Source organism: Pseudomonas sp. P1_F1_2, assembly GCF_056405815.1.
The window spans coordinates 1-57372 of record NZ_JBFUBK010000010.1 but is presented as its reverse complement, the minus strand read 5'-3'; the positions used below and the strand labels follow the sequence as shown (position 1 = coordinate 57372).

The window sequence follows — 57372 nt, the reverse complement described above, 5'->3', positions numbered from 1 at the left end:
TTTTTTCTGGACCTGATACATCATGATCGCCATCCAGATCAGACCGCTGGTCACGTGCAGACCGTGGGTGCCGACCAGGGTGAAGAACCCGGACAGGAAGCCGCTGCGGTTAGGACCGTAGCCTTCGGAGATCAGCATGTGGAACTCGTTGATCTCCATGCCGATGAAGCCCAGGCCGAACAGGAAGGTGATGGCCAACCAGCCCAGTACCGCCTTCTTGTTGCCTTTGAACAACGCCAGCATGGCGAAGCCGTAGGTGATCGAGCTGAGCAACAGGCAGGCGGTTTCGCCCAGCACGTATGGCAGCTCGAAGATGTCGTGGCCCGACGGGCCACCCGCTACGTTGTTAACCAGTACCGCGTACACCGCGAAGATCGACGCAAACAAGATGCAGTCGGTCATCAGGTAGAGCCAGAAACCGAATACGGTCATCTCGCCCGAGTCGTGGTGATGGTCATCGTGCCCATGTCCATCGACATGGGTGTGTCCAGCATTGGTCACTAAGTTCGACATGGTTTAAGCCTGTTCCAACGAGGTTTCAACACGGGTGGCAGTGGCCGGGATTTTCCCGGCGGCTACCAGACGCTTGTGCTGCTCGGCTTCGGTGCGCTCGATCACGTCGACCGGCACCATATAGCCCTGGTCATCACGGGCAGCATGGATAACGAAGTAGATCACGGTACCGGCGAGGCCGAAGATGGCCATCCACCAGATGTGCCAGATCATCGCGAAACCGAACACGGTCAACAGAGCACCCATGACCAGGCCGGTCGCGGTGTTGTTTGGCATGTGGATCGGCTCGTACTTGGCCGGGGCCTTGTACGCAGTACCGTTTTCCTTGGCCTCGGTGAACGGGTCGATGCAGTCGGCTTTCGGCAGAACGGCAAAGTTGTAGAACGGTGGTGGCGACGAAGTCGACCATTCCAGCGTGTGGGCATTCCACGGGTCACCGTGTTCGCACATGTTTTCCGGCTTGTTACGGTCACGGACACTGACGTACAGCTGGATCAACTGGCAGGCAATACCGACAGCGATCAGGATCGCGCCAAACATTGCAACGTGCAGGTAAGGCGTCCACTCAGGGTTGGTGGTGCTGTTCAGACGACGGGTCATGCCCATGAAGCCCAATACATAGAGCGGCATGAACGCGACGAAGAAGCCCGAGATCCAGAACCAGAACGCTGCCTTGCCCCAACCTTCGTGCAGCTTGAAGCCGAACGCTTTAGGGAAGTAGAAGCCGAAGCCTGCGATGTAGCCGAATACTGCGCCGCCGATGATCACGTTATGGAAGTGAGCAATAACGAACAGGCTGTTGTGCAGAACGAAGTCAGCACCCGGAATGGCCAGCAGTACGCCGGTCATGCCGCCGATGGCGAAGGTCACCATGAAGCCCAGGGTCCACAGCACCTGGCTGGTCATGCGCAGACGGCCCTGGTAGATGGTGAACAGCCAGTTGAATAGCTTCACACCCGTCGGGATGGAAATCAGCATCGTCGCCAGACCGAAGAAGGCGTTGACGCTGGCACCCGAACCCATGGTGAAGAAGTGGTGCAGCCAAACCATAAAGCCCAGGATCGAGATCGCGCCCGAGGCGTAGATCATCGAGTGGTGACCGAACAGCTTCTTGCCGGAGAAGGCCGAGATGACTTCGGAGAAGATCCCGAATGCCGGCAGAATCAGGATGTAAACCTCGGGGTGGCCCCAGGCCCAGAACAGGTTGACGTACATCATCGGATTGCCACCAAGTTCATTGGTGAAAATGTGGAAATCCATGTAACGGTCAAGCGTCAGCAGTGCCAGGGTAGCGGTCAGGATCGGGAAGGAAGCGACGATCAGTACGTTGGCCCAGGTGCAGGTCCAGGTGAAGATCGGCATGTCCATCATTTTCATGCCCGGGGTACGCATTTTCAGCACGGTGGCCAGGAAGTTGACCCCGGTCAGCGTCGTACCTAGCCCGGATAGCTGTAGCGCCCAGATGTAGTAGTCCACACCCACGCCAGGGCTGTAGCCCAGTTCCGACAGCGGTGGATACGCAACCCAACCGGTACGGGCGAATTCGCCGACACCCAGGGACACGTTAACCAGCACAACGCCGGAGACCAGCAGCCAGAAGCTCAGGGAGTTCAGGAACGGGTAGGCAACGTCACGGGCGCCGATCTGCAGCGGCACTGCAAGGTTCATCAGGCCGGTGAAGAATGGCATCGCCATGAAGATGATCATGATCACACCGTGAGCGGTGAAGATCTGGTCATAGTGTTCAGGTGGCAGGTAGCCAGGCGAACCTTCAGTGGCCAGGGCCAGCTGGGAACGCATCATGATGGCGTCGGCAAAACCACGCAGCAGCATGATCATGGCCACGACGATGTACATCACGCCGATTTTCTTGTGGTCGACCGATGTCAGCCACTCGGACCACAGGTAGGTCCACTTCTTGAAATAGGTGATTGCAGCGAACACGCCCAGACCGCCGAGCGCGATCATGGCGATGGTCACCATCACGATCGGCTCGTGGAACGGGACCGCTTCCCAACTTAATTTACCAAACATCGTTTACTCCTCTGCCCCGGCAGCTGAATGCGAACTCATGTCCATCCCTTCCATCTGGGCCACTTCTTTCTCTTTCTTCTCGTGGTCCACTTTCGGACCCGGTTTCATGCCTTCGTACTTGTCGACGATGGTCTGGAACAGGTTCGGCGTGAACGAGGAGTAGAGCTCTACTGGATTGTTCTGGCTTGGTTTGGAAAGGGCTTCGTATTCAGCTTTTTCAAGCTGTTTAGGTGCCTTCTTGACATCACTGACCCAGGCATCGAAATCAGCCTGAGAGGTGGCGATTGCTTTGAACTTCATGCCGGTGAAACCCGCGCCGCTGTAGTTGGCGGAGATACCGTCGAATTCAGCGTTCTGGTTGGCGATCAGGTGCAGTTTGGTCTGCATGCCCGCCATCGCGTAGATCTGGCCGCCCAGGCCCGGAATGAAGAACGAGTTCATCACGGTGTCGGAGGTGATCTGGAAATTGATTGGCGTGTTGGCCGGGAAGACGATCTTGTTGACCGTGGCAATGCCTTGTTCCGGGTAGATGAACAGCCACTTCCAGTCCATCGAGACCACTTGAATGGTGACCGGCTTGACGTCGGATTCCAGTGGTTTGTACGGGTCCAGTGCGTGGGTCGACTTGTAGGTGACATAACCCAGGGCAATGATGATCAGCACTGGAATGGCCCACACCGCGATTTCAATCTTGGTGGAGTGCGACCACTTCGGCGTGTAGACGGCGTCGGTGTTGGAGGCGCGATATTTCCAGGCGAACAGGAAGGTCATGACGATGACCGGTACCACGACAAGAAGCATCAGCAGCGTTGCGGTGATGATCAGGTTTCGCTCATCCAGGCCCACCTGGCCCTTGGGATCGAGCAAGGTCATGTTGCAGCCTGACAGCAACAACGTGCCAATCAGCGGCAATAAGCCTAGTAGTCTGGGGTACCTGTTTTTACTCATCTCACGACCTCTAAAGCAGCTTGCGCAATGCAGTTGGGTTTTGATCGCCAACACTTCACCCTGCCAAGGGTTGGCATTTTTCTTGGATTGAATAAGGGCTGCCCGTCGCGCGTCAGACGCTGCTCGACAAATCCTGGGCCAGCGGTAAGTTCTTATTCGAATTCGTGGTCAAAGGCCTTGTTACAGACCAATTCCATTTGGTGCGGATAGTTGGAAGGCTCCGACACCGGGGAGTCGCATGAAGCCTTCAGGCCTCTCGACGCCCTTCTTTCTGCTCAAGCACCTGATTAAGGGTGAGCAGTGCCGGGAATTCAGTGCGGGCGATTGTAGATATGTAACGATTCATAAACCATGTCTCATCCCGAAATAATTTTTATCCATTCCAGCAACAATCATTAACGTATTTCGTAAAAGTCGGGCATGTTATCGAAATTGATTCTCAACAAAAACACCAAAATTAGTAGGTCTATCTCCCGCAGTTCAGACAGCTTCGAGCCCCCTACACCCTCTCCCGAGATTGCCAAAGCCCCCACGTGACAAGGGCTCCGGCAATTCGCCAGCACTTGTTAAAACTGCCTGCCTCATCACTTTCCGGGCGAATTGAATCAGCATCCGGGCAGTCCAATTTTGTTGCCAGACCTTATGCCAATTAATCCTTTTGAAATGCCTTGCGACACTGCCGATGTGACAACATGTCGCACACGTGTCGCACCCCTTCTTGTCGTGCATCAAGGTCTTTCTACCAACCGTCAGAAATGCAAAACGCCCCGGCCCTCTTAACGAGGACCGGGGCGTTTTTTTTGGATGACGCAGCGGTGAAGCGAACTGCCTCAGCGCAGCGTTTTACGGTTACGTGAAGTGAGCAACGGCACCAGCACCACGATCAACACGAACGCCACCAGCGCCCATTGCGCCAGCGACAGGCCGAGGATCGGCGGGTACGGCGTGGAGCAGAAGCCATCGACCTGGAAGCCCAGCGGGAAGATCTTCGCCAGTGGCAAACCATCGACAATCGGTTGCAGCACGTCGATGCCGCAACTGACCGCAGGATAGAACTGGGTGTAGACGTGATGCCCGGCGACCGCGACGCCTGCAATGGCACTGATGACCACCAGCGTCTCGAACACGGTAATGCTGCGACGGGTGCGCATCGCCGCACCGATGAAGGCGAACACCGCGATAAACAACAACGCATAACGCTGGAGGATGCACAGCGGGCATGGCGCCTCGCCCAACACAATTTGCATGTACAGCGCGCCGCCGATCAGCGCCAGGCAGATGATGCCCAGTAACACCAGATAACGCCGTTCGCGTCCCAACCGCATCGATTCCTCGCTCATCGCGTTTCCCTTTTTGATATCAGTTGCCGCCAGTCTACACGCAGGCTCCGTCGTTTGAGAGCCTGCCGCGTGCCGGTGGATTCGGGGGAATAAACGATAAAGCGGTTAAGGAGGGATTAACTTTTAAAGGATTTGTACGGTTCGGAACCGCAGTGCGGCCAATCGCGGGCAAGCCCGCTCCCACAGGAATTGTGCTTGCCCGCAATCTCTCGAACGACACAAAACCTGTGGGAGCGGGCTTACCCGAGATGAAGGCGACTCGGTCTCCCGAGTCGCCCTGACCAGTTACTCCAGCGCCGAGGCCGGGCCAAAGAACTCGTAGCGGCTTTGCTGCTGCGGTACACCCAAGGCCTTGAGGTGACGCTTGATCGCGGCCATGAAGCCTTTAGGCCCAAGGAAGTAAGCATCCAGGTCACGCTGTTCGGGCAACCACTCGCCCAGTTGCTCCTGACTCAACAACCCGACCTTGTGCGCAGCGGCGCTGACGCCGTCATCTTCGGCGTAGCAATAGAAGCGCTTGAGTTGCGGATGACGCTCGGCCAGACCATCGATCCAGTCACGGAAGGCGTGCACGCTGCCGTTGCGCGCGCAGTGGATGAAATGCACCGGGCGCTCGGTGGCCAGCGCGGCTTCGAGCATTGCCAGCGTTGGCGTGATGCCGACACCGCCACTGATCAGCACCAGCGGTTTGTCACTGGCGGCCAGGGTGAATTCGCCCGACGGCGGAAACAGCTCGATGCTCGCACCGACATGCAACTGATCGTGCAAGTGGTTTGACGCGCGCCCACCGGTTTCACGCTTGACGCTGATGCGGTACTGACCGTTGTTCGCCAGTGCCGACAGCGAGTAATTGCGACGGATCTCTTCGCCGTCGAGGATCAGTTTCATGCCGATGTACTGGCCAGGCTCCGCCACAAGAATCGGGCCTTTGTCGGCAGGTTCGAAGTAGAACGAGGTGATTTCAGCGCTTTCCTCGACCTTGGCCGTCACGATGAAATCCCGCGCCCCGCGCCATCCGCCAGGGGCCTGTTCTTTCTGGTCGTAGATGCTGGTTTCAGCGCCGATCAAAATGTCGGCGAGTTGGCCATACGCGGCACCCCAGGCAGCAATCACTTCAGGGGTGGCGATTTCTTCGCCCAGCACTTCGGCGATGGCGCGCAACAGGCAGGATCCGACAATGGGGTAGTGTTCCGGCAGGATTTGCAGGGCCACGTGCTTGTTGATGATCTTGGCCACCAGGTCACCCAACTGGTCGAGCTGGTCGATGTGCCGCGCGTACATCAACACACCGTTGGCCAGCGCGCGCGGTTGATCACCGCTGGCCTGGTGGGCCTGGTTGAACAGCGGGCGGACCTCAGGGTATTCCGAGAGCATCATGCGGTAGAAGTGGGTAATCAGCGCTTCGCCCCCGCTTTCCAGCAGCGGCACGGTGGATTTGACAATGGCACGGTCTTGGACGCTAAGCATTAAGGCGACTCCGGATCTTTGTGTGAGTTTCCTTAGACCCTTCAGTTTCCATGCCAAAACTATAAACCTTATAAAACAACAACTTAAAAACACAGTAGTCATATCGACACACACTGCCTTATAGTCATCCCGACTACATGGAGTCACTATGACTGCAAAATCCTTGCTCACCGCCCTGCTGCCCCTGGTCTCCGACCTGTCTCGCGAATTGCCCGAAGGCGAGCGTTATCGCCGCCTGCTCGAAGCCATGCGCGCCTTGCTCCCTTGCGATGCCGCAGCCCTGCTGCGCCTTGATGGCGATTGGCTGGTGCCCTTGGCCGTCGACGGGTTGAGTACCGACACCCTGGGACGACGCTTCAAAGTCAGCGAACACCCGCGCTTCGAGGCATTGCTCAGCAGCCACGGCCCCACCCGCTTTGCCGCCGACAGCGGCCTGCCGGACCCTTACGACGGGCTGGTCGAAGGCCTCGATGATCATCTGGAAGTCCACGACTGCATGGGATGCCCGCTGTTTATCGACGAGCGCCCATGGGGCTTGCTGACCCTCGATGCCCTCGATCCGGAACAGTTTGAACCCATCGAACTGGACGCCCTGCAAGCCTTTGCCAGCCTCGCTGCGGCCACGGTCAACGCTGCCGAGCGCATCGAGCGCCTGGCCAATCGCGCCGAAGACGAACACCAGCGCGCCGAGGTTTACCGTCAAGCCAGTGGTCAGCAGGACCGCGAGATGATCGGCCAGAGCAAGGCCCACAAGCGTCTGGTGGAAGAAATCAATCTGGTGGGCGGCAGTGACCTGACCGTGTTGATCACCGGCGAAACCGGCGTCGGCAAGGAACTGGTGGCGCAGGCGATTCACGCCGCCTCTGCACGAGCCGACAAACCCATCATCAGCCTCAACTGCGCGGCGCTACCGGACACATTGGTCGAGAGCGAATTGTTCGGTCACGTGCGGGGCGCCTTTACTGGCGCAACAAGTGATCGTCGCGGCAAGTTTGAGCTGGCCAATGGCGGCACGCTGTTTCTCGATGAAGTCGGTGAATTGTCACTGACAGTGCAAGCCAAGCTGTTGCGAGTGCTCCAAAGCGGTCAGTTGCAGCGCCTGGGCTCGGACAAGGAACACCAGGTGGATGTGCGGCTGATCGCGGCCACCAACCGCGACCTGGCCGAAGAAGTGCGCAACGGTCGCTACCGTGCCGACTTTTACCACCGTTTGAGCGTTTACCCCTTGCTGGTACCGGCGCTGCGCGATCGCGGGCGGGACGTGTTGCTGCTCAGTGGCTACTTTCTTGAGCAAAATCGCTCGCGCATGGGCCTCAACAGCCTGCGTTTGAGCAGCGACGCGCAGACCGCATTGCTGGCGTACAACTGGCCAGGGAATGTGCGTGAGCTGGAGCATTTGATTGGTCGAAGCTCACTCAAAGCGCTGGGCAACTGCAAGGACCGCCCGAAGATTCTCAGTTTGAGTGCAGCGGACCTGGACTTGCCCACTGGCAGTGTCGAGGCTATCACCGAGCAACCGGTGGCCAACCCTGTGGTGCTGGTGTCTGGCGATTTGCGTGAAGCCACCGAGAACTATCAACGGCAATTGATCAGTAGTTGCCTGGAGCGGCACCAAGACAACTGGGCCAGCGCGGCCCGTGAGCTAGGCCTGGACCGGGCGAATCTTGGGCGCATGGCCAAGCGGTTGGGGATGAAATAACTCGGTCCCTGTAGCAGCTGCCGAGCCTGCGAGGCTGCGTTCGAGGACGCAGTCCTCGCCAATCCATCGGCTGCGTTGTATCTGATACATCCGGGATTCAGGGTTTACGGCTGCTTCGCAACCGGACGCAGCCTCGCAGGCTCGGCAGCTGCTACAAAGAATGCATTCACCGATGTGCGACGCAAAGCCCCTAAAGCCTGCCCGCTACAAGTCGATAACCCGATATCGGTAGTTGTGGGCGATCCCGCAATCGCCCATCACCTTTTCCACAGAAGGTTTTTATGTCCACCAATAAAGCCCGCGCAGATTCACTTTCGCTTTTGCTGTTCACGTTGCGCAGCGGCAAGCTGATGGCGATCAACCTGCTGAAAGTCAGTGAAATCATCCCTTGCCCGCCGCTGACCCGGCTGCCGGAGTCGCATCCCCACGTTAAAGGCATCGCCACCCTGCGCGGCGCCTCGTTGTCGGTGATCGACCTGAGCCGTGCCATTGGCGAGCGCCCGCTGGAAGATCCGAACGGTGGCTGCCTGATCGTCACCGACGTCAGCCGCTCCAAGCAGGGCCTGCATGTTCAGGCCGTGAGCAAGATCGTCCATTGCCTGACCACCGATATCCGCCCACCGCCCTTTGGTTCCGGCGGCGTGCGCTCGTACATCACCGGCGTGACCTCGGTCGACGGTACGCTGGTGCAAGTGCTGGACATCGAAAAAGTCATCCACGGCATCGCTCCGGCGCAAATCGAATCGGCCCCGACCGAGCTGAGCATGGAAGACGCCGAAGTCTTGGGCAACGCCCGCATTCTGGTGGTCGATGACAGCCAGGTTGCCCTGCAACAATCGGTGCACACCCTGCGCAACCTCGGCCTGCAATGCCACACCGCCCGCAGCGCCAAGGAAGCCATCGACTGCCTGCTCGACCTGCAAGGCACCGCTTCGCAGATCAACCTGATCGTCTCGGACATCGAAATGTCGGAAATGGACGGCTACGCCTTCACCCGCACCCTGCGCGAAACGCCGGACTTCTCGCACCTGTATGTGCTGTTGCACACGTCTTTGGACAGTGCGATGAACAGCGAAAAAGCGCGTTTGGCCGGAGCTAACGCCGTGCTGACCAAATTCTCTTCGCCAGAGCTGACCAAATGCCTGATCGAGGCAGCCAAGGCTGTCGCTGAACAAGGTCATTAACAGGTGGCCGAGGGCTTTTGCTTTTTGATGCGGCGCAACCTCGCGCAAGGTGTGCCGCCGATTACCTGGCCTCAAGGGATAGTCCTCAGCCCCTACCGGCCTGAATTGGCCGAAGCCGTTCATCGCTTGATGGAACAGGGTTATCTCGAAGGTGGCGGCCGCGTGCCAGCGCTGGAACTGTGGCAACAGCGGTTTGAAACCGATCCCGAATACGATCCCTCCTTGTGTTTCATTGCGCTGGATGCCGACGGTGTCGTTGGCGTGTGCCAGTGCTGGACCAGCGCCTTCATCAAGAACCTTGTCGTGCATCCGCGAGCACAAGGCCAAGGGCTTGGCCGCACTTTATTGCTGCACGCGTTCAATGTGTTTCAGCAACGCCGCGAGGGTTTTGTCGACCTGAAGGTATTGGAAGACAACCTTCGAGCGCAGCGTTTGTATGAAAGTGCCGGGATGGTTGTGGTTCGCCGGGAACCTGTCCCGACGTGACAGACTCAGACCTTGGTCAATCACCCCCAAGGATGCCCGAACATGAAAGCCGTCAGCCTGACCTTCCTCTGCCTCAGCGCCCTCGCCTCCCAGGCCCAGGCTTCCAGCCCCGACGCCTGGGCTGCCTACGACAAAGCGGTACTCACCCGTTGCACCAAGGCCAGCAGCCTGAAAAATGCCAAGCCCGTCGGCAACCCTGCGCAATTCGATGATCGGGTCGACTACACCGCCCTCCTGCTGCAAGGCCAATACCCGCAAAAACACATGAAAGGCCAGCAAGGCACTGAACTGTGCCTCTACAACAAAAAGACCAAAACCGCCTACGTGACCGAATGGGACTCGATCCGTCCGACTGCCAAGGCCCAGTGAGTGGCGTACAACTTGCTTCAAGACCGAGCGCTGCGGCGACATTCTGTCGCCACTTCATGCGTTAACAGGCGGTCCGGTAATCCATGAACACAACGTTTTCCTGCGTAGGTTGCGGCAAGTGCTGCAATGACCACCACGTCCCGCTGACGCTGGCGGAAGCCCGGATGTGGGCGGCCGATGGCGGTCAGGTGATCGTGCTCGTCGAGGGTTTCCTGGGGAACGGCCTGGGCCTGCCGGCGCAGCAACGCGAACATGCCGAACGCCGTTCGGTGGTGGTTCGAAGCGGCGCGTCCGAGGCCTATGTGGCGATCACCTTTGCCGCCTACAACGTCGGTCCCTGCCGGAATCTTGACGAAGACAACCTGTGCCGCATTTACCAACGCCGACCGCTGGTGTGCCGCATCTACCCGGCGGAAATCAACCCACACATCATGCTGGATACGGCGACCAAGGACTGCCCGCCCGAGTCGTGGGAACAAGGCCCGGACTTGATCATCGGCGGCGAAATGGTCGATCAGGAACTGAAAGAGCTGATCCTGCGTTCGCGCCAGGCGGATCGTGATGATGTCCAGGCCAAGGACGCGATTTGCGCGTTATTGGGCATTCGCACGACAGCGCTGAAGGGCGATGGATTTACGGCCTATCTGCCAGACATGACGGCATTTGCCAATGTCATCGACCACGTAACAGCACAACCGTTGGCAGCGTCAGGGGCTGACTGGGTGTTTCATGTGTCGGGAGATGAAATTGCCGGGCAAGTGYAGGCGGCAGGTGCGCAACTGGTGACCGAAGCGCCGGTGAACTACGCGTTTATTTCGTTGCGGGCGGCTTGAGAGGCCCGGCTCCAGACGTCGGAGCCACCGCACAACTCCATTGCACAATGGCCCGTCACCGATAGAACTAGCGGGCCGTGACCGCCAGGCATTCCACTTCTACTTTCGCACCCGCAACCAACTGGCCGGCAAACGTCGTACGAGCCGGCAAACGGTCCACCGGGAAGTAACTGCGATACACAGTACTCATGGCGGAAAAATCCTTGATGTCAGCCAGGATGACCGTGCATTTGGCCACTTGGGCCAGGGATGAACCATTGCCTTGCAATGCCGCACGCARGTTCTCCATGGCCTGGGTCGTTTGCGGTCCGATGCCGCCCTTGACCAATTTGCCATCAGCTCCGAGGCCGATCACCCCGGACAGGTAAACCGTGTGCCCCACCTGCACCGCATCGGAAAATGGCAGGCCTTCCTCATTAGGAAAGTAACGGGGTGCATCGGTAGTCACGGGGGGCAAGTAACGCTGGGTTATCGCCTGGTACTGGCCATTTCGCTTGAGACGCTCAAGGGCAGCATTCAGGCTATCGCGCAACGCGGTGTCGTTATTGCGCACCCCCATTGCCACACCGCTGCCCAACATAGGATCGTCGAGCACAGGACCGGCAAAGTCGAATGCCTGTCCTTGAGGCTGGCTCAAAAATGCGTGGGTAATTTCGATCGTGTCCTGCAGGGTTGCGTCGATTTCGCCCGCCTGCAAACTGGCAATCAGTTGATCATTCAAATTGAAACTGCGCACCGTCACCCCGGCCTCACCCAACGGGTTTTGGCGAACGTCTCGCGGCTGGTGCCCGCCAGAACACCGACGCGCTTGCCTTTGAGCGAGACCACCGACGGTTGCAAACCGGAACCTTGACGCGCCACCAGTCGGCTGCTCAACGGGTAAAGGTTCTCGGTGAAGTCGATCCGCTCACGTCGCGCCGCCGTAGCGGTCATCGGCATGATGACGTCGAAACGCCTGGCTTCAAGGGCAGCGATATTGGTGGCGTAAGCCTGGTCGATCCAGACACAGCGGGCATTGAGTTCGGCACACAAGGCGTTGCCCAAATCGATGTTCAACCCGACCAGTTCGCCATTTTCATTACGGCTTTCAAATGGCGGAACCAGGGCTTCGACCCCAAAACGGATCTGTGGGTCAGGTTTAGAAGACACACAACCGGTGGTCAGGAGCACCAGCGACAGGACGGTGAGCGTTTTTAGCAGAGGCATTTCAGTGGCTTCGTCGAGAATTCTTGGAAACGAATCTTCGACGAAGGGTCACCAACCTTCCCAGAGGACAAGTCGCTCATCCTTGTGGGAACTGTCTCGGCATCAGACAGATTTCTTTCCAGCAGAAAACATAACCGAGGGTCAACGCTTACCCATCGAACGACGCGTGCCCGGAGGTGCTGCGCCTGGCGTCTTGGTATGCCCATTCTTCGCGCCATTCTTGTACCAAGGCTGGTTGGCGTTCTTGGCGGCGGCCAATTCACCCGGTTTGAACGGGAACTTGAATGCCGGGATCGCGGCTTTGGTTTCGCTGTCTGCGCTGGAGTCGACGCTGTCTGGCAGGTCTGCCTGGTCGTCGCTCAAAGCGTCGGCAACCGGCGGTTGTGTCGGGGAAGTCATGAAAGCTCCGGGTGGTGCACATAGAGTCGGGCCCGGTCAGCGAGCCGCGAAAGGCGGCAGTATACCTGTGTCGAGAGCTGCAAGCTTCACGCCGCGAGCGAGTCCGTCGGGTTTTGTGTTGACTGAACTGCCGCCATCGCGGGCAAGCCCGGCTCCCACAAGGACCCAACGTATCTGTAGGAGCCGAGCTTGCTCGCGATGAACGATAACGCGGTCAACCTGACCGAACGCCATGCAAGCAAAATCAAGATCCCTCCCAAACTGACAGCGCCGTCAGTTAGCAGTCACCCTCCTGACGGGCTGACAGGGTTATAAAGGAGGGTATAAACCTGAAAACTCCCCCTATCCCTTAGCCCGGCGCCCCACTCGCATGCAAATTCAGAAAAAAACCGCCTTGATCGCCGGTCTGCTTATTGCTTTGGCCGCGTGGGGCACCTGGTATGTCGTCAAGCCCGCCACGGCGAAGCTCGCTGCGCCTGCGGCCATCCCGGTGCGCGTGGTCAACGTTGTTGAAAAAGACGTCCCACGTTATGTCAGCGGCATCGGTTCGGTGCTGTCCTTGCACAGCGTTGTGGTGCGTCCGCAAATTGACGGCATCCTCACCAAAATCCTGGTCAAGGAAGGCCAACTGGTGAACAAAGGGGACTTGCTCGCGACCATCGACGACCGCTCGATCCGCGCCAGCCTCGATCAGACCCGTGCGCAACTGGGTGAAAGCCAGGCTCAATTGGAAGTCGCACAGGTCAACCTCAAGCGGTACAAATTACTGACGGTCGACGATGGGGTTTCCAAGCAGACCTACGACCAGCAACAAGCGCTGGTCAATCAGCTCAAGGCCACGGCGCAAGGCAATCAGGCGTCAATCGACGCCGCTCAGGTGCAACTCTCCTACACACAGATTCGCTCCCCGGTCACCGGGCGCGTCGGTATTCGTACGGTGGATGAAGGCAACTTCCTGCGCATGACCGACGCCCAAGGTCTGTTCACCGTGACCCAGATCGACCCGATCGCCGTCGAGTTCTCCTTGCCGCAGCAAATGCTGCCGACCCTGCAAGGGCTGATCGGCGACCCACAACGCGCACAAGTGAAAGCCTACATCGGCGCCGACACCGACGGTGAAACCGGCAACCTGCTGGGCGAAGGTCACCTGACCCTGATCGATAACCAGATCAACGCCAATACCGGGACCATCCGCGCCAAGGCCGAATTCAACAACCCCGGACAGAAACTCTGGCCCGGCCTGCTGGTAACGGTAAAAATTCAGACAGCCCTGGAGAAAGATGCGCTGGTGGTGCCGCCCACCGTCGTACAGCGGGGCCTCGATCAACATTTCGTGTACCGGGTCAACGGTGACAAAGTTGAAGCCGTCAACGTGCAGGTCGTCGCTCAAGGCAGCGGCCAGGACATCATCAAAGGCGTGAAACAGGGCGATGTGCTGGTCAGTGATGGCCAGTCGCGGCTCAAGCCTGGTTCAACCRTGCAAGTGCTGACCGACCCGCCGCAAGTGGTGCAATCGGAGTCGAAACCATGAAGGGCCACGGCTCAGTCTCGGCCTGGTGCATCGATCATCCGGTCGCCACTATCCTGCTGACCTTTGCTCTGGTGCTGCTCGGCGCCATCGCCTTCCCGCGCCTGCCGATTGCGCCGCTGCCGGAAGCGGAATTCCCGACTATCCAGGTGGCCGCGCAATTGCCCGGCGCCAGCCCGGAAACCATGGCCTCGTCGGTGGCCACGCCGCTTGAAGTGCAATTCAGCGCCATCCCCGGCGTGACGCAAATGACGTCGAGCAGCGCCTTGGGGTCGACCAACCTGACCCTGCAGTTCACCCTCGACAAAAGCATCGACACCGCCGCCCAGGAAGTCCAGGCCGCGATCAACACCGCCGCCGGCAAACTGCCCAAGGACATGCCCACGCTGCCAACCTGGCGCAAGGTCAATCCCGCCGACAGCCCAGTGCTGATCCTCAGCGTCAACTCCACCCAAATGCCCGGCACCGAGCTCAGTGATCTGGTGGAAACCCTGCTCTCCCGTCAGATCAGTCAGATCGATGGCGTAGGCCAAATCAACATTACCGGCCAGCAACGTCCGGCTATCCGGGTTCAAGCGTCGGCGGACAAACTGGCGGCCATTGGCCTGACCCTCGCGGACATTCGCCTGGCGATCCAGAGCACCAGCCTCAACCTGGCCAAAGGTGCGCTGTACGGCGAATCGAGCATTTCGACCCTGTCGACCAACGACCAGCTATTTCACCCCGAGGAATACAGCCAACTCATCGTTTCCTACAAGGACGGCGCCCCGGTTCATCTGAGGGATGTCGCCAAAGTCGTCAACGGCTCGGAAGATGCCTACGTTCAGGCCTGGGCCGGCGACAGGCCGGGGGTGAACCTGGTGATTTCCCGGCAACCGGGCGCGAACATTGTCGAGACCGTGGATCGCATTCAAGCCGCGTTGCCGGCTCTGGAAGCCATGCTCCCCGCCTCGGTGCAGGTCAAGGTACTGGTCGACCGCACCCAGACTATCCGCGCCTCGCTGCATGAAGTGGAAATCACCCTGCTGATCGCGATCATGCTGGTGGTGGCGGTGATGGCGCTGTTCCTGCGCCAGTGGTCGGCGACGCTGATCGTGTCCGCGGTACTGGGCGTTTCGCTGATCGCCAGTTTCGCGCTGATGTACATCATGGGCTTCAGCCTGAACAACCTGACGCTGGTGGCCATCGTGGTGGCCGTGGGGTTTGTAGTCGACGACGCGATTGTGGTGGTGGAGAATATTCACCGGCACCTTGAGGCCGGCGACAGCATGCGCGAGGCGGCGATCAAGGGCGCCGGCGAGATTGGGTTTACCGTGGTCTCGATCAGTTTCTCGCTGGTGGCGGCATTCATTCCGCTGCTGTTCATGGGCGGCGTGGTCGGGCGGTTATTCAAGGAATTCGCCCTGACGGCCACCTCGACCATCATGATTTCGGTGGTGGTGTCGCTGACGCTGGCGCCCACCCTGGCCGCGCTGTTCATGCGTGCGCCGGTGCACCACGCCCACAGCAAACCGACGTTCGGCGAACGCTTGATGGCCGGCTATGAAAAACTGCTACGCCGCGCCCTCGCCCATCAAAAGTTGATGATCGGTGTGTTTGGCCTTTCCCTCTGCCTGGCCATCGCCGGTTACATCTTCATTCCGAAAGGGTTCTTCCCGGTGCAGGACACCGGTTTTGTCCTCGGTACGACCGAAGCCGCCGCCGATATTTCCTACGGCGACATGGTGAAAAAACACCTGGCAATGGCCGAAATCGTCGCGGCGGACCCCGCCGTCGCGGCGTTTTCCCACTCGGTCGGCGTATCGGGCAGTAACCAGACCATCGCCAACGGTCGCTTCTGGATCTCCCTGAAAAAACGCAGCGACCGCGATGTCTCGGCCAGCCAGTTCATCGACCGGATTCGCCCGAAACTGATGAAGGTCCCGGGCATCGTGCTGTACCTGCGAGCCGGGCAAGACATCAACCTCAGCTCCGGCCCGAGCCGCGCCCAGTACCAATACGTACTCAAGAGCAATGACGGCGCGACCCTCAGCACCTGGACCCAACGCCTGACGGAAAAGCTGCGCGGCAACCCTGCGTTTCGCGACATTTCCAACGACCTGCAACTGGGCGGCAGCATCACCCACATCAGCATCGACCGCAGCGCGGCGGCGCGCTTCGGCCTGACCGCCAGTGATGTCGACGAAGCGCTTTACGATGCATTTGGTCAGCGTCAGGTCAATGAATTCCAGACCCAGATCAACCAGTACAACGTGATTCTGGAACTCGACACCCAGCAACGCGGCAAGGCGGAAAGCCTGAACTATTTCTACTTGCGCTCGCCCCTGAGCGGAGAAATGGTGCCGCTGTCGGCACTGGCCAAATTTGACGCCCCCACGGTCGGCCCGCTGTCCATCGCCCACGACGGCATGTTCCCGGCCGCTAACTTGTCGTTCAACCTCGCGCCCGGCGTGGCGTTGGGCGATGCGGTGATCATGCTCAACCAGGCCAAGGTCGACATCGGCATGCCGGCGGCCATGAGCGGTAATTTCCAGGGCGCGGCGCAGGCGTTCCAGAGTTCGCTGGCCAGCCAGCCGTGGCTGATTCTGGCGGCGCTGGTGGCGGTGTACATCATTCTGGGCGTGCTCTACGAGAGCTTCGTTCACCCGCTGACCATCATTTCGACGCTGCCTTCGGCGGGGCTCGGGGCGGTGATCATGCTGTGGATTTGCGGCCAGGACTTTTCGATCATGGCGCTGATCGGGCTGGTGCTGCTGATCGGTATCGTCAAGAAAAACGGCATCCTGATGATCGATTTTGCACTTGATGCCCAGCGCAACCGTGGTTTACCACCGGAAGAGGCGATCTTTCAGGCCTGTATCACGCGGTTCCGGCCGATCATCATGACCACCCTCGCCGCCCTGCTCGGCGCACTGCCGCTGATGCTCGGCTACGGCACCGGCGCCGAACTGCGCCAGCCGCTGGGAATCGCGGTCGTGGGCGGTTTGCTGGTCAGCCAGGCGCTGACGCTGTTCACCACTCCGGTCATATACTTGTGGCTTGAGCGGCTTTTCCACAGGCCCAAACCTTCGCCGGTACCGGCGTTGGCGACCACAGACTGAGGCGGGGTCATGCGCGTTCTGATTATCGAAGACGAAGAAAAAACCGCGGATTATTTACACCGCGGCCTGACGGAACAGGGTTACACCGTGGACCTGGCGCGCGACGGCGTCGAGGGCCTGCACCTGGCGCTGGAAAGCGACTACGCGGTGATCGTCCTCGACGTCATGCTGCCGGGCCTGGACGGCTTCGGCGTGCTACGTGCATTGCGTGCACGCAAGCAAACCCCGGTGATCATGCTCACCGCCCGCGAGCGCGTCGAAGACCGCATCAAGGGCCTGCGCGACGGCGCCGACGATTACCTCGGCAAACCGTTTTCGTTCCTTGAACTGGTGGCACGGCTGCAAGCGCTGACCCGCCGCAGCGGCGGCCACGAACCGGTGCAAGTGAGTATCGCCGACCTGTGGATTGATTTGATCAGCCGCAAGGCCACCCGCGCCGGTACTCGCCTTGATCTGACGGCCAAGGAGTTTTCGCTGCTCAGTGTGCTGGCCCGCCGGCAAGGTGAAATCCTCTCGAAAACAGCGATTGCCGAGATGGTCTGGGACATCAATTTCGACAGCGACGCCAACGTCGTCGAGGTCGCGATCAAGCGCCTGCGGGCCAAACTCGATGGCCCCTTCGACGAGAAATTGCTGCACACGATTCGTGGCATGGGTTATGTGCTGGAGAGCCGTGGTGTCCAGTAACAGCATCGCATTGCGCTTGAGCGGGATGTTCACGCTGGTGGCGCTGTTGGTGTTTTTGTTGATCGGCTGGGCCTTGTACCAGCAGGTCGACAAGGGCTTGGGATTGCTGCCCGAAGCCGAACTGGACGCGCGCTACAGCGTGCTCGAATCCACCGTTGGCCGTTACGGCACGCCCGAACATTGGGTGAAGATCAACAACAAACTCAAGTTGCTGGGCGAGGAAGACAAGCGCATCAGTTTCTGGATTACCAGCGGTGATCCGCACTACGAATACGGCAGCCCGACACCGCAAATCCGCGCCTTTGCCGAAGGGCCGCTGGGCATGCGTGACTTGCAGCTGCCGGACCATCCCTACCCGCTGAAAGTACTGGTGAGCCAGTTCCCGGCCAAGGATCAACGCCCGCCGCTGCGCTTCATGATCGGCATCGACACCGAGACCTTTTACCAGACGCAACATCACCTGCTGATCGCCCTGATCAGCCTGGCGATTGTCGGGGTGTTGCTGGCGTCTGCATTGGGCTATTGGGTCGCACGCATTGGCCTCAAGCCACTGATCAAGCTGTCTCAGGAAGCCCAGCGCCTGGCACCGCCGCTGCGTTCCGGACGGCTGCGATTATCGTCGCTGCCGCCAGAGTTGAATCAGTTCGTCAATTCATTCAACTCCACGCTGGAACGGGTAGAGCAGGCTTACTCGCGGCTGGAGTCGTTCAATGCCGACGTGGCTCATGAACTACGCTCGCCGCTGACCAACCTGATCGGGCAGACCCAAGTGGCGCTCACACGCGGACGCTCTGCCGAACACTATTTCGAAGTGCTGCAATCGAACCTCGAAGAGCTGGAACGCCTGCGCTCGATCATCAACGACATGTTGTTCCTCGCCAGTGCCGATCAGGGCAGCAAGGCCACCAAACTGACGTCCACCTCGCTCGCCAATGAAGTGGCGACGACGCTGGAGTATCTGGATTTCATTCTTGAAGATGCGCAGGTTCAGGTGCAGGTCAGCGGTGATGCGCAGGTGCGAATCGAGATCGCGCATCTGCGCCGGGCGTTGATTAACTTGCTGAGCAACGCGGTGCAACACACCGAACCTGGGCAGGTGATTCAGGTGCGGATCGAGGTCGAAGAGCACCAGGTGAGCATCGGCGTGGCAAACCCGGGTGCACCGATTGCCAGCGAGCATTTGCAGCGCTTGTTCGAGCGTTTTTATCGGGTGGATGCCTCGCGCAGCAACAGTGGCAACAATCACGGCCTGGGGCTGGCGATCGTCAAGGCGATTGCATTGATGCATGGCGGTGATGTGTTTGTGCGCAGTGATCAGGGCATGAATACCTTCGGCATTCACCTTCCCGTTTAATCCTCGCACGGTCCTGTAGCAGCTGGCGAAGCCTGCGTCCGGCTGCGTAGCAGTCGTAAAGTCTGTGTTTGCGGTCTTTCTGAAACACTGCATCGTCTGATTTTACGACTGCTGCGCAGCCGGACGCAGGCTTCGCCAGCTGCTACAGAGGCGGCGTTGGTGTTCTTACTGTTGCTTCAGGCGCAATAGTCCTTTCTTGAATTGGCTCTGTTTCCCGTCGGCCAGGATCCTTATCTTTGCCCGCACCAAACAGCACTTGCCAAGCAAGAAGGTTTAAAAGATGTCCAACATTACGGGTACTGCCAGCGCTTTCGTTTTGTCCTCATTGTTTCTGTCTCCGTTCGCAATCGCGGAAGAGTCGCAGACGTTCGTCACGCAAAATGCCGCACGTGCCGCCGCCTACGATCAGTATCAGAGCGAAATGACGGCCAAGGCTGAAGACGCCGCGCAAACCCCTCAAGCGTCCACTTCTGCGACCCAGCCGCGGGTTGAGAAAGACAGCTGACTCATCGAACGATTCTGTTTCCCTCGACACTTTTCATCGGCTCTTCCCTTTGAAAAGTTGTCTTCAAAGCCGCTGCTATCAGCGGTTTTTTTTCATTGGGGGCTAGCGCAAGTGCGTTCCCGCTCAATGTCTTCTAAGCTTGAATAAGTAAAGGCCAGCGCGTTTTGCTGGCCTTTTTTATGCGCCTCAAACAGACATCAGCCCCATGCCAGTGAGCCACCCCCAACACCTTTCAGGCAAGACCGGTCGGCCTGAGCTCATGGTGATGCTTGGCAGCTTGCTGACGGTGATCGCGATTCTCAGCATCGTTGCCTTTCTGCTGATCCGCGAACACGCCAACGCCCAACAATCCGCCACACGCAGTGCGACCACCATTGCGCAGTTGATCGACGCTGACGTGCTGCGCACCGTCGAGCTCTACGACTTGACCCTGCAAGGCCTGATTGCCGCCTCGCAACGCGAAGACCTGAAACAGGTTTCGCCGCAGATTCGTCACATGGTGCTGTTTGATCGCTCCACCACGGCGCGCTTCAAGGGCGACATTCTGTTGCTGAACCAGCACGGCGAAGTCATTGCCGATTCATCGCTGATCGAGCCCAAGCCCGGTAACTTCGCGGACCGCGACTATTTCCTCGCCCATGCGTTTAACCGCGACACCGGCATGTTCATCAGCCGCCCGTTCAAACCGCGCTGCGACTGCGACGACAGCGAGGAATGGCGGATCAGCTTCAGTCGGCGTATCTCCTCGTCCACGGGCGAGTTTCTGGGTGTTGCCGTGGCGTCGATGCGCCTCGCGTACTTCGAACAGTTATTCAACAGCCTGGACATCGGCAACGACAGCACCCTGAGCATCATCAATGACGACGGTATTCTGCTGGCGCAAAAGCCCCATCTGATCAACGACCCCATCGGCAAGAACTTTGCCGGTCGGCCCAATATCGTGCGCATCCTGCGTGAGGGCGCGGGCAGCTTTGACAGTGTGTCGAGCGTCGATCACCTACAACGCCTGTACACCTTTTCCAGGGTCGGCAACCTGCCATTGACGGTCATCGTCGCGCTCTCCGGCAACGAAGTGTTCGCCACCTGGAAGCGCACTGCGCTGGTGATCAGCGGTGCCACCGGCGTCCTGTGTATCGGCCTGCTCTGGCTGACCTGGCTGCTGTGCCGCGAACTTCGCCTGCGCCATCATGCCGAGCTGGAACTGGCGTTACTGGCCGCCACCGATGCCTTGACCGGTGTCGCCAACCGTCGAACCCTGGATCAAACCCTGCGTCACGAGTGGTTTCGCGCGCAACGCTCCGCAAAACCGCTGTCGGTGATGATGATCGACGCCGACCACTTCAAGGCGTTCAACGATCGACATGGCCACCAGGGCGGCGACGATGCGTTGCGGGCCGTCGCCAAGGTGATCTGCGCCAATGTGCGACGGCCAAGTGATTTGGTGGCGCGGTACGGTGGTGAGGAGTTTTCGGTGATCCTGCCGGAAACGGACACTGCAGGGGCCCGGCAGATCGCTGAAAAAATCCGCACGGCGGTGGAGCAGATGCCATTGGTGGCGGGCGATGAAACACCGATTACTGTCAGCATCGGAATCAGCACCTGGACGACAGAAAAAGAAATCAGCCTGGAACAACTGTTGTTTGTGGCAGACAAGGCGCTGTATCAGGCCAAGGAAGGTGGGCGAAATCGGGTGGTGGCTTCGCAGTAAATCCTGCGTTGCAGCGGAGGGCCTCATCGCGGGCAAGCCCGGCTCCCACAAGTAATGCGTCGGACCTAAATCTGTGCCTCTCCAAATAACCTGTGGGAGCCGGGCTTGCCCGCGATGAGGCCGGAACGAACATCGCATTACTTTCCCAAGGGCATAAAAAAAGGCCACCCGAAGGTAGCCTTTAAAAACTAGAGAGGTTTTTTGCTTACACGGCCGCGACTGGACGCATGTAAGAGATCGGTGCAGTGCTGGCGTCTTCGAAAGTCACGACTTCCCAAGCATCTGTCTGCTCAATCAACTTGCGCAGCAGCTGGTTGTTCAATGCATGTCCGGACTTGAAGCCCTTGAACTCACCAATCAGGCTATTGCCCAGCAGGTAGAGGTCACCAATTGCATCGAGGATCTTGTGCTTCACGAATTCGTCTTCATAGCGAAGGCCGTCTTCGTTCAGTACACCATCCGCGTCGACCACAATAGCGTTTTCAACGCTGCCGCCGAGTGCGAGGTTGTGCTTGCGCAGGTACTCGATGTCACTCATGAAACCAAAGGTACGGGCGCGGCTGACTTCTTTTACGAACGAAGTGCTGGAAAAATCCACGCTTGCACTTTGTGTGCGGTCACGGAAAACCGGGTGATCGAAATCGATCTCGAAGCTCACTTTGAAACCTTCGAAAGGGACGAAAGTGGCGCGCTTGTCGCCATCTTCCACTGTCACTTCACGCAGGATCCGGATGAACTTCTTGGCTGCGTCCTGTTCTTCCAGGCCGGCCGACTGAATCAGGAATACGAAAGGTCCGGCGCTACCATCCATGATCGGTACTTCGGACGCGGAGAGCTCGACGTAGGCGTTATCGATGCCCAGGCCAGCCATGGCCGAGAGCAAGTGCTCCACCGTGTCCACTTTGACGTCACCGTTAACCAGTGTGGTCGACATAGTGGTTTCGCCAACGTTTTCTGCGCGAGCAGGAATCTGCACCACAGGATCGAGGTCAGCACGACAAAACACAATGCCGGTGTCGATAGGCGCGGGCTTGAGGGTCAGGTAAACCTTTTCCCCGGAGTGCAGGCCTACACCTGTGGCACGGATAATATTTTTCAGTGTGCGTTGTTTAATCATGGCTTGGGCCGCTTCAGCGCAAATTGCGAACTGGTATCAACAAAGGCTGGCGATAATAGCAGACCAGACCTTTGCTGAACACCAATCAACTTCATAGCCCTGATACATTCCATCAATCAGCCTGACGACGCAGGAAAGCCGGGATGTCCAGGTAGTCCAGATCATCTTGCGGATTCATCTTCGCGGCAGTCGCAGCACCGGCCTGAGCCTGGTTGCGCATGACGGTCGGACGGTCCAGGTCACGGTAGTTTACCGCCGGTTGATCCTGACGAGCGGGCGCCGATTGTTGCGGCTGCGCGGCCATCGAGGTGTGAACGGTGTTGTCGATGACCTTCACAGGCTTCTCGATTTTTGCGCCCAGACCTGTGGCAACCACAGTCACGTGCAGCTCGTCGCGCATGTCCGGATCGATAACGGTACCGACCTTGACCATCGCGTGCTCGGAAGCGAAGGCTTCGATGATGCTACCCACGTCGGAGTACTCACCCAGGGACAGGTCAGGACCGGCGGTGATGTTCACCAGGATGCCGCGTGCACCTTGCAGGTTCACGTCTTCGAGCAACGGGTTGCGAATGGCCGCTTCGGTGGCCTCGCGTGCACGGTTCGGACCGCTGGCGCAGCCAGTGCCCATCATCGCCATGCCCATTTCGCTCATCACGGTGCGCACGTCGGCAAAGTCGACGTTGATCATGCCCGGGCGCTTGATGATGTCAGAGATACCGCGAACGGCACCGGCCAGCACATCGTCAGCCTTGGCGAATGCGGACAGCAGGCTTGCGTCCTTGCCAAGGATGGTCAGCAGTTTCTCGTTCGGAATGGTGATCAGCGAGTCAACGCTTTCCGACAGCAGGCGGATGCCTTCGTCGGCGATCTGCATGCGCTTGCGACCTTCGAACGGGAACGGACGGGTCACCACCGCAACGGTGAGGATCCCCATTTCCTTGGCCACTTCAGCAATGATTGGCGCAGCACCGGTACCGGTACCGCCGCCCATGCCAGTGGTGATGAACACCATGTTGGTGCCCTGCAGGACTTCGGCAATGCGCTCACGGTCTTCGAGAGCGGCCTGACGACCTACTTCAGGGTTGGCGCCAGCGCCCAGACCTTTGGTCACGCCGGTACCCAGTTGCAGGATGGTCCGCGCGCCGATGGATTTCAGCGCCTGGGCATCAGTGTTGGCGCAGATGAATTCAACGCCTTCAATGTTGCTCTTGACCATATGATTCACGGCGTTTCCGCCGCCACCGCCAACACCGATAACTTTAATAACCGGGCTTGCGGGGATGTTGTCTACGAGTTCGAACATTTTCCCTCTCCTTTGCATTCTCTAGTTTTTTCGCCTACTGCCTGTATCTACAACGGTGCTGCGGTAAATCTTTAGAAGTTGCCTTGTACCCAGCTCTTGATGCGATCGAGCAAGGCGGCTTTCGGTTCGTCATTGCTGTAGTTGTCGCGGCTGCTGATGCCCGAGAACGAAATCCCGTCGGACTGCTTTTGCAGGCCGTACATCAACAGGCCAACGCCAGTGGAATAAATCGGGTTGCGGACCACGTCGTCCAGGCCCTTCACGCCATGCGGCACGCCCAGGCGGACCGGCATGTGGAAGATTTCCTCCGCCAGCTCGGTAGCGCCTTCCATCTTCGACGTACCGCCGGTCAGCACGATGCCGGCCGGGATCAGGTCTTCGTAGCCGCTGCGGCGCAGTTCGGCCTGGATCAGCGTGAACAGCTCGTCGTAACGCGGCTCGACCACTTCGGCCAGGGCCTGGCGGGACAGCTCGCGCGGTGGACGGTCGCCAACGCTTGGAACCTTGATGGTTTCACCGGCACCGGCCAGTTTGGCCAGGGCGCAGGCGTAGCGAATCTTGATTTCTTCGGCGTACTGGGTCGGGGTGCGCAACGCCATGGCGATGTCGTTGGTCACCTGATCGCCCGCAATCGGGATCACGGCGGTGTGACGGATCGCGCCTTCGGTGAAGATGGCGATGTCGGTGGTACCGCCGCCGATGTCGACCAGGCACACGCCCAGCTCTTTCTCGTCATCGGTCAGGACCGAATACGCAGAAGCCAGTTGTTCGAGAATGATGTCGTCGATTTCCAGGCCGCAGCGGCGCACGCATTTTTCAATGTTCTGTGCAGCGTTGACGGCACAGGTGACCACGTGGACCTTGGCTTCCAGACGTACGCCGGACATGCCCAGTGGCTCACGAACGCCTTCCTGGTTATCGATCACATAATCCTGCGGCAGGGTGTGCAGCACGCGCTGGTCAGCCGGGATCGCCACGGCCTGGGCTGCGTCGAGGACGCGCTCAAGGTCGGCCGAGCTGACTTCGCGATCGCGAATGGCGACGATGCCGTGGGAGTTCAGGCTGCGGATATGATTGCCGGCCACGCCGACAAATGCCGAGTGAATGCGGCAACCGGCCATCAGCTGCGCTTCTTCGATAGCCCGCTGGATCGACTGCACGGTGGACTCGATGTTCACCACCACGCCTTTCTTCAGGCCACGGGACGGATGCGTACCGATCCCGACGATTACGAGCGAGCCGTCGTCCGCAACCTCGCCCACCAGCGCCACCACCTTGGAGGTGCCGATATCGAGACCGACGATCATTTTGCCGCTTTGCACGTTTGCCATGGGTCCTGCCTCTTCTTAATTCTTCGCGACAGCGGGTTGGGCTGTCGTGGGCGCTACAGGTTCCCGCCAGCCAACAGCGAGGCCGTTGGCGTAGCGCAGATCGATGCGCGCAATGTTCGTAATCTGTTCTTTAAGCGTCTTGTCGTAGATGGCGATAAAACGGCGCATCTTTTCCACCAGGTTGCCGCGCCCCAGCAGCAGTTCGATCCCGGGACCGGCACTGCCAGCGCCGGTGGTCAGGAACCAGCTGCCTCGTTCACGCAATTCCAGGCGTGCAATCGAGAAGCCCAGCGGCCTGAGCAACTGGCTCAGCACCTGGTATTGCTGCATGACCTGCTGTTGAGCCCGTTGTGGGCCGAACAGCTGTGGCAAATGTTCGTAGTTCGCCAGCTCGCGCGGCGTGAACGCCTGCCCCTGGTTGTTCAACAGCGATTCATCACCCCAGCGGGCCACCGGCAGTTGTTCTTCGAGGCGGATCACCACTTGATCCGGCCACACCCTGCGCACTTCGGCGTGGGCAATCCATGGCATGGTTTCAAGCTCGGTACGCATGCTCTCCAGGTCGATCGTGAAGAAGCTCGACGCCACGTACGGGGCAATCCGCTGCTGCACCGCTTGCTGGCTGATGTAGCTCAAATCGCCTTGCACGTTGATCTTGGTGATCGGCCGGTCGGCGTACGGCAGCAAACGCTGCGCGCCTTCGTAAGTGCCAAACCCCAGTGCAACCAACAGCACCGGCCAGAACAAGGCCTTGAGAAAACCAAAATTGGCTTTCGGCAGGCGCATAGACATCGGCTCTTTGGCCACCATTCGGCTGGCACCCCGAGGCACCGGCTTGCGGCCGGGTGCTGGAGGGGGCTGATGTCTTAGCTGCGCGCCTTGCATGGTCTTAACCTCTTACCTCGAAACTGGCTGCCAGGATGGCCAGAACCAGTTGCTGGAAATCCAGACCGGCGGCACGGGCCGCCATCGGCACCAGACTGTGATCGGTCATGCCCGGCGCCGTGTTCACTTCCAGGAACCAGAACTGCCCGTCGGCATCCTGCATCACGTCTGCCCTGCCCCAACCGGCGATACCCAGCGCCTCGCAGGCTTTCGCCGTGAGGTCCATGAGTTCTTTTTCCTTGGTGCTGTCCAGCCCGCACGGAATGCGGTACTGGGTATCGTTGGCGATGTACTTGGCGTCGTAGTCGTAGAAGCTGTGCGTCGTGCCCAAGGCAATCGGAGGCAACACCTGGTCACGCAGGGTGGCGATGGTGAACTCCGGACCGTGGATCCATTGCTCGACCAACACTTGCGAATCGTAGGTACTGGCCGCTTTCCAGGCGTCGATCAATTCAGACGCGGAACTCACTTTGGCCATACCGATACTTGAACCTTCATGGGCCGGTTTGACGATCAAAGGGAAGCCCAGTTCCGTCGCAGCCGAAATACAATCGGCCTCGCTGCTCAAGACGGCATGACGCGGTGTTGGAATACCCAGGCTGTGCCAAACCTGCTTGGTGCGCAGCTTGTCCATGGCCAGCGCCGAAGCAAGAATGCCGCTACCGGTGTAGGGAATGCCCAGGCATTCGAGCAGGCCCTGCATGCTGCCGTCTTCACCGCCACGACCGTGGAGGATGACGAAGGCGCGGTCGATCTTTTCGTTGAGCAAACGCTGCAGCAGGTCATCGCCGACGTCGAGGCCAAACGCATCCACACCGGCACTTTGCAGTGCGGCGAGTACCGCGTTACCTGACTTCAGCGAGACTTCCCGCTCGGCACTCTTGCCACCGAACAGCACGGCGACACGGCCGAAATCTTTCGGCGCGACGGTGGAGACGAGGTTGGCGTAAGCAGCAGTCATTTCAACTTCCCCACGCTTGGCGCAGCAACAGCGCCAGCGAACAACGGACTGTTCAACAGTTTTGGTGCGAGACCACCGATATCACCGGCGCCCTGGCACAGCAGGATGTCGCCGGCTCGCAGCAGCGGCTTGACCACTGGCGCGAGGTCGACACCGCGCTCGATGTAGATCGGGTCCAACTGCCCGCGCTGACGAATGCTGTTGCACAGCTTGCGGCTGTCAGCACCCGGAATCGGCTCTTCGCCGGCCGGATAAACTTCCATCAGCAACAGAACATTGGCGTCGGCCAGCACATTGACGAAGTCGTCGTACAGATCGCGGGTGCGGCTGTAACGGTGCGGCTGGTAAACCATCACCAAACGGCGCTCCGGCCAGCCACCGCGTACGGCTTTGATCACAGCGGCGACTTCGGTCGGGTGGTGACCGTAGTCGTCGACCAGCATCACGCTACCGTCTTCGACCGGCAGTTCGCCGTAGACCTGGAAGCGTCGGCCGACACCCTGGAACCCGGACAGGCCCTGGACGATGGCTTCATCGCTGACGCCCTCGTCAGTGGCGATGCAAATGGTGGCCAGCGCGTTCAATACGTTGTGGTTGCCCGGCATGTTCACCGACACATCGAGCGGCTCACAATCAGGGCGCAGAACCGTGAAGAACGTCTGCATGCCTTGCTGACGCACATTGATGGCGCGCACGTCGCAGTCATCGCCGAAGCCGTAGGTAACGGTCGGACGTTTGACCAGCGGGAGGATTTCACGCACCACCGGATCGTCCAGGCACACCACGGCCAGACCGTAGAACGGCAGGTTGTGGAGGAACTCGACGAAGGTTTTCTTCAGCTTGTTGAAGTCACCGTCGTAGGTCGCCATGTGGTCGGCGTCGATGTTGGTGACCACGGCCACCAGCGGCTGCAAGTGCAGGAAACTGGCGTCGCTTTCGTCGGCTTCGGCAATCAGGTAGCGGCTGGTGCCGAGCTGGGCATTGGTGCCCGCGGCATTCAGACGACCACCGATGACGAACGTCGGGTCCAGGCCACCGGCCGCGAACACCGAAGCGATCAGGCTGGTGGTGGTGGTTTTGCCGTGCGTACCAGCGACGGCGATGCCGTGACGGTAGCGCATCAGTTCGGCCAGCATTTCGGCGCGCGGCACCACCGGAATACGGCGTTCCAGCGCGGTCGCGACTTCCGGGTTGGAGGTGTTGACGGCGCTCGACACCACCAGCACATCGGCAGCGGCAGCGTTTTCGGCGCGGTGACCGATGAAGATCTGCGCGCCGAAAGATTCCAGGCGCTCGGTGACCGGCGAGGCTTTCAAGTCGGAACCGGACACGTCGTAGCCCAGGTTCAACAACACTTCGGCAATCCCGCACATGCCCACACCGCCGATACCGACGAAGTGGATTTTACGGATGCGGCGCATTTCCGGTTGCGGCATGGCTTTCTGATTCTCAACCATGGGCCACCTCCAGGCAGGTATCGACCACGTTACGGGTGGCATCGGGTTTGGCCAGGCGGCGTGCGGCCGTGGCCATATCGTTGAGTCGTTGTGGTTGCATCAGGACCTCTGTCAGGCGAGCGGCAAGATCCGCTGCGCCAGTCGTTCTTTGCGGCATCAGGAAGGCAGCGCCTTCACGGGCCAAATAATCGGCGTTGCGGGTCTGGTGATCGTCGATCGCGTGGGGCAATGGCACCAGCATCGAGGGCAGACCGGCGGCGGCCAGCTCACTGATGGTCAGCGCACCTGCGCGACACACCACCAGGTCGGCCCAGCCATAGGCTTGGGCCATGTCTTTGATGAAAGGCTGCACTTGTGCCTCGACGCCAGCCGCGCGATAGCGCTCTGCAGTCACTTCATCATGGTTTTTGCCGGCCTGATGGAACACTTCCGGACGCAGGTCGGGGGCGACTTGCGACAGGGCTTCAGGCAGCAATTTGTTCAACGGTTCTGCGCCCAGGCTTCCACCCAGGATCAGCAAACGCGCCTTGCGACCGGCCAGGGCAGGTCGTGCCGTTTCGAGGAACAGCTCGGTGCGCACCGGGTTACCGGTGGTCCGACGGCTGTCCGACAGGGTAAAGGTGTCGGGGAACGCTTCACAGACCCGGGCGGCCAACGGCACCAGCAACCGATTGGCGGTACCGGCCACAGCGTTCTGTTCGTGAACGATCACCGGCACGCCGGCCAGTTTGGCGGCAACACCACCAGGACCGGTCACATAACCACCGAAGCCGACCACGCACACTGGCCGCAACTGGCGAATGATCGCCCGCGCCTGCCAGACGGATTTGAGCAACATGAACGGGGCCTTGAGCAGGGACAATTTGCCCTTGCCGCGCAAGCCGCTGGCGTTGATGCGGTGCAGTTCGATCCCGGCCAGTGGCACCAGGTCGTTCTCGATACCGCGGGGTGTCCCGAGCCAATGCACGGTGTAACCGCGGGCCTGGAATTCGTGAGCGCACGCCAGCGCAGGGAACACGTGGCCCCCGGTGCCGCCCGCCATGATCAATACGTTAGCGCCCATGGGGTGGCTCCTCGGCGAAGTCGCTCTCATGGAACTCCATCTCTTCACTGCCCAGGTGGGTTCGACTCTCCCACTCGATGCGCAGCAACAAGCCGAGACAGGCACAGCAAATCACCAGCGAGCTACCGCCATAGCTGAGGAATGGTAGCGTCAGGCCTTTGGTCGGCAGCAGGCCGACGTTCACACCGATGTTGATCAGGAACTGACCAATCCACAGGAACGACAAGCCATACGCGATGTAGGCGGCGAAGAATTGCTTGGCCTTCTCGGCCCAATAACCGATGTACATGCCACGAATACAAACAAAGACGAACAGGGCCACGGTGCACAGCGAACCGACGGCGCCCAGTTCTTCAGCCAGTACCGAGAACACGAAGTCGGTGTGAGCTTCCGGCAGGTAGAACTGTTTCTGCACGCTGTTGCCCAGGCCAACGCCAAACCACTCGCCGCGACCAAACGCGATCAATGCTTGCGACAACTGGTAGCCAGCACCGAACTGGTCGGCCCACGGGTCGGCAAAGTTGGTCAGGCGCGCCATTCGATAGGGCTGCACTTGAATCAACAGCACCACCGCCGCGACGGCCAGCACCACCATCAAGGAAAACCGGAACAGCCCAACCCCGCCCAGGAACAGCATGGCCGCCGCCGCCCCCATCATCACGACGGTGGCACCGAAGTCCGGCTCCATCAGCAACAGCCCTGCCATGGGCAGCAGCACGATGAACGGCTTGAAGAAGCCCATCCAGCTTTCACGCACTTCTTTCTGGCGACGCACCAGATAGCCGGCGAGATAGATCACCACGAACACCTTGGCGATCTCGGAAGGCTGAACGTTGAAGAAACTGAAGCCGATCCAGCGCATCGAACCGTTCACTTCACGGCCGATCCCCGGAACGATCACCATCACCAGCAAACCGAACGCACCCAGCAGCATCAGCCAGCCCAGGCGTTGCCAGGTGGCGATCGGAATCATCATGGTGATGACGCAGGCCCCCAGACCCAACACCACGTAGATAAGGTGGCGAATCATGTAATACAGCGCACTGCCCGACTGCACCGCCCCCACTTCGGTCGATGCCGATGCAATCATCACCAGCCCCAGGCCGATCAACGCCAGGCAACCGGCAAGCATCGGGAAATCGAGGTCGATACCGCGCCCGGTGATGATTGGCGACGGGTAAGGCTTGATGATGTTCAACAGGCTCATGCCAGTTCCTCCACGGCTTGGACGAACTGGTGACCACGGTCTTCGTAGTTCTTGAACATGTCGAAACTGGCGCAGGCCGGCGACAGCAGCACCACATCACCGGGATGGGCAGCAGCGCGGCATTGCTCCACGGCTTCAATCAGCGAGCCAACGCGGATCAGCGGCACGGCATCGCCGATGGCCTCGCCGATCTTGTCGGAATCACGGCCCATCAGGATCACGGCGCGGCAGTTGGCCGCCACCGGATCACGCAGGTCATTGAACTCGGCGCCCTTGCCGTCGCCACCGGCGATCAGCACGATCTTGCCTTCGATGTCCGCACCCAGGCCTTCGATGGCAGCCAGGGCGGCGCCAACGTTGGTGGCTTTGGAATCGTTGTAATAGCCGACGCCATCCAGGTCACGGACCCACTGGCAGCGATGTTCGAGGCCGGCAAAGCTGCGCAGGGCCGTCAGCATGGCGTCGAATGGCAGACCGACAGCGTGGCCCAGCGCCAATGCCGCCAGGGCGTTGGACTGGTTATGGGCGCCACGAATTTTCAACTCGCGCACCGGCATCAGGTTCTGGAATTCGAACGACAGGTATTTCTCGCCGTCTTCTTCGCGGATACCGAAGGCCTTGAAATCAGGCTTGCTCAGACCGAAGGTCCAGCACGGCTGGCCCTCACCCATCAACGGACGGCTCAGGGCATCCTGACGGTTCACTACAAACTGTTTGGCGCCACGGAAGATCCGGTGCTTGGCCAGGTGATAGGCCGGCAGACCGCTGTAACGGTCCATGTGGTCTTCGCTGACGTTGAGCACGGTCGCCACTTCGGCGTTGAGCTGATCGGTAGTTTCGAGCTGGAAGCTCGACAGTTCCATCACGTACAGCTCGATGTCATCGCTGAGCAGGTCCAGTGCCGGCGTACCAAGATTGCCGCCGACGGCAACGCGCTTGCCCGCCGCAGCCGCCATCTCTCCGACCAGCGTGGTGACGGTGCTTTTGGCGTTGGAACCGCTGATGGCCACGATCGGCGCCTTCGCGTTACGCGCGAACAGTTCGATGTCGCCGGACAATTTCACACCACGGGCGGCGGCGGCTTGCAGGGCCGGGGTCGCCAGCGCCAGGCCGGGACTCACGTAGAGCTCGTCGGCACGGCAGAGGAACTCGACGTCCAGTTCGCCACAACGCACTTCCACGTGCGGATAGTCACGCTTGAGCGTGGCCAGTTCCGGTGGATTTTCCCGCGTATCGGCGACAGCAAACGACGTGCCCCGGTTCGCCAGGAAGCGAACCAGGGACATGCCGCTCTTGCCGAGGCCGACAACGATGCGGAAGTGGTCAGAAGCGATCAGAGACACGAGTTTCTACCTCAGCTTCAGGGTGGCAAGGCCAACCAGCACGAGAATCACGGTGATGATCCAGAAACGGACGATCACGCGCGGCTCAGGCCAGCCCTTGAGTTCAAAGTGGTGATGGATCGGTGCCATGCGGAACACGCGGCGACCGGTCAACTTGAAAGACGCAACCTGGATGACGACGGACAGGGTTTCCATGACGAACACACCGCCCATGATGAACAGGACGATTTCCTGACGGACGATCACCGCGATGGTGCCCAGGGCCGCGCCCAGCGCCAGCGCGCCGACGTCACCCATGAAAACCTGTGCCGGGTAGGTGTTGAACCACAGGAAGCCGAGGCCCGCACCGATCAGGGCGCCGCAGAACACAATCAATTCGCCCGCGCCCGGTACATAAGGGATCAGCAGGTATTCAGCGAATTTCACGTTACCCGAGAGGTAGCAGAAGATCCCCAGACCACCACCAACCATCACGGTCGGCATGATTGCCAGGCCGTCGAGACCGTCGGTCAGGTTGACCGCGTTGCTCGAACCGACAATCACGAAGTAGGTCAGGATGATGAAGCCTGCACCCAACGGAATACTGTAATCCTTGAGCATCGGCAGGATCAGGGTGGTTTCCACCGGTGTAGCAGCGGTCATATAAAGGAAGATGGCTGCGCCCAGGCCAAACACCGACTGCCAGAAATACTTCCAGCGGCTCGGCAAGCCACGGGAGTTCTTCTCGATCACTTTGCGGTAGTCGTCGACCCAGCCGATCGCGCCGAACAGCAACGTCACCAGCAGCACCGTCCAGACATAACGGTTGCTCAGGTCGGCCCAAAGCAAGGTGCTGACACCGATGGACGACAGAATCAGCGCGCCGCCCATGGTCGGTGTACCCGACTTGGACAGGTGCGACTGCGGGCCATCATTGCGAACGGATTGACCGATTTGACGGTTCTGCAACGTGCGGATCATCCATGGGCCATAGCACAGCGACAAGACCAGCGCGGTCAGCACACCGAGAATCCCGCGCAGGGTCAGGTACTGAAAGACCGCGAAGCCTTTGTAGAACTGTTGCAGATACTCCGCTAGCAGCAGCAGCATTAATGTTTCTCCAGACTGGACCCGCACAATGCGGCGACGATGTTTTCCATCGCAGCGCTGCGCGAGCCCTTGATCAAAATGGTGGTGTTGGTGTCTTGCTCGGCGCCCAGGGCCTTGATCAGCTCAGCCTGAGTGCTGAAGTGAAAGGCCTGTGGACCGAAAGCGTTTACGGCGTGAACCATGTTGGGGCCGACGGCATACAGCGCGGACACCTTGCCGCGGGCGTATTCGCCCACATCACGGTGCCCCTGCTCTGCCCAATCGCCCAACTCGCCGATATCCCCGAGCACCAGGACGGTGCGGCCGGAAAAGCCGGCGAGTATATCAACGGCGGCGCACATGGAGGTCGGGTTTGCGTTGTACGTGTCGTCAATTACGCGCATGCCGTTGGTGGCCAGTTGCGCAACGGTGCGCCCCTTGACCGGTTGCACGGCGCCCAGGCCGGCGGCGATGCCCGACAACGACACGCCCAAGGCATGAGCAGCGGCGGCGGCGGCCATGGCGTTGGCAACGTTATGGGTGCCGAGCAGGTTCAGTTGAACGCGCTCCACCCCTTCAGGCGTGTGCAGGTTGAACGCCGGGCAACCGCGAGCATCGCGGTCCAGGTCGCTGGCGTAGAAGTCGGCACTGAGGTTGCTCAGGGCAAATGTCAGCACTTTGCGACCGGCAGCGCGGGTTTTCCAGATTTCAAAAGCCTTGTCGTCGAGATTAAGAACGGCGATGCCATCGGCCTCTAGCCCTTCAATAATTTCGCCTTTGGCTTCAACGATTTTTTCCGGCCCGCCGAACTCGCCAACGTGAGCAGTCCCGGCATTGTTGAGGATGGCCACGTGAGGCTTGGTCATGCCTACGGTGTAGGCAATTTCGCCAAGACGCGAAGCACCGAGTTCGATTACGGCAGCGGTGTGTTCCGGCGCCAATTCAAGCAAGGTCAGCGGCACGCCGAGGTCATTGTTCAGGTTGCCACGGGTGGCCAGTACCGGACCGCGCGTGCGCAGGATGCTGGCGAGCATTTCCTTGACGGTGGTCTTGCCACTTGAGCCGGTGACGGCCGCAACCGGGTTGGTGAACGCCAAACGGTTCAGCGCCCCCAATTGACCCAGTGCCTGACGGGTGTCCTTGACCAGCAATTGCGGCAACGCACTGTTGGCAACTTCGCGTTCGACCAATGCACCGACAGCGCCCTTGGTGGCGACATCGTTCAAATAGTCATGACCGTCAAAACGCGGGCCAGTCAGGGCAATAAACAATTGGCCAGGCTTGATCGCGCGACTGTCGATGCTGACGCCGTCGAACGTGGCATCGGCTGCGATCAGACGAGCGTTCAGCGCGCCGGTCAATTCACTGAGTTTCAAGGCTTTAAGCATGCGCCACCTCCCATGCGGTCAGGGCGTGATCGGCCTCGACCAGATCGGAGAAGTCGTGACGCTCACCGTTGATTTCCTGATAGTCCTCGTGACCTTTACCGGCCAGGACAATCACGTCATCCACTGAAGCGCCAGCGATCAACTGGGCAATCGCCTGGCCACGGCCAGCCACGAACGTCACTTTATCCACAGCCTTGAAGCCGGCGCGGATGTCATCGAATATCACTGACGGGTCTTCGGTACGTGGGTTGTCATCGGTGACCAGTACGCCGTCGGCCAGGCGCTCGACCACTTCGGCCATCAGCGGACGCTTGCCGCGATCACGATCACCGCCGCAGCCGAACAGGCACAGCAGGCGACCCTTGGCGTGCGGACGCAGGGCCATCAGGACTTTTTCCAGCGCGTCCGGGGTGTGGGCGTAATCGACCACCACCAGCGGCTGAGTACCGCCACCGAGGCGCTGCATGCGACCGGCGGGGCCTTCAAGCTTCGGCAGAACGTTGAGAATTTCGTCCAGCGCATAGTCCAGACCGAGCAACGCGCCGACTGCGGCCAGGACGTTGCTCAGGTTGAAGCGACCGAGCAAGGTGCTGCGCAAATGGTGCTCGCCCTGCGGCGTGACCAATGTGGCGCGCACGCCTTCGTCGTCGAATTGCGCTTCGCGGCAATACAGGTAGGCGCTGCTGTCTTCCAGGCTGTAGGTGATCAAACGCGACTCACGCTTTTCGGCGGCCAGTTGCCGTCCGAATGCGTCGTCGAGGTTAACCACCCGGCACTTCAGATCGTTCCACGCAAACAACTTGGCCTTGGCTTCGCCGTAGGCCTGCATGGTGCCGTGATAATCGAGGTGATCGCGGGACAGGTTGGTCATCACTGCCACATCGAAGGCCAGCGCGCTCACACGGCCCTGATCCAGACCGTGGGACGAGACTTCCATGGCAACCGCTTTGGCGCCGGCCTTTTTCAGGTCGGCCAGGGTTGCTTGTACGGCGATTGGATTCGGTGTGGTGTGCAGGCCGCTTTCCAGCGCCCCGTAGAAACCGGAGCCCAACGTGCCGACGATGCCGCAGTGTTGACCGAGCAGATCGAGCGCCTGGGCAACCAATTGAGTCACGCTGGTTTTACCATTGGTACCGGTCACGCCCACCAGATTCAAGTGACGGCTCGGGTCGCCATAGAAACGCCCGGCGATGTCCGACAGCTGCGCCGCCAAGCCTTTGACCGGAATCAGCGGCACGTCGGTGATTGGCAATACGGTCGCGCCTTCGACTTCATACGCCACGGCGGCAGCGCCGCGTTGCAGCGCGTCGGCGATGTGCGCACGACCGTCGAAACGCCCGCCAGGAACAGCGAGAAACAAGTCGCCAGCGCGCACGTTGCGGCTGTCGAGCGCCAATTCGCGGATCAATAGATCGCGGCCGGCGTGGGCGAAAATCTTGTTGAGACTCAGAGACATCAGCCGCGCCCTCCATTGGCTTTCAGCGGAACAACGGGGGTGGCGTTCGCGGTTTGTGTCGGCGGCAGGTTGTCCGGCGTGATGTTCATCAGGCGCAGTGTCCCGGACATCACTTTGCTGAACACCGGCGCCGACACCAGACCGCCGAAATAACCGGCCTTGGTCGGTTCATCGATCACCACGACGATTGCATAACGCGGATCGCTCATCGGGCCGAAGCCGGCGAACAGCGAACGGTAAGAGTTCTCGGCGTAGCCTTTGGTGCCCACCGACGTCTTACGCGCAGTACCCGACTTGCCAGCCACGTGATAGGCCGGCACCTGCGCACGGAATACGCCGCGCGGTGCTTCGATCACTTGGGTCAACATGCCCTGCATCGTTTTTGCCACAGCCTCTGGCAGCACTTGCGTGGTCTGCGGCGCCTTGTCGGTTTTGATCAGGGTCAAAGGCGCGAGGCGACCGTTGTTGGCCAACGCCGAAAAGGCGTGAACCAGCTGAATCGCCGTCACGGAAATACCGTAGCCGTAGGACAGTGTCGCGGTTTCAGCCTTGCGCCATTCGCGGTAGTTCGGCAGGTTGCCGACGCGCTCGCCCGGGAAGCCGAGGCCGGTGTCCTGGCCGAGACCGACTTTTTGCGCGAGACGGAAAATGGTTTCGCCGCCGATATCGAACGCGACCTTACTCATGCCGACGTTACTGGAATTGATCAGGATGCCGGTCAAGTCGAGTACCGGGCCTTCGGTCTTCGATACGTCCTTGATGGTGTACTTGCCGATCTGCAGGGAGCCCGGATACACCTCGACGGTGTCGCTTGGTTTCCAGCGGCCGGTTTCGATCGCGGCGCTCATCGAGATCGCTTTCATGGTCGAACCAGGCTCGAACACGTCGATCATCGCGCGGTTACGCATCATCGCTGGCTGCAGATTGCGACGGTTGTTCGGGTTGTAGGTCGGCTGGTTGACCATGGCAAGGATCTCGCCGCTCTTCACGTCCATGATCACCAGGCTGCCGGCCTTGGCACCGTTCTCGATGATCGCGTTGCGCAGTTCACGGTTGGCCAGGTATTGCAGGCGCAGATCAATGGACAACGCCAAGGGCTTGCCGGCCTTGGCGTTTTTGGTGACCTGGACATCCTTGATCAGTCGTCCACGCCGGTCCTTGATGACCTGACGCTTACCGGCAACCCCGGCGAGCCATTCGTCATAGGCCAGCTCGACACCTTCACGACCGTGGTCATCGATGTCGGTAAATCCAACCATGTGCGCGGTGACTTCACCGGCCGGGTAGAAACGCCGGAATTCTTCGATGCCGTAGACGCCCGGTACTTTCAGGTCGAGCACCGACTGGCCCTGCTCGGGGGTCAGCCCGCGCACCAGATAGATGAATTCTTTATTGGCCTGGGCTTCGAGACGCTCAGCCAGCGCTTTCGGGTCCTGACCCAGCGCGGCCGCCAGTGCAGGCCACTTCTCTTTGGCCAGCTGCATTTCCTTGGCGTTGGCCCACAAGGTAGTGACCGGCGTACTCACGGCCAGAGGCTCGCCGTTACGATCCGTGATCAGGCCACGGTGAGCCGGAATCGGAATATGGCGCACGCTGCGTGCATCACCCTGCCCCTTGAGGAAGGCACGGTCGACGACTTGCAAATCGATGATGCGCCAGGAAATCGCCGCGACCATGATGCCAAGCAACCCCAGCACCACGCGGAAACGCCATGGGAACATTGCGCCTTCGAGTTTCATCATGGCGCTACCATCTTCACGTCAGCCGCGCCAGGAATGTGCATCTTCAGTTGTTCGCTCGCCAGCACTTCGATACGGCTGTGGGCGGTCCAGGTGCTTTGCTCGAGAATCAAGCGGCCCCACTCTGCCTGTGCCTTGTCGCGCACGCTCAACTCGTTGTACAACGAGTTCAACAGCTGACGGTTCCAGTGGGCGCTGTACGACACGCCGATCGCTGAAACGAGCACGCCAACAAACAGCAGCAGCATGAAAAAGCTTCCGCCGGGCAGTGGCTTGGCGAACAGCTTGCTCACCGCAGCTTCTCCGCGACGCGCATGACGGCGCTACGGGAACGTGGGTTGGCTTTGAGTTCGGCGTCGGAGGCCGTCTGCGCTTTGCCATGGACTTTGATTTTCGGTTCGAATGCAACGTGTCGAACCGGCAGGTTGCGCGGCAGGTTGTCGGCTTCGCCTTTCACCAGTTTGCGCATGAACAGTTTGACGATGCGGTCTTCCAGCGAATGGAAGCTGATAACGACCAGGCGGCCGCCGACTTCCAGGCATTCCAGTGCGGCTTCGAGGCCGGCTTCCAGATCGCCCAATTCGTTGTTGACGTGAATGCGCAGGCCCTGGAAAGCACGGGTCGCCGGGTTCTTGCCTTTTTCCCACGCAGGGTTGGCAACTTTCAGGACTTCGGCCAGGTCAGCGGTGCGCTCGAACGGCTTGATGTCACGACGCTCGGCCACGGCACGAGCCATGCGGCCGGAGAAACGCTCTTCGCCATATTCTTTGAACACACGAGCAATTTCTTCCACCGGCGCGGTGTTGACGAATTCGGCAGCGCTGATCCCGCGGGAGGGGTCCATGCGCATGTCCAGCGGGCCGTCATTGAGGAAGCTGAAACCGCGTTCAGGGTCGTCGAGTTGCGGCGAAGACACGCCGAGGTCGAGCAAAACGCCGCTGACCTTGCCGGCCAGACCGCGATCAGCCACTTCCGAACCGAGCTCGGCAAAGCTGCGCTGCACAACGACAAAGCGGCCGTCTTCGGCCGCTAGCGTCTGCCCGGTGGCAATCGCTTGAGGATCTTTATCAAATCCCAGCAACCGACCATCAGGCCCCAGCTGACTCAAGATCAGCCGACTGTGCCCGCCGCGCCCGAACGTGCCATCCAGATAGCAGCCATCAGGACGTACGGCGAGAGCCTCGACGGCTTCGTCAAGCAGTACGGTGATGTGGTTAAAGCCGCTATCAATAGTCACAGGATCAAATCACGCAGTTCATCAGGCATGGCGCCCGGTTGTTGAATAGCAGCCAGGTCAGCGGCAGAAACCGCATCCCAGGCATCCTCGTCCCACAATTGGAACTTGTTCAGTTGGCCTACCAGCATCGCGCGCTTATCCAACCTGGCATATTCACGAAGACGCGGTGGAACCAGAAAACGACCACTGCCATCGAGCTCGAGATCGACGGCATTACCAATCAGTAAACGTTGCAGGCGGCGGTTCTCTTCGCGAAGCGAAGGCAGTGCGCGCAGTTTGGTTTCAATTATTTCCCACTCATCGAGTGGGTAAACACACAAACATGGATCAACGGCATCAATGGTGACGATTAACTGACCGGAACTACGCGAAACGAGCTCGTCACGGTACCGGCTCGGCATGGCGAGACGGCCCTTTGCATCGAGACTGATAGCGTTAGCTCCGCGAAACACGTCAGCGTTTCTCCAAATTTTAGCGTTTTACGTTCAAAAAACCCACTTCATGCCACTTTCCGCCACTTGCGCACACTATAGGAATGCGGCCACCGCACCGTCAAGGCGCGGATTGAAGGAAAACCCTTACAGAACTGAGATTTAGGAGAGGGAAAGGAGGAGGAACGAGAATCTGACAGATGAATTTGTTCGATAACTTGAATCAGCACAGAAGGCTGCGTTCGAAAGTTAAAGTAGTTTGTTAAGAGTAAGATTTTTTCGGTATTACGAAAGCGCTTCTGCTGACGATTCTGTACGAAGGGAAAACGCTACTACCAGCGCCCTGTTCAATGATTCAAACAGGGGGATAAAAAAGGTGGAGAGTCGATCTGTAAGCCGGGTTCTGTCTTGAACAGTCATTCGTCTACGATGGCCATCACTGGACATCTTTAGCAACCTACCCGGTCCCAGCGCGGGCCACGCCTTGGGACCCTATTTGGTCTTGCTCCAAGTGGGGTTTACCTAGCCACGAACTGTTGCCAGACGTGCGGTGCGCTCTTACCGCACCTTTTCACCCTTACCGGCGCCGAAGCGCTTAGGCGGTTATTTTCTGTGGCACTTTCCGTAGGCTCACGCCTCCCAGGCATTACCTGGCACTTCGCCCTATGGAGCCCGGACTTTCCTCCCCCCCCTAATTTTCATAGAGGGCAGCGACTGTCCGATCGACTCTCCGCCGCGAAGGTTAACGGCAGAGCGGCCGAAGAACAAGCGCTAAACGCCTTTGGCCACTCCTGCACGTCGGGTTTTACTCACCCTTTTGCTGATCCAGCGCGATCTGATACAACACATTTTTGCGCTCGCCGGTGATTTGCGCCGCCAATGCCGCGGCACGCTTGAGTGGCATCTCTTCCAGCAGCAGATTGAGGATGCGCATGGCTTCGCTGCTGACAGCGCCTTCCGTCTCGGGTACGGTCCAGCCGGCGACCAGCACCACGCACTCACCACGCTGCTGATTGCTGTCCGACTCAACGAATTCGCGCAACTCGGCCAATGGCAAACCTTTAAGGGTTTCAAAGGTTTTGGTGATTTCACGAGCAAGCAATGCCGGACGCTCGCCACCGAACACCAATTCCATGTCCTGCAGGCATTCAAGGATGCGGTGCGGCGCCTCGTAGAAAATCAGCGTACGCGGCTCTTCCTTAACCAGCTCCAGCCGAGCGCGGCGACCGACAGCCTTGGCCGGCAGGAAGCCTTCAAAGATAAAACGGTCGGACGGCAGACCCGCCGCCGATAACGCCGCGATCAACGCGCACGCTCCCGGGACCGGCACCACATTGATCCCCGCAGCACGAGCCTGGCGCACCAAGTGATAGCCGGGATCGGAAATCAGCGGTGTGCCGGCATCCGAAATCAGCGCCACATCATCGCCGGCCAGCAAACGCGTAATAAAACGGCTACCTTCATCTCGCTCATTGTGTTCGTGGCAGGCCGCCAGCGGCGTGGAGATGCCGAAATGCTGCATCAACCGCTGGGAGTGGCGCGTATCTTCGGCAGCAATCAGCGCGACCTCGCGCAGGATCTTCAGCGCGCGTGCACTGATGTCGTCCAGGTTGCCGATGGGCGTCGCCACCACATAAAGCGAGCCAGCAGCGGAATTCAAAGCACCTGGAGCAGTCAAAGCGCACACCTCATGATCGGTAAAAGGCGACATTGTAGCGCGTAGCGACACTTGCGATACGCCTCGCCATTTCCGGTTTTTTCTGCCAATTGTGCGGTGCTGCAACATTTGCACGAGCTAAATTGATCGATTCACGCCAGTAACATCGCGCCCCGGCCAGTGCTTGGGTACAATTCCACGCTAATTTGATCGAGTATCAGGAACACTACATGATCGCTTGCCTGCGGCTGTTCACTGCCCTCTGCCTCGCTGCCTTGCTGGCGGCCTGCGCCAGCTCGCCCTCCTCCAGCCTTGGCGAACTTCCACGGACCCCGGATGCCAGCATCGAGCAACTGCTCGATCAGGCCAACCAAAGCAAGGACCCGGAAAAAGCCGCCCTGCTACGCCTGAGCGCTGCTGACCAGGCCTACCGTCAGGGGAATGCCGGTCAATCCGCGCAAATCCTGCAACAGGTCCCGGTCGAGCAACTCAAGCCAGGCCCACAAGTTTTCGCCAGTACCCTGGCGGCAGAACTGGCGATGGTGCGCAATCAGCCCAAAGCAGCGCTGACTGCCTTGAGCCATCCGAGCCTGAAATACCTGGGAGAGCTGCCAGCCGAACAGCAAGTTCGCACTGGCACTGTTCACGCCCGCGCCCTTGAAGCGGATGGCCAGACCCTGGCTGCCGCACGGGAGCGTATTTTCATCGCGCCGATGCTGAGTGGTGAAGCGGCCAGCAAAAACCACGAAGCGATCTGGACCCTGATTGCCTCCCTGCCTACCGACCAATTGCAGCCAAACACCTCCGACGACCTCGGCGGCTGGATGGGCCTGGCATTGGCTGTGAAAACAGCCGGGACGCTGGAGCAACAGCAAGCCGCAATCGATAACTGGCGCGCCCAGAACCCGAAACACCCGGCCGCCGTACATCTGCCGCTGGCACTGACCAACCTCAAGCAACTGGCCAGCCAACCGCTGAACAAGATCGGCCTGCTGCTGCCACAAGACGGTCCGCTGGCATCGGTCGGCAAAGCGTTGCGTGAAGGCTTCATGGCGGCTCACTACCAGGCCCAACAATCCGGGCAGAAGCCACCGGCCATCGAGTTTTATGACAGCTCGAAGCTGACGTCGATGGACGAGTTCTACCGCAAGGCCCAGGCCGATGGCGTGCAACTGGTGATCGGCCCGCTGGAAAAACCACTGGTTAAACAACTCAGCGCTCGCCCGCAATTGCCGATTACCACCCTGGCACTCAATTACAGCGAAGGTGAACAAGGCCCGGCCCAACTGTTCCAGTTTGGTCTGGCTGCTGAAGACGAAGCCCGTGAAGTGTCTCGCCGTGCTCGCGCCGACGGCTTGCATCGCGCCGCCATCATGGTGCCGAAAGGTGAATGGGGCGACCGTGTACTGCGCGCCTTCAGCCAGGACTGGCAAGCCAACGGCGGCAGCATCGTCGCCACCGAGCGCGTAGACCAACCGGTTCAACTGGCCCAGCAAATCGCTGACATGTTCCAGCTGCGCCAGAGCGAAGGCCGCGCCAAAAGCCTGCAAAGCACTGTCGGCGGGCAGGTAGCGGCCCAGCCTTCGCGTCGTCAGGACATCGAATTCATCTTCCTGGCCGCCACACCGCAACAGGCCCAGCAGATCAAACCGACCCTGAACTTCCAGTACGCCGGCGACGTCCCTGTCTACGCCACGTCCCACGTGTTCAGCGCCAGCGGCGACGTGAATCAGTACAACGACATGAACGGCATCCGCTTCTGCGAAACCCCGTGGTTGCTGGACGCCAACGATCCACTGCGCAAACAGGTCACGGCTCAATGGCCACAAGCGGCAGGCAGCCTCGGCCGCCTGTACGCCATGGGCGTTGATGCTTACCGTCTGGCACCACGCCTGGGGCAACTCAAGGCCTTGCCGGACAGCCGCATCGCGGGTGAGTCGGGCAGCCTGGGGATGACTGCGAACCAACGCGTCGTGCGCCAGTTGCCATGGGCCCAGTTCGTCAACGGCCAGGTTCAACGCCTGCCGGACACCCCGAACTGATGCCCGACAGGTCACGCCAGCAAAGCGGTAAAGATGCCGAGCGCCATGCGCTCGAGCATCTGCAACAACAAGGTCTGCGCCTGTTGGCACAGAACTGGCTGTGTAAACGTGGCGAGCTTGATCTGGTCATGCTTGATGGCGATACAGTAGTATTCGTTGAAGTCCGCTACAGAAAAAACACCCAGTGGGGTGGCGCGCTCGATAGCATCGATGAGCGCAAACGGCAGAAACTGATTTTCGCCGCACAGTATTTTCTTCAGCGCGAGTCGCGTTGGGCCAATTCCCCTTGCCGCTTCGACGTGATTGCCATCGACAGCAACGTTGATCAGTTGAACTGGCTGCAGAATGCCTTCGACAGCTGATCGCATGCGTCACGAACCGGACACCTTTACCCAACATTTTTGCTCTTTGCTTTGCGGGCTGCACATTCATGTGCCAAGTAGCCGCGCTAATTAAGGTCACACAGATGGACATGCAATCCCGAATTCGCCAGCTTTTTCAGGCCAGTATCGACACCAAGCAAATGGCGATGGACGTACTTGCACCGCACATCGAGCAAGCCAGCCAAGTGATGGTCAACGCCCTGCTCAATGAGGGCAAAATGCTTTCCTGCGGCAACGGCGGTTCCGCCGGCGATGCCCAGCACTTTTCCTCGGAGCTGCTCAACCGCTTCGAGCGTGAACGCCCGAGCCTGCCAGCCATCGCGCTGACTACCGACAGCTCGACAATCACCTCGATTGCCAACGACTACAGCTACAACGAAATCTTCTCCAAACAGATCCGCGCCCTGGGCCAGCCGGGCGACGTATTACTCGCGATTTCCACCAGCGGCAACTCGGCAAACATAATTCAGGCAATCCAGGCCGCACATGATCGCGAAATGATTGTCGTAGCATTGACCGGTCGCGATGGTGGCGGCATGGCGTCACTGCTATTGCACGAAGACGTCGAGATTCGCGTACCGGCCAATGTCACCGCACGCATTCAGGAAGTTCACCTGCTGGCGATCCATTGCCTTTGCGATTTGATCGACAGCCAATTGTTCGGGAGTGAAGAATGACCCCTAATCGCCTAGGCCTATTGGCCTTGACCCTGTGCCTCGGCATCAGCGGCTGCACCTCGGTGGTTAATGCCAGCCGTGAAGCGCCGATTGAGGATGACCGTGGCACACGCACCTTCGGCAGCAAAATCGACGACTCCCTGATCGATACCAAAGTCGGTGTAAACGTCGCCAAGGCCGACCCGGCCCTGGACAAGGACTCACACATTGTCGTCACCAGCTTCAACGGCGTGGTGCTACTCGCCGGGCAGACACCTCGCGAAGACCTCAAGGTCAAAGCCGAACAGGCCGCTGCCGCTGTTCAACGGGTAAAAACCGTCCACAACGAATTGCAGATTCTGCCGCCCTCCTCTTTGCTGGCCCGCCAGAACGACGCGTGGCTGACCACCAAGATCAAGGCCCAGATGCTCACCGATGCCAACATCCCCGGCTCGCGGATCAAGGTTGTGACCGAAAACGGCATCGTCTACCYGTTGGGCCTGCTGACCAAACAGGAAGCCGCTCAGGCGACCAACCTGGTACAAGGCGTTTCAGGTGTACAGAAGATCGTGAAGCTGTTTGAGTACATCGACTGACATCCACCCTGCAAGGAGCACGGCTTGCCGGCAATGGCGCCCTTGAAATCGCCATCAACCTGTAGGAGCACAGCTTGCTGGCGATAGCGCCTTCAAGATCGCCATCGCCGGCAAGCCGTGCTCCTACACGCAATAAAAAAGGCGATCCATCCGGATCGCCTTTTTTATTACTTCACCACTTTCAAACTGGGTCGACCACTGGGACGCGGCGGCTCGCTGTCGGGTGGCGGAAGATCATCATCCGGCTCGATCTCTTCCTCGTCTTCCATAGGCGATTCCAGATCGAACACCATGCCCTGGCCATTCTCCCGGGCGTAAATACCCAGAATCGATGCGATAGGCACGTACAAGGTGTGCGGCACACCGCCGAAACGCCCTTCAAAACTGACCGCCTCGTTATCCATGTGCAGGTGACGCACAGCTTGTGGCGACACGTTCAGGACAATCTGTCCGTCACTGGCAAAACCCTGAGGCACCTGCACCGATGGATATTCGGAATTGACCAGCATGTGCGGGGTGCAATCGTTGTCCACAATCCACTCGTAGAGCGCGCGGACCAGATAAGGTCGACTGGAGTTCATAGCGGCTCCTTAAGCCTTAGCGCATATCGCGTTCGACACCAGACAGACTTGCCTGGAAAGCCTCACGCGCAAACGAGCGCTCCATGTAATCAAGCAGCGGCTTGGCAGGCCGCGGCAGTTCAATACCCAAAATTGGCAATCGCCAGAGTATTGGCAATAGGCAGCAATCCACCAGACTTTGTTCCTCGCTGAGGAAAAATGGCTTGTCGGCGAACAACGGCGACACACCCGTCAGGCTTTCGCGCAACTCTTTACGAGCGACAACGCGGGCGGCTTCCTTGGTCCGCGAATCCAGGATCAGATCCACCAGGCCACACCAGTCACGCTGTATACGATGAATCAGCAAACGGCTGTTGGCACGCGCCACAGGATAAACCGGCAGCAAGGGCGGGTGCGGGTAACGCTCATCCAGATATTCCATCACCACGGTCGACTCCCACAACGCCAGGTCACGATCGACCAGGGTGGGCAGGCTTCCGTAAGGGTTCACCTCAATCAGTTTAGGCGGCTGACGACCAGCTTCCACGTAAATGATCTCGGCGCTGACACCCTTCTCTGCAAGTACGATACGCACTCGGTGGGAATAGTGGTCGGCGGGGTCGGAGTAACAGGCCAACCGATTGGTCACGCCCATGGCGGTCCTCCTCGCTTGTAGAAATTATCGAAAGCGGAAAAACGAGCGCGCCCAGAGGGCGCCTCCCGTAACGACTGGTTCACCAGGCTCGTTACACCTTCAGAGGCGCCCTTGGGCGCGCGCGATTAACAGCAATAGCTTGAAGCTTTATCAGTGCACATCTTTCCAGTATTCGCGCTTGAGCAAATAAGCGAATACGAAGAAGAATGCCAGGTACAGCAAAACGTATGTACCTATGCGCTGATGTTGCAGCTTAACCGGGTTAGCCGAGTAAGCCAGGAAGGTTACCAGATTCTTGACCTTCTCATCGAACTGCTCTTGGGTCAAAGCACCGCTTTTCGGCACGATGGTCAACTGATCGCACGCTTCATGGGTCAGCGCCGTACCGGTCAGAGGATCAAATTGCTTCTTGCCGTCTTCGACGATCTGAACCTGCTTGCAACCCACGACCTGACGGCCTTGCAGACCCGCCAGGACGTTAGGCATACCCACGTTCGGGAAGACCTTGTTGTTCACGCCCCATGGACGCGACGGATCTTCGTAGAACGACTTCAGGTAGCCGTAGAGCCAGTCAGTACCACGAACACGAGCCACCAGCGTCAGGTCGGGCGGAGCCGCACCGAACCAGGCCTTGGCGTCTGCCGGCTGCATGCCGATGCTCATGTGGTCGCCAATCTTGGCGCCCGTGAACACCAGGTTCGAGAGCATCAGATCATGGGGAATGCCCAAGTCATCGGCGACACGTTCGTAACGCTGGAACTTGGCGCTGTGGCAACCCATGCAATAGTTGGCAAAGGTACGCGCGCCATCCTGCAGGGCAGCCTTGTCAGAAACGTCGATATCGACCTTTTCCAGCTCGGGACCACCGTGTTCGGCCGCGAAGGACAGGACAGGCAGAGCAGCAAAAATCAGTGCAAAAAATAACTTTTTCATCAGCCAGTCACCCTTTCCGGAACCGGTTTGGTCTTCTCGAGCCTGGTGTAGAACGGCATCAGAATGAAGTAGGCGAAGTACAGGAAGGTGCACACCTGCGACAGCAACGTCCGCTCTGGAGTTGGCGCCAACACGCCCAGCACGCCCAGGATCACGAACGAAATGCAGAACACCCACAGCCAGATCTTGCTCAGCCAGCCTTTGTAGCGCATCGACTTGACCGGGCTACGGTCCAGCCACGGCAGGACGAACAGCACAGCAATGGCGGCGCCCATGGCGATAACGCCCAGGAGCTTGTCCGGAATCGCCCGCAGAATCGCGTAGAACGGCGTGAAGTACCAGACCGGAGCAATGTGCTCTGGGGTCTTGAAGGCGTTCGCCACTTCGAAGTTTGGCTTCTCGAGGAAGTAGCCGCCCATTTCCGGGAAGAAGAACACGATCGAGCAGAAGATGAACAGGAACACCACCACGCCGACGATATCTTTCACGGTGTAGTACGGGTGGAAGGCAATGCCGTCCAGCGGTACGCCGTTTTCGTCTTTGTACTTCTTGATGTCCACGCCGTCCGGGTTGTTCGAGCCGACTTCGTGCAACGCCAGAACGTGCAGCACCACCAGACCGAGAATCACGATTGGCAGGGCAACAACGTGCAAGGCGAAGAAGCGGTTCAGGGTAATCCCGGAAATCAGGTAGTCACCACGGATCCACTGGGTCAGGTCGTTACCGATGACCGGGATCGCACCGAACAGCGAGATGATCACCTGGGCACCCCAGTAGGACATCTGGCCCCACGGCAGCAGGTAACCCATGAAGGCTTCAGCCATCAGCGCCAGGTAGATCAGCATGCCGAACACCCACACCAGCTCACGCGGCTTCTGGTACGAACCGTAGAGCAAGCCACGGAACATGTGCAGATAGACCACGATGAAGAACGCCGAAGCGCCAGTGGAGTGCAGCAGACGCAGGATCGAGCCGTACTCGACGTCGCGCATGATGTATTCGACGGACGCAAACGCCTCTTCCGCCGACGGGGTGTAGCTCATGGTCAGCCAGACACCGGTGACGATCTGGTTGACCAGAACGAGCAGCGCCAGGGAACCAAAGAAATAGAAGAAGTTGAAGTTCTTCGGGGCGTAGTACTTGCTGAGATGGTCTTCCCACATTTTGGTCGCGGGAAAGCGCGCATCAACCCAATCCATGAACTTGCTCATCACGCTTTCTCCGTATCGACGCCAATGACAATGATGTCATTGGTCTCATAGGAATGCGGGGGAACTGGCAGGTTCAAAGGCGCAGGTTGCGACTTGTAGACGCGGCCAGCCAGATCGTAATGGGAACCGTGGCAAGGGCAGAAATAGCCACCTACCCAGTCCTTGCCCAGATCAGCGGGTGCCACTTCGGGACGGAAGGTCGGAGAGCAACCCAGGTGCGTGCAAATACCGATCAGCAGCAGAATCTCTGGCTTGATCGAACGCAGCTCCGGATCAACATATGTAGGTTGCGTGGAGTTCTTGGAATCCGGATCGGAGAGCTGGCCCTCGATCTTTTTCAGGTTCCCCAGGATTTCCTCGGTACGGCGGACAATGAAAACCGGCTGGCCGCGCCACTCAGCAATCATCTGCTGGCCTGGCTCGATTTTGCTGACATTCACTTTCACCGGTGCACCTGCGGCTTTCGCCTTGGCACTGGGAAACCATGACCCCACGAACGGGACCGCAGCCCCCACCGCTCCTGCAGCACCCACCACGGATGTGGCTGCTACCAAGAAGCGACGCCGGCCTGCATTCACGCCGTCATTGCTCATTCAGTCCTCTCCCATCAGCTTTGTGGCCTGTTAAATCAGGCATCTACTAAGTAAATCTATGTGCTTATAAAAATTTTGCCGAATGGTAATGAAAAGCCCCAATTCTGACAAGGTAATTACCGAGGGGCTCCACTGCCAAGCCTTGTAGTATAGGGGCTCTACGGATGTGGCAAGTTGTCACAGCGCAATTCTTTGATAATCGCACGCACAAAAAAAACGCCCAGCTCCGTGAGGAAACTGGGCGTTCTTTTTTGAACGTGAAAGCGTATTAACGCTTCGAGTACTGCGGACGCTTACGCGCTTTACGCAGACCGACTTTCTTACGTTCAACTTCACGAGCATCGCGAGTAACGAAGCCAGCTTTGCGCAGAGCGCCACGCAGGGTTTCGTCGTACTGCATCAGAGCGCGAGTGATACCGTGGCGGATTGCGCCAGCTTGACCACTTACACCACCGCCGATCACGGTGACGTAGATGTCGAACTTCTCGACAGTCTCAGTCAATTCCAGCGGCTGACGAACTACCATGCGGGCAGTTTCGCGGCCGAAGAAATTATCCAGCGAACGGTTGTTGATGGAGATGTTACCAGTACCCGGACGCAGGAAAACGCGTGCGGTTGCGGTCTTGCGACGGCCAGTGCCGTAATTTTGAGTCGCCGACATAATGAACTATTCCGTTAAAACTTCAGTTCTTGGGGCTGCTGAGCAGTATGAGGGTGTACAGCGCCCGCATAGACTTTCAGCTTACGATACATGTCGCGACCCAGCGGGTTCTTAGGCAGCATGCCTTTGACCGCGGTCTCGATCACGCGCTCAGGGGCTTTAGCGATCAGCTTTTCGAAGTTGATCGACTTGATGCCGCCCGGGAAACCGGAGTGGGAGTAGTAGATTTTGTCGGTGGTTTTAGCACCGGTTACACGAATCTGCTCGGCATTGATAACGACGATGTAATCGCCGGTGTCAACGTGAGGAGTGTACTCAGCTTTATGCTTGCCACGCAGACGGCTCGCGATTTCGGTGGCCAGACGACCCAGGGTCTGACCTGCAGCGTCGACGACAAACCAGTCGCGCTGTACTGTTTCCGGTTTAGCAGTAAAAGTTTTCATTCTTTATAGCCTCAGGGGCCGCCCTGTAAATTAGACGGCGGATCTTACTGAATAGTGCGTACTTTGACAAGTCAAAGGCAGCCGGATACAGACGCTTTCGGGGGCTCGGGTCGGCGCGTCCGTTCAACGGCAAGATTCTTCGGCGGCGGCGCATCACTTCCACTGCAGAAAGAGGTGCGCAATTATGCAGATTGCGAAAAATAATTCAACCTGCTTTTATGATTGTTTTGCTCAAGGAGCACCCGATGGACTATCGCCAGCTAGGCCGAACCAATCTGAATGTGAGTGCCATCTGCCTCGGAACCATGACCTGGGGCGAGCAAAACAGTGAAGCTGAAGCCTTCGCCCAGATTGAACGGGCCAAAAATGCCGGGATCAATTTCATCGACACCGCCGAAATGTACCCGGTGCCACCCAAGGCCGAAACCTACGCCACCACCGAACGCTACATCGGCAATTACTTCAAAAGTCGCGGTGATCGCGCCGACTGGATCCTCGCCAGCAAGATCGCCGGCCCCGGCAACACCATCGATTACATCCGCGACAAGAACCTGCGCCACAACCGCCAGCACATCACAGAAGCCGTAGATGCCAGCCTCAAGCGCTTGCAAACCGACTACATCGATCTGTATCAACTGCACTGGCCCGAACGCAGCACCAATTTCTTCGGCCAATTGGGCTACAAACACAAGAGCGAAGCCAATCTCACGCCGCTGGAAGACACCCTCGAAGCGCTGGACGGGCAGGTCAAGGCCGGCAAGATCCGCCACATCGGCCTGTCCAACGAAACGCCATGGGGCACCATGCGCTTCCTCGCCCTGGCCGAAGCCCGTGGCTGGCCGCGCGCCGTGTCGATCCAGAACCCGTACAACCTGCTCAACCGCAGCTTTGAAGTCGGCCTGGCAGAAATCGCCATTCGCGAACAATGCGGCCTGCTCGCTTATTCGCCGCTGGCGTTCGGTTTTCTCTCGGGCAAGTACGAAGGTGGCGCGCGCCCACCGAAAGGCCGCCTGAGCCTCTACAGCCGCTTCAGCCGCTATTTCAATCCACAATCGGAAGCAGCGTGCAGCCGTTACGTCGCCCTGGCCCGTGAACACGGTCTGGACCCGGCGCAGATGGCATTGGCATTCGTGACCCAGCAACCGTTCGTCACCAGCAACATCATTGGCGCGACGACGATGGAACAACTGGAGAGCAATATCGCCAGCTTCGAGCTGAAGCTGTCGGATGAAGTGCTGGAGGGGATTGAGGCGATCCACAAGGATCACCCGAACCCGGCGCCTTGATGGATTCATAGATCCAATCGCGAGCAGGCTCACTCCTACAGGTTTTGCACAATCCCTGTAGGAGTGAGCCGGCTCCGGGCGGCGTTCCGACGATAGCGGTCTGATAATCACCGCAAGGTCAAAGCGACCGCGCAATAATCTCTTTCATGATCTCGTTGGTGCCGGCATAAATCCGCTGCACTCGCGCATCTGCCCACGCCCGGGCAATCGGGTATTCCCACATGAAGCCGTAGCCGCCATGCAACTGCACGCATTCGTCGAGCACCTTGCATTGCAGGTCCGTGCCCCAATACTTGGCCATCGCCGCTGTCGGCACATCCAGTTTGCCTTGCAGGTGCAACTCCAGGCAGCGGTCGACGAAAACCCGGCCAATCTGGATCTCGGTGGCCATCTCCGCCAGCTTGAAGCGTGTGTTCTGGAAGTCGGCAATCGCCTTGCCAAACGCCTTGCGCTCGCGGGTGTAGTCCAGCGTCCATTGCAACGCAGCTTCAGCGGACGCAAGCCCGCCGACGGCCACGGTGAGGCGTTCTTGCGGCAGTTCCTGCATCAGGTAAGCGAAGCCCATACCGGCCTGTCCCAGCAGGTTTTCCTTGGGGACACGAACGTCCTGGAAGAACAGCTCCGACGTGTCCTGAGCCTTCATACCGACCTTTTCCAGACGCTTGCCCTTGTCAAAACCCGGTGTGTCGGCCTCCACCAGAAACAGGCTGGTGCCCTTCGCCCCGGCCTTTGGATCAGTCTTGGCCACGACAATCACCAGGTCCGCCAGAAAGCCGTTGGTGATGAAGGTTTTCGACCCATTGATGACGTACTCGTCGCCATCCAGCACCGCCGTGGTCTTTACCCCTTGCAGGTCGGAACCGGCACCCGGCTCGGTCATGGCGATCGCCGTGACCATCTCGCCTGACACCAGTTTTGGCAGGTATTTGTGCTTCAGCGCTTCACTGCCGTAATGCAGGATATACGGCGCCACGATGTCCGAATGCAGGGAAAAACCGATCCCGGTCAACCCCAGGCGTCCGACCTCTTCGATCACCACCGCGCTGTACAAAAAGTCTGCCCCCAGCCCGCCGTATTCCTCCGGCAAGTGCGAGCACAGCATCCCCGCCTCCCCCGCTTTATTCCAGAGCTTGCGGTCGATAAAGCCTTGTTTTTCCCATTGTGCATGGAACGGCACGGCTTCTTTTTCGAGGAACGTTCGCACGCTGTCGCGAAAGAGTTCGTGCTCGGAACTGAACAAGGTTCTGGGGATCATGCGGCACCTGTCGTTATTGTTAGAGGACTTGACCTCCAGAGACTAAGCCTCGCGTCCGACACAGGACACTGGACACATCCGACAAAAAATAAGACGATCCAGCCGTTTGATGACCACTTTCCCTTATAAAAATAAAGTTGAATTATGTCTAAGCAAGTCTCCACGCCCCTGCGGCGCGTCAGCATCCTGGCGATCGACCGGGTTTTCGCTTCCACCCTCATGCAAGCCAAGGATTTCTTCCATCTGGCCAGCCTGCGCTATGGAAAACAGCTGGGCCAGGGCCTGACGCCGACCTTCGAAACCCGTCTGGTCAGCCCCGATGGCAAACCGGTGAACAGCTTCAGCGATGTGATCATTCCAGTGGACGGCGGCCTGGAAAATGCCGATGTCATCATCCTCCCTGCCTTCTGGGACGACTTCGACACCCTCTGCAAACGTTATCCACAGGTCCTGCCATGGCTACGCGAGCAACATGCTCGCGGCGCGGTGTTGTGCGGCGAAGCGACCGGGGTGTTCTGGCTCGCAGAGGCGGGCCTGCTCAACGGCAAGGAAGCGACCACTTACTGGCGTTTCTTCAACGCTTTCGCCGAGCGCTTTCCACAGGTTCAGCTCAATCAGGACAAACACCTGACCGACGCCGACAACCTGTATTGCGCTGGCGGCACCACCTCGGCCTGCGACCTCTACATCTACCTGATCGAGCGCTTCTGCGGCGCCAACGTATCGCAAGCCGTGGCGCGGGACATTCTGTATGAAGTCCAGCGCAGCTATTCACCGGGGCGCATCGGTTTTGGTGGGCAGAAGCTGCACCAGGACGTGATCATCCTGCAGATCCAGCACTGGCTCGAAGACCATTTCGCCGACAAATTCCGTTTTGAAGACGTGGCCCGCGAACATGGCATGAGCATTCGCAACTTCATGCGCCGCTTCCAGACCGCGACCGGCGACAAGCCCCTGCATTACCTGCAACGCCTGCGCATCGAAACAGCCAAGGGCTTGCTGTCCGGCAGCCGAAAGAGCATCAAGACCATCAGCTATGAGGTCGGTTACGACGATGCGAGCTTCTTTGCGCGCCTGTTCCGTCAACACACCGAACTGTCCCCGAACCAGTATCGGCAGCAGTTTCAGCAGGCGGCTTAGTCTTCAGCGCATAAAAAAGGGCCTGCATTTGCAGGCCCTTTTTATTTACCGAATCTGTTTAAGGCTTATGCGCCCGAGACAGGAATTCGTGGGACTGCATCTCCAGCAGACGGCTGAGCGTGCGCTGGAACTCGAAGTTCAAGCGGCCGCCGGTGTAGAGGTCTTTAAGCTCGACTTCGGCAGAAATGATCAGTTTGACGTTACGGTCGTAGAACTCGTCGACCATGTTGATAAAGCGACGGGCGATATCATCAGTGGTGACACTCATCTGCTCGACATTGCTGAGCAATACGGCGTGGAAAATCTTGCCCAATTCGATGTAATCGTTCTGGCTACGCGGGCCATCGCACAGTTCACGGAAGTCGAACCAGGCCACGTCATCGCAGGTGCGCACGGCACGGATAGCGCGATTCTCGATCATCAGCACGTCGTTTTCGACCGCTGCCGTGCATTCCGGCGTCAGCGCACGGAAGCTCTTGCGCAGGCTTTCCTGAGCGGCTTCATCCAGCGGAAAGTGGAACAGCTCCGCTTGTTCAAGGTGACGCAGACGGTAGTCGACGCCGCTGTCGACGTTGACGATGTCGGTGTTCTGCTTGATCAGCGCGATGGCCGGCAGGAAGCGCGCACGTTGCAGACCGTCCTTGTACAGACCGTCCGGCACGATGTTCGAAGTCGCGACCAGGGTCACGCCGTTCTTGAACAGTTCTTCCATCAAGGTGCCGAGAATCATGGCGTCGGTGATGTCGGAAACGAAAAATTCATCGAAGCAGATCACTCGCGACTCGTCGGAGAAACGCTTGGCGATGATGGTCAGCGGGTTCTTTTCGCCGCCGAGGGTCTTCATCTCTTCGTGCACACGCTTCATGAAGCGGTGGAAGTGAGTACGGGTCTTTTCCTTGAACGGCAGCGCTTCGAAGAAGGTGTCGACCAGGTAAGTCTTGCCGCGACCCACGCCACCCCAGAAGTACAGGCCCCGGACCGGCGCCTGCTCTTTCCTGCCAAACAGTTTGCCGAGCAGGCCCGGTTTGTTCTGCGAGGCCGCGACCAGATCGTCGTACAGGCGCTGCAAATGGCGCACGGCCGTTTCCTGCGCGGCGTCATGGAAGAATTCCGGGCGCTTCAGATCAGCTTGATATCGTTCTAGGGGCGTCATAATTCGTTAGCAAGGCAACAAAAACGGGCCGTCACTGTAGCGATGGCCCGTGGGAATGGCAATCGGCCCTTGGTCGGGACGAGCCGCTGATTTATTCCTGAACCGGTGTCAGCGCAACGCGTAGGGCGTCGATGGCGATGTCGCGGGCCGAGCTGTCGGCGAACGCCGGGCTGTCTGCCACGCACTCGCCTTCCAGCCAGACGCTGAAGCTCAGGTCTTCGTTGCGCACGTCCAGAGGCTGGCCTGCTTGCAGTTGCTTGGTCACTTGGCCTGCGGTTTTGCCATCGGCGAAGTTACGCGACAACAACAGTTGCTCGCCATCGGCCGCCAGCAGACGGAAGCGGAAACTGCCGTCGTCTTCGCGGAAGCTGACGAATCGCGCAGCCTTCGCGRCTTTCTTCTTGGTGGTGGCGGCGACTTGCGTCTGAGCCACGAAAGAACGCAGGCCGACCGCTTCACGCAGTTCGTGGAGGAACGGCGTCGCGACTGCACGGGCCTTTTTGGCGCCCACTTGCAGCATGTCTTCGAGGTCCGCCGGGCGTTCGATCAACTGGTGATAACGCTCGCGGGACTCGCCCAGTTCGCTGTCGAGCAGTTGGAACAAACGATTCTTCGCCTCGCCCCAACCCAGGCCCTGCAACAGTTCGCTGCGGAACTCATCAGACTGAGCTGGCGTAGCAAACGCCTGGAACAGTGTGAACAGGTGCGAGTTGTCCGGGTCCTTGGCTTCACCCGGTGCGCGGGAGTCGGTAACGATCCGCGAAATCGCGTCCTTCATCTCTTTGGCGCTGCTGAACAACGGAATAGTGTTGTCGTAGCTCTTCGACATCTTGCGACCGTCGAGGCCTGGCAGCGTGGCAACGCTTTCTTCGATCAATGCCTCAGGCATGGTGAAGAATTCCTTGCCCTGACCGAACAGATGGTTGAAGCGCTGGCCGATGTCGCGGGCCATTTCCACGTGCTGGATCTGGTCGCGACCGACCGGCACCTTGTGTGCGTTGAACATCAGAATGTCCGCGGCCATCAGCACCGGGTAGCTGTACAAGCCCATGGTGATGCCGGCGTCCGGGTCTTCGCCGGTCTCGACGTTCTTGTCCACCGAGGCCTTGTAGGCGTGGGCACGGTTGAGCAGGCCCTTGGCGGCGACGCAGGTCAGCAGCCAGGTCAGCTCGGGGATTTCCGGGATGTCGGACTGGCGGTAGAACGTCACGCGATCCACATCCAGGCCACCGGCCAGCCAGGTCGCGGCGATTTCCAGACGCGAGCGCTGGATACGCAGCGGGTCATCGCATTTGATCAGGGCGTGGTAGTCGGCCAGGAAGTAGAACGAATCGGCATTGCTGTCACGGCTGGCGACAATCGCCGGGCGGATGGCGCCGGCGTAGTTGCCCAAGTGTGGCGTGCCGGTAGTGGTGATGCCGGTGAGGATACGGGTACGAGTCGTCATGGGTAATCGCTTGTCAGACTGCAATCAATTCGAAAGACGCGGCAGGATCAGATCCTTGAGATCGGTCAGCTTGCCATGAAAAAAGTGTCCGCATTCTGCCACTTTCAGCAGCTCATGGGGGCGATCGAGTTTCTCGGACCAGTCGTAGACGGCTTGCGGGTCGATCACTTCGTCGGTTTCCGGCTGGATCAGGGTCAGCTCGCCGTGTTGCGGCAGTTGATCCTGATCGCCCAGGCGCATCACCGCCGGCGCAACCATGAACAGGTGCTTGATCTGCTCCCCCTGCGCTTCCAGGCGCCCGCCGAGACTTGCGGCAACAAAACCGCCGAAGGAAAAACCGAACAGGGTCAGTGGCAAGTCAGGGTGCTTGGCCCGCAGCCATTCGGCGGCTGCCTGAGCGTCGTCGACCTCGCCGGTGCCCATGTCGTGCGTGCCTTCACTAGCGCCGACGCCACGGTAATTGAATCGCAAGGTAATCAAACCGGCGTCGCGCGCGGTGCGCTGCAGGGTCGAGACTACTTTGTTGAGCATGGTGCCGCCCTGCACCGGGTTCGGGTGGCAGATCAGCGCAATGCCGCGTGGCTGCTCATTATCCAGATACAAAGCTTCCAGTTGACCCACCGGGCCATCAATCACTACATGGGTTTCGCGCATAAGCAAGGAAGGAACTCCGTGACCTCGAATCGGGTCGACTCGTCTAGCAAATTGTCTGTGCCAATCTATTGCGAGTGAATCGCGGTATACAGCGCAGGTTCGAGCCGTTAACGTAAAGCAAAGCCGTTTATAGAGGAAGGACTCGTGGAACACTCGCTCTTAGTTTGGTTGTTACCGACTCTTGCCCTGGTTGTGGGTGTCGCCATTGGATTCCTGATCGCTCGCCTGGTGCCGAATGCCGCGCCCAGCAGCACGCAACGTCAGCTGGATGACATTCAGGAACGTTTCGACAGTTATCAGAACGAGGTGGTCACCCACTTCAACAGCACTGCAAACCTGGTCAAAAAACTGACTGCGAGCTATCAGGAAGTTCAGGATCATCTCGCCGAGGGTGCCAACCGCCTGGCCCTGGACGAGCAGACTCGCCAACGCTTGCTGGCCGCCCTGCACGCCGATGCGACGACGGCCCCACGCGAGCGTCTGACGCCGCCGCGCAATCAGGAGCCGCCTCGCGACTACGCACCCAAGTCCCCGAACGCGCCGGGCATGCTCGATGAGCATTACGGACTGAAGAAGTAATCAGGTTTCGCGCGACACAAAAAAGCCCGCCCGATCTGTTGAGGATCGGGCGGGCTTTTTTACGCCTGGGGTTCAGTCAGGTTGGTATAGGGATTGCGCTTATTTCACGTCACCATAG

Annotated in this window: 52 protein-coding genes, 1 other RNA gene and 1 pseudogene (1 of these 54 only partly in view); 18 read left to right on the top strand and 36 right to left on the bottom strand. The window is 59.1% G+C overall.

Annotated features, from left to right (window positions below; all coding sequences use genetic code 11):
- The 5 genes from AC1D2P_RS04985 to hmpA form a co-directional block, all read right to left on the bottom strand.
- A protein-coding gene (locus tag AC1D2P_RS04985) for a cytochrome o ubiquinol oxidase subunit III (protein ID WP_046026672.1) crosses the window boundary here: on the bottom strand, window positions 1-513 show its 5' portion. 114 nt of this gene lie to the left of the window's left edge; 513 of the gene's 627 nt are visible here — the first part of the coding sequence; its start codon is at window positions 511-513; the stop codon falls past the left edge of the window.
- A 3-nt stretch (window positions 514-516) separates the two neighbouring features.
- Window positions 517-2547 carry a cytochrome o ubiquinol oxidase subunit I gene (cyoB, locus tag AC1D2P_RS04980; RefSeq protein ID WP_046026674.1) on the bottom strand — a complete coding sequence of 677 codons (2031 nt, stop codon included), beginning with the start codon at window positions 2545-2547 and terminating at the stop codon, window positions 517-519.
- Window positions 2548-2550: 3 nt separating this feature from the next.
- The gene (gene cyoA, locus AC1D2P_RS04975; RefSeq protein ID WP_046026675.1) at window positions 2551-3495 is read right to left on the bottom strand and encodes a ubiquinol oxidase subunit II; all 945 of its coding nucleotides are present in this window, start codon (window positions 3493-3495) and stop codon (window positions 2551-2553) included.
- Window positions 3496-4325: 830 nt separating this feature from the next.
- Complete coding sequence (locus AC1D2P_RS04970) at window positions 4326-4835, bottom strand: disulfide bond formation protein B (RefSeq protein ID WP_046026676.1); 510 nt, start codon at window positions 4833-4835, stop codon at window positions 4326-4328.
- A gap of 285 nt (window positions 4836-5120) precedes the next feature.
- Complete coding sequence (hmpA, locus tag AC1D2P_RS04965; RefSeq protein ID WP_046026677.1) at window positions 5121-6302, bottom strand: NO-inducible flavohemoprotein; 1182 nt, start codon at window positions 6300-6302, stop codon at window positions 5121-5123.
- Window positions 6303-6450: 148 nt separating this feature from the next.
- Between hmpA and norR the strand changes: the two genes are divergently transcribed.
- The 5 genes from norR (at window position 6451) to AC1D2P_RS04940 (ending at window position 10873) form a co-directional block, all read left to right on the top strand.
- Window positions 6451-8001, top strand: coding sequence for a nitric oxide reductase transcriptional regulator NorR (gene norR / locus AC1D2P_RS04960; RefSeq protein ID WP_223523200.1), 1551 nt, complete (start codon window positions 6451-6453; stop codon window positions 7999-8001).
- Between the two features lie 281 nt (window positions 8002-8282).
- On the top strand, window positions 8283-9185 hold the full coding sequence (locus AC1D2P_RS04955; protein ID WP_046026679.1) for a chemotaxis protein CheV: 903 nt from the start codon (window positions 8283-8285) through the stop codon (window positions 9183-9185).
- A 27-nt stretch (window positions 9186-9212) separates the two neighbouring features.
- A complete protein-coding gene (locus AC1D2P_RS04950; RefSeq protein ID WP_046026737.1) occupies window positions 9213-9671 on the top strand; it encodes a GNAT family N-acetyltransferase in 459 nt (152 codons plus the stop codon).
- A 42-nt stretch (window positions 9672-9713) separates the two neighbouring features.
- Window positions 9714-10040, top strand: coding sequence for a hypothetical protein (locus AC1D2P_RS04945; protein ID WP_109787536.1), 327 nt, complete (start codon window positions 9714-9716; stop codon window positions 10038-10040).
- A gap of 83 nt (window positions 10041-10123) precedes the next feature.
- Window positions 10124-10873 carry a YkgJ family cysteine cluster protein gene (locus tag AC1D2P_RS04940; RefSeq protein WP_477811328.1) on the top strand — a complete coding sequence of 250 codons (750 nt, stop codon included), beginning with the start codon at window positions 10124-10126 and terminating at the stop codon, window positions 10871-10873.
- A gap of 67 nt (window positions 10874-10940) precedes the next feature.
- On the opposite strand, the pseudogene AC1D2P_RS04935 reads toward AC1D2P_RS04940, so the two are convergent.
- Both AC1D2P_RS04935 and AC1D2P_RS04930 read right to left on the bottom strand, forming a co-directional pair.
- Window positions 10941-12079, bottom strand: a pseudogene (locus tag AC1D2P_RS04935) (transporter substrate-binding domain-containing protein).
- A 141-nt stretch (window positions 12080-12220) separates the two neighbouring features.
- Window positions 12221-12478, bottom strand: coding sequence for a hypothetical protein (locus AC1D2P_RS04930; protein ID WP_054045524.1), 258 nt, complete (start codon window positions 12476-12478; stop codon window positions 12221-12223).
- 370 nt (window positions 12479-12848) lie between these two features.
- Here AC1D2P_RS04930 and AC1D2P_RS04925 point away from each other — a divergent pair, with 370 nt between their 5' ends.
- The 6 genes from AC1D2P_RS04925 to AC1D2P_RS04900 all read left to right on the top strand — a co-directional run bounded on the left by AC1D2P_RS04925 (window position 12849) and on the right by AC1D2P_RS04900 (window position 21361).
- Window positions 12849-14009, top strand: coding sequence for an efflux RND transporter periplasmic adaptor subunit (locus AC1D2P_RS04925; protein ID WP_477811327.1), 1161 nt, complete (start codon window positions 12849-12851; stop codon window positions 14007-14009).
- Complete coding sequence (locus tag AC1D2P_RS04920) at window positions 14006-17107, top strand: multidrug efflux RND transporter permease subunit (RefSeq protein ID WP_223523193.1); 3102 nt, start codon at window positions 14006-14008, stop codon at window positions 17105-17107. Before AC1D2P_RS04925 ends, AC1D2P_RS04920 begins: the two co-directional genes overlap by 4 nt.
- Window positions 17108-17116: 9 nt before the next feature.
- Window positions 17117-17794, top strand: a complete 678-nt coding sequence (locus tag AC1D2P_RS04915; protein ID WP_007916978.1) for a heavy metal response regulator transcription factor — start codon at window positions 17117-17119, stop codon at window positions 17792-17794.
- Entirely contained in the window at window positions 17784-19148 is a 1365-nt protein-coding gene (locus AC1D2P_RS04910) for a heavy metal sensor histidine kinase (RefSeq protein ID WP_223523192.1), read from the top strand. The genes AC1D2P_RS04915 and AC1D2P_RS04910 overlap by 11 nt, the downstream gene beginning before the upstream one ends.
- Before the next feature lie 280 nt (window positions 19149-19428).
- Window positions 19429-19653: a hypothetical protein gene (locus AC1D2P_RS04905; RefSeq protein WP_046026687.1), complete on the top strand. Its 225-nt coding sequence runs from the start codon at window positions 19429-19431 to the stop codon at window positions 19651-19653.
- Between the two features lie 259 nt (window positions 19654-19912).
- The gene (locus tag AC1D2P_RS04900; RefSeq protein ID WP_177412283.1) at window positions 19913-21361 is read left to right on the top strand and encodes a sensor domain-containing diguanylate cyclase; all 1449 of its coding nucleotides are present in this window, start codon (window positions 19913-19915) and stop codon (window positions 21359-21361) included.
- Between the two features lie 205 nt (window positions 21362-21566).
- Here the strand turns inward: AC1D2P_RS04900 and lpxC are convergent, their stop codons facing one another.
- The 18 genes from lpxC to rsmI form a co-directional block, all read right to left on the bottom strand.
- Window positions 21567-22478, bottom strand: a complete 912-nt coding sequence (lpxC, locus tag AC1D2P_RS04895) for a UDP-3-O-acyl-N-acetylglucosamine deacetylase (protein WP_008060300.1) — start codon at window positions 22476-22478, stop codon at window positions 21567-21569.
- Window positions 22479-22590: 112 nt separating this feature from the next.
- Entirely contained in the window at window positions 22591-23784 is a 1194-nt protein-coding gene (ftsZ, locus tag AC1D2P_RS04890; RefSeq protein WP_046026689.1) for a cell division protein FtsZ, read from the bottom strand.
- A gap of 71 nt (window positions 23785-23855) precedes the next feature.
- Window positions 23856-25115 (bottom strand): cell division protein FtsA, encoded by a 1260-nt coding sequence (gene ftsA / locus AC1D2P_RS04885; protein WP_109787529.1) that lies wholly within the window; start codon window positions 25113-25115, stop codon window positions 23856-23858.
- Window positions 25116-25130: 15 nt separating this feature from the next.
- Complete coding sequence (locus AC1D2P_RS04880; protein ID WP_046026691.1) at window positions 25131-26000, bottom strand: cell division protein FtsQ/DivIB; 870 nt, start codon at window positions 25998-26000, stop codon at window positions 25131-25133.
- Window positions 26001-26004: 4 nt separating this feature from the next.
- A complete protein-coding gene (locus tag AC1D2P_RS04875) occupies window positions 26005-26961 on the bottom strand; it encodes a D-alanine--D-alanine ligase (protein ID WP_109787528.1) in 957 nt (318 codons plus the stop codon).
- The gene (murC, locus tag AC1D2P_RS04870; protein WP_109787527.1) at window positions 26958-28418 is read right to left on the bottom strand and encodes a UDP-N-acetylmuramate--L-alanine ligase; all 1461 of its coding nucleotides are present in this window, start codon (window positions 28416-28418) and stop codon (window positions 26958-26960) included. Before murC ends, AC1D2P_RS04875 begins: the two co-directional genes overlap by 4 nt.
- The gene (gene murG, locus AC1D2P_RS04865; protein WP_046026694.1) at window positions 28411-29481 is read right to left on the bottom strand and encodes an undecaprenyldiphospho-muramoylpentapeptide beta-N-acetylglucosaminyltransferase; all 1071 of its coding nucleotides are present in this window, start codon (window positions 29479-29481) and stop codon (window positions 28411-28413) included. Before murG ends, murC begins: the two co-directional genes overlap by 8 nt.
- On the bottom strand, window positions 29471-30688 hold the full coding sequence (gene ftsW, locus AC1D2P_RS04860; protein ID WP_046026695.1) for a putative lipid II flippase FtsW: 1218 nt from the start codon (window positions 30686-30688) through the stop codon (window positions 29471-29473). The genes murG and ftsW overlap by 11 nt, the downstream gene beginning before the upstream one ends.
- Window positions 30685-32031, bottom strand: coding sequence for a UDP-N-acetylmuramoyl-L-alanine--D-glutamate ligase (gene murD, locus AC1D2P_RS04855; RefSeq protein WP_477757964.1), 1347 nt, complete (start codon window positions 32029-32031; stop codon window positions 30685-30687). Before murD ends, ftsW begins: the two co-directional genes overlap by 4 nt.
- A 6-nt stretch (window positions 32032-32037) precedes the next feature.
- A complete protein-coding gene (gene mraY / locus AC1D2P_RS04850; protein WP_477757963.1) occupies window positions 32038-33120 on the bottom strand; it encodes a phospho-N-acetylmuramoyl-pentapeptide-transferase in 1083 nt (360 codons plus the stop codon).
- Window positions 33120-34487: a UDP-N-acetylmuramoyl-tripeptide--D-alanyl-D-alanine ligase gene (locus tag AC1D2P_RS04845; protein WP_109787526.1), complete on the bottom strand. Its 1368-nt coding sequence runs from the start codon at window positions 34485-34487 to the stop codon at window positions 33120-33122. The genes mraY and AC1D2P_RS04845 overlap by 1 nt, the downstream gene beginning before the upstream one ends.
- The gene (locus AC1D2P_RS04840) at window positions 34480-35943 is read right to left on the bottom strand and encodes a UDP-N-acetylmuramoyl-L-alanyl-D-glutamate--2,6-diaminopimelate ligase (RefSeq protein WP_046026700.1); all 1464 of its coding nucleotides are present in this window, start codon (window positions 35941-35943) and stop codon (window positions 34480-34482) included. Before AC1D2P_RS04840 ends, AC1D2P_RS04845 begins: the two co-directional genes overlap by 8 nt.
- The gene (locus AC1D2P_RS04835) at window positions 35943-37682 is read right to left on the bottom strand and encodes a peptidoglycan D,D-transpeptidase FtsI family protein (protein ID WP_477758037.1); all 1740 of its coding nucleotides are present in this window, start codon (window positions 37680-37682) and stop codon (window positions 35943-35945) included. The genes AC1D2P_RS04840 and AC1D2P_RS04835 overlap by 1 nt, the downstream gene beginning before the upstream one ends.
- Entirely contained in the window at window positions 37682-37975 is a 294-nt protein-coding gene (gene ftsL / locus AC1D2P_RS04830) for a cell division protein FtsL (protein WP_046026702.1), read from the bottom strand. Before ftsL ends, AC1D2P_RS04835 begins: the two co-directional genes overlap by 1 nt.
- Entirely contained in the window at window positions 37972-38919 is a 948-nt protein-coding gene (gene rsmH / locus AC1D2P_RS04825; protein ID WP_408980963.1) for a 16S rRNA (cytosine(1402)-N(4))-methyltransferase RsmH, read from the bottom strand. Before rsmH ends, ftsL begins: the two co-directional genes overlap by 4 nt.
- Window positions 38916-39371, bottom strand: a complete 456-nt coding sequence (gene mraZ, locus AC1D2P_RS04820; RefSeq protein WP_008025967.1) for a division/cell wall cluster transcriptional repressor MraZ — start codon at window positions 39369-39371, stop codon at window positions 38916-38918. Before mraZ ends, rsmH begins: the two co-directional genes overlap by 4 nt.
- Window positions 39372-39726: 355 nt before the next feature.
- Window positions 39727-40080: RNase P RNA component class A (rnpB, locus tag AC1D2P_RS04815), an RNA gene on the bottom strand.
- Window positions 40081-40155: 75 nt separating this feature from the next.
- Window positions 40156-41061 carry a 16S rRNA (cytidine(1402)-2'-O)-methyltransferase gene (rsmI, locus tag AC1D2P_RS04810; protein WP_177412280.1) on the bottom strand — a complete coding sequence of 302 codons (906 nt, stop codon included), beginning with the start codon at window positions 41059-41061 and terminating at the stop codon, window positions 40156-40158.
- A gap of 176 nt (window positions 41062-41237) precedes the next feature.
- Here rsmI and AC1D2P_RS04805 point away from each other — a divergent pair, with 176 nt between their 5' ends.
- From AC1D2P_RS04805 to AC1D2P_RS04790, 4 genes are all read left to right on the top strand, one after another.
- Window positions 41238-43049 carry a penicillin-binding protein activator gene (locus AC1D2P_RS04805; protein ID WP_046026704.1) on the top strand — a complete coding sequence of 604 codons (1812 nt, stop codon included), beginning with the start codon at window positions 41238-41240 and terminating at the stop codon, window positions 43047-43049.
- Window positions 43049-43411, top strand: coding sequence for a YraN family protein (locus tag AC1D2P_RS04800; RefSeq protein ID WP_046026705.1), 363 nt, complete (start codon window positions 43049-43051; stop codon window positions 43409-43411). Before AC1D2P_RS04805 ends, AC1D2P_RS04800 begins: the two co-directional genes overlap by 1 nt.
- Before the next feature lie 104 nt (window positions 43412-43515).
- Window positions 43516-44109, top strand: coding sequence for a phosphoheptose isomerase (locus AC1D2P_RS04795; protein WP_046026706.1), 594 nt, complete (start codon window positions 43516-43518; stop codon window positions 44107-44109).
- Window positions 44106-44684 carry a BON domain-containing protein gene (locus AC1D2P_RS04790; protein WP_477811326.1) on the top strand — a complete coding sequence of 193 codons (579 nt, stop codon included), beginning with the start codon at window positions 44106-44108 and terminating at the stop codon, window positions 44682-44684. Before AC1D2P_RS04795 ends, AC1D2P_RS04790 begins: the two co-directional genes overlap by 4 nt.
- A 167-nt stretch (window positions 44685-44851) precedes the next feature.
- On the opposite strand, the gene AC1D2P_RS04785 is transcribed toward AC1D2P_RS04790, so the two are convergent.
- The 7 genes from AC1D2P_RS04785 to rplM form a co-directional block, all read right to left on the bottom strand.
- Complete coding sequence (locus AC1D2P_RS04785) at window positions 44852-45265, bottom strand: ClpXP protease specificity-enhancing factor (protein WP_046026708.1); 414 nt, start codon at window positions 45263-45265, stop codon at window positions 44852-44854.
- 16 nt (window positions 45266-45281) lie between these two features.
- A complete protein-coding gene (locus tag AC1D2P_RS04780; RefSeq protein WP_007905304.1) occupies window positions 45282-45899 on the bottom strand; it encodes a glutathione S-transferase N-terminal domain-containing protein in 618 nt (205 codons plus the stop codon).
- Window positions 45900-46049: 150 nt separating this feature from the next.
- Window positions 46050-46832 (bottom strand): cytochrome c1, encoded by a 783-nt coding sequence (locus tag AC1D2P_RS04775; RefSeq protein WP_046026709.1) that lies wholly within the window; start codon window positions 46830-46832, stop codon window positions 46050-46052.
- Window positions 46832-48043 carry a cytochrome b gene (locus AC1D2P_RS04770; protein ID WP_046026710.1) on the bottom strand — a complete coding sequence of 404 codons (1212 nt, stop codon included), beginning with the start codon at window positions 48041-48043 and terminating at the stop codon, window positions 46832-46834. Before AC1D2P_RS04770 ends, AC1D2P_RS04775 begins: the two co-directional genes overlap by 1 nt.
- Entirely contained in the window at window positions 48043-48636 is a 594-nt protein-coding gene (petA, locus tag AC1D2P_RS04765) for a ubiquinol-cytochrome c reductase iron-sulfur subunit (RefSeq protein WP_046026711.1), read from the bottom strand. The genes AC1D2P_RS04770 and petA overlap by 1 nt, the downstream gene beginning before the upstream one ends.
- 268 nt (window positions 48637-48904) lie before the next feature.
- Window positions 48905-49297, bottom strand: coding sequence for a 30S ribosomal protein S9 (rpsI, locus tag AC1D2P_RS04760; RefSeq protein ID WP_002555064.1), 393 nt, complete (start codon window positions 49295-49297; stop codon window positions 48905-48907).
- Window positions 49298-49311: 14 nt separating this feature from the next.
- Window positions 49312-49740, bottom strand: a complete 429-nt coding sequence (gene rplM, locus AC1D2P_RS04755) for a 50S ribosomal protein L13 (protein WP_007905295.1) — start codon at window positions 49738-49740, stop codon at window positions 49312-49314.
- Between the two features lie 245 nt (window positions 49741-49985).
- On the opposite strand from rplM, the gene AC1D2P_RS04750 reads away from it, so the two are divergent.
- Entirely contained in the window at window positions 49986-51026 is a 1041-nt protein-coding gene (locus tag AC1D2P_RS04750) for an NADP(H)-dependent aldo-keto reductase (protein ID WP_477757962.1), read from the top strand.
- Between the two features lie 118 nt (window positions 51027-51144).
- Here the strand turns inward: AC1D2P_RS04750 and AC1D2P_RS04745 are convergent, their stop codons facing one another.
- Entirely contained in the window at window positions 51145-52281 is a 1137-nt protein-coding gene (locus AC1D2P_RS04745; RefSeq protein WP_109787522.1) for an acyl-CoA dehydrogenase family protein, read from the bottom strand.
- Window positions 52282-52524: 243 nt separating this feature from the next.
- On the opposite strand from AC1D2P_RS04745, the gene AC1D2P_RS04740 reads away from it, so the two are divergent.
- Window positions 52525-53421 carry a GlxA family transcriptional regulator gene (locus tag AC1D2P_RS04740; RefSeq protein ID WP_175649035.1) on the top strand — a complete coding sequence of 299 codons (897 nt, stop codon included), beginning with the start codon at window positions 52525-52527 and terminating at the stop codon, window positions 53419-53421.
- A gap of 58 nt (window positions 53422-53479) precedes the next feature.
- Here AC1D2P_RS04740 and zapE read toward each other — a convergent pair whose 3' ends face one another.
- The 3 genes from zapE to AC1D2P_RS04725 all read right to left on the bottom strand — a co-directional run bounded on the left by zapE (window position 53480) and on the right by AC1D2P_RS04725 (window position 56675).
- Window positions 53480-54574: a cell division protein ZapE gene (zapE, locus tag AC1D2P_RS04735; RefSeq protein ID WP_223523190.1), complete on the bottom strand. Its 1095-nt coding sequence runs from the start codon at window positions 54572-54574 to the stop codon at window positions 53480-53482.
- 91 nt (window positions 54575-54665) lie between these two features.
- Window positions 54666-56021, bottom strand: a complete 1356-nt coding sequence (locus AC1D2P_RS04730; protein WP_477811325.1) for a tryptophan--tRNA ligase — start codon at window positions 56019-56021, stop codon at window positions 54666-54668.
- A gap of 24 nt (window positions 56022-56045) precedes the next feature.
- Window positions 56046-56675: an alpha/beta hydrolase gene (locus tag AC1D2P_RS04725; protein WP_477758036.1), complete on the bottom strand. Its 630-nt coding sequence runs from the start codon at window positions 56673-56675 to the stop codon at window positions 56046-56048.
- 144 nt (window positions 56676-56819) lie between these two features.
- On the opposite strand from AC1D2P_RS04725, the gene AC1D2P_RS04720 reads away from it, so the two are divergent.
- Entirely contained in the window at window positions 56820-57254 is a 435-nt protein-coding gene (locus AC1D2P_RS04720) for a Z-ring associated ZapG family protein (protein WP_223523185.1), read from the top strand.
- Window positions 57255-57372 lie beyond the last annotated feature (118 nt).

Excerpts from the sequence above, each read along its gene's own strand:
- cyoB (WP_046026674.1), bottom strand. The coding sequence starts at position 2,547 with ATGTTTGGTAAATTAAGTTGGGAAGCGGTCCCGTTCCACGAGCCGATC.
- cyoA (WP_046026675.1), bottom strand. The coding sequence starts at position 3,495 with ATGAGTAAAAACAGGTACCCCAGACTACTAGGCTTATTGCCGCTGATT.
- AC1D2P_RS04970 (WP_046026676.1), bottom strand. The coding sequence starts at position 4,835 with ATGAGCGAGGAATCGATGCGGTTGGGACGCGAACGGCGTTATCTGGTG.
- hmpA (WP_046026677.1), bottom strand. The coding sequence starts at position 6,302 with ATGCTTAGCGTCCAAGACCGTGCCATTGTCAAATCCACCGTGCCGCTG.
- norR (WP_223523200.1), top strand. The coding sequence starts at position 6,451 with ATGACTGCAAAATCCTTGCTCACCGCCCTGCTGCCCCTGGTCTCCGAC.
- AC1D2P_RS04955 (WP_046026679.1), top strand. The coding sequence starts at position 8,283 with ATGTCCACCAATAAAGCCCGCGCAGATTCACTTTCGCTTTTGCTGTTC.
- AC1D2P_RS04950 (WP_046026737.1), top strand. The coding sequence starts at position 9,213 with ATGCGGCGCAACCTCGCGCAAGGTGTGCCGCCGATTACCTGGCCTCAA.
- AC1D2P_RS04945 (WP_109787536.1), top strand. The coding sequence starts at position 9,714 with ATGAAAGCCGTCAGCCTGACCTTCCTCTGCCTCAGCGCCCTCGCCTCC.
- AC1D2P_RS04930 (WP_054045524.1), bottom strand. The coding sequence starts at position 12,478 with ATGACTTCCCCGACACAACCGCCGGTTGCCGACGCTTTGAGCGACGAC.
- AC1D2P_RS04920 (WP_223523193.1), top strand. The coding sequence starts at position 14,006 with ATGAAGGGCCACGGCTCAGTCTCGGCCTGGTGCATCGATCATCCGGTC.
- AC1D2P_RS04915 (WP_007916978.1), top strand. The coding sequence starts at position 17,117 with ATGCGCGTTCTGATTATCGAAGACGAAGAAAAAACCGCGGATTATTTA.
- AC1D2P_RS04905 (WP_046026687.1), top strand. The coding sequence starts at position 19,429 with ATGTCCAACATTACGGGTACTGCCAGCGCTTTCGTTTTGTCCTCATTG.
- AC1D2P_RS04900 (WP_177412283.1), top strand. The coding sequence starts at position 19,913 with ATGGTGATGCTTGGCAGCTTGCTGACGGTGATCGCGATTCTCAGCATC.
- lpxC (WP_008060300.1), bottom strand. The coding sequence starts at position 22,478 with ATGATTAAACAACGCACACTGAAAAATATTATCCGTGCCACAGGTGTA.
- ftsZ (WP_046026689.1), bottom strand. The coding sequence starts at position 23,784 with ATGTTCGAACTCGTAGACAACATCCCCGCAAGCCCGGTTATTAAAGTT.
- ftsA (WP_109787529.1), bottom strand. The coding sequence starts at position 25,115 with ATGGCAAACGTGCAAAGCGGCAAAATGATCGTCGGTCTCGATATCGGC.
- AC1D2P_RS04880 (WP_046026691.1), bottom strand. The coding sequence starts at position 26,000 with ATGCAAGGCGCGCAGCTAAGACATCAGCCCCCTCCAGCACCCGGCCGC.
- AC1D2P_RS04875 (WP_109787528.1), bottom strand. The coding sequence starts at position 26,961 with ATGACTGCTGCTTACGCCAACCTCGTCTCCACCGTCGCGCCGAAAGAT.
- murC (WP_109787527.1), bottom strand. The coding sequence starts at position 28,418 with ATGGTTGAGAATCAGAAAGCCATGCCGCAACCGGAAATGCGCCGCATC.
- murG (WP_046026694.1), bottom strand. The coding sequence starts at position 29,481 with ATGGGCGCTAACGTATTGATCATGGCGGGCGGCACCGGGGGCCACGTG.
- ftsW (WP_046026695.1), bottom strand. The coding sequence starts at position 30,688 with ATGAGCCTGTTGAACATCATCAAGCCTTACCCGTCGCCAATCATCACC.
- mraY (WP_477757963.1), bottom strand. The coding sequence starts at position 33,120 with ATGCTGCTGCTGCTAGCGGAGTATCTGCAACAGTTCTACAAAGGCTTC.
- AC1D2P_RS04845 (WP_109787526.1), bottom strand. The coding sequence starts at position 34,487 with ATGCTTAAAGCCTTGAAACTCAGTGAATTGACCGGCGCGCTGAACGCT.
- AC1D2P_RS04840 (WP_046026700.1), bottom strand. The coding sequence starts at position 35,943 with ATGTCTCTGAGTCTCAACAAGATTTTCGCCCACGCCGGCCGCGATCTA.
- AC1D2P_RS04835 (WP_477758037.1), bottom strand. The coding sequence starts at position 37,682 with ATGAAACTCGAAGGCGCAATGTTCCCATGGCGTTTCCGCGTGGTGCTG.
- rsmI (WP_177412280.1), bottom strand. The coding sequence starts at position 41,061 with ATGTCGCCTTTTACCGATCATGAGGTGTGCGCTTTGACTGCTCCAGGT.
- AC1D2P_RS04805 (WP_046026704.1), top strand. The coding sequence starts at position 41,238 with ATGATCGCTTGCCTGCGGCTGTTCACTGCCCTCTGCCTCGCTGCCTTG.
- AC1D2P_RS04800 (WP_046026705.1), top strand. The coding sequence starts at position 43,049 with ATGCCCGACAGGTCACGCCAGCAAAGCGGTAAAGATGCCGAGCGCCAT.
- AC1D2P_RS04795 (WP_046026706.1), top strand. The coding sequence starts at position 43,516 with ATGGACATGCAATCCCGAATTCGCCAGCTTTTTCAGGCCAGTATCGAC.
- AC1D2P_RS04785 (WP_046026708.1), bottom strand. The coding sequence starts at position 45,265 with ATGAACTCCAGTCGACCTTATCTGGTCCGCGCGCTCTACGAGTGGATT.
- AC1D2P_RS04780 (WP_007905304.1), bottom strand. The coding sequence starts at position 45,899 with ATGGGCGTGACCAATCGGTTGGCCTGTTACTCCGACCCCGCCGACCAC.
- AC1D2P_RS04775 (WP_046026709.1), bottom strand. The coding sequence starts at position 46,832 with ATGAAAAAGTTATTTTTTGCACTGATTTTTGCTGCTCTGCCTGTCCTG.
- AC1D2P_RS04770 (WP_046026710.1), bottom strand. The coding sequence starts at position 48,043 with ATGAGCAAGTTCATGGATTGGGTTGATGCGCGCTTTCCCGCGACCAAA.
- petA (WP_046026711.1), bottom strand. The coding sequence starts at position 48,636 with ATGAGCAATGACGGCGTGAATGCAGGCCGGCGTCGCTTCTTGGTAGCA.
- rpsI (WP_002555064.1), bottom strand. The coding sequence starts at position 49,297 with ATGTCGGCGACTCAAAATTACGGCACTGGCCGTCGCAAGACCGCAACC.
- rplM (WP_007905295.1), bottom strand. The coding sequence starts at position 49,740 with ATGAAAACTTTTACTGCTAAACCGGAAACAGTACAGCGCGACTGGTTT.
- AC1D2P_RS04750 (WP_477757962.1), top strand. The coding sequence starts at position 49,986 with ATGGACTATCGCCAGCTAGGCCGAACCAATCTGAATGTGAGTGCCATC.
- AC1D2P_RS04745 (WP_109787522.1), bottom strand. The coding sequence starts at position 52,281 with ATGATCCCCAGAACCTTGTTCAGTTCCGAGCACGAACTCTTTCGCGAC.
- zapE (WP_223523190.1), bottom strand. The coding sequence starts at position 54,574 with ATGACGCCCCTAGAACGATATCAAGCTGATCTGAAGCGCCCGGAATTC.
- AC1D2P_RS04725 (WP_477758036.1), bottom strand. The coding sequence starts at position 56,675 with ATGCGCGAAACCCATGTAGTGATTGATGGCCCGGTGGGTCAACTGGAA.